General features: G+C 64.8%; 50 protein-coding genes and 1 pseudogene (1 of these 51 running past the window's edge). 29 read left to right on the top strand and 22 right to left on the bottom strand.

Annotated features, from left to right (window positions below; all coding sequences use genetic code 11):
* Positions 1-75: 75 nt before the first annotated feature.
* The 6 genes from CIC12_RS29865 to proC all read left to right on the top strand — a co-directional run bounded on the left by CIC12_RS29865 (position 76) and on the right by proC (position 7,165).
* A complete protein-coding gene (locus CIC12_RS29865; protein ID WP_168669716.1) occupies positions 76-1,491 on the top strand; it encodes an FAD-linked oxidase C-terminal domain-containing protein in 1,416 nt (471 codons plus the stop codon).
* Between the two features lie 116 nt (positions 1,492-1,607).
* On the top strand, positions 1,608-3,101 hold the full coding sequence (locus CIC12_RS29870; RefSeq protein WP_168669718.1) for an FAD-linked oxidase C-terminal domain-containing protein: 1,494 nt from the start codon (positions 1,608-1,610) through the stop codon (positions 3,099-3,101).
* 140 nt (positions 3,102-3,241) lie between these two features.
* Positions 3,242-4,330: a glycolate oxidase subunit GlcE gene (gene glcE, locus CIC12_RS29875; RefSeq protein WP_168669720.1), complete on the top strand. Its 1,089-nt coding sequence runs from the start codon at positions 3,242-3,244 to the stop codon at positions 4,328-4,330.
* 8 nt (positions 4,331-4,338) lie between these two features.
* Complete coding sequence (gene glcF, locus CIC12_RS29880; RefSeq protein ID WP_168669722.1) at positions 4,339-5,565, top strand: glycolate oxidase subunit GlcF; 1,227 nt, start codon at positions 4,339-4,341, stop codon at positions 5,563-5,565.
* A gap of 38 nt (positions 5,566-5,603) precedes the next feature.
* Positions 5,604-6,302 carry a YggS family pyridoxal phosphate-dependent enzyme gene (locus CIC12_RS29885; protein WP_168669724.1) on the top strand — a complete coding sequence of 233 codons (699 nt, stop codon included), beginning with the start codon at positions 5,604-5,606 and terminating at the stop codon, positions 6,300-6,302.
* 47 nt (positions 6,303-6,349) lie between these two features.
* Positions 6,350-7,165: a pyrroline-5-carboxylate reductase gene (proC, locus tag CIC12_RS29890; RefSeq protein ID WP_168669726.1), complete on the top strand. Its 816-nt coding sequence runs from the start codon at positions 6,350-6,352 to the stop codon at positions 7,163-7,165.
* 390 nt (positions 7,166-7,555) lie between these two features.
* On the opposite strand, the gene ubiA is transcribed toward proC, so the two are convergent.
* The 7 genes from ubiA to recG form a co-directional block, all read right to left on the bottom strand.
* Positions 7,556-8,419 carry a 4-hydroxybenzoate octaprenyltransferase gene (gene ubiA / locus CIC12_RS29895; RefSeq protein WP_168669728.1) on the bottom strand — a complete coding sequence of 288 codons (864 nt, stop codon included), beginning with the start codon at positions 8,417-8,419 and terminating at the stop codon, positions 7,556-7,558.
* 232 nt (positions 8,420-8,651) lie between these two features.
* The gene (locus CIC12_RS29900) at positions 8,652-9,146 is read right to left on the bottom strand and encodes a Dps family protein (protein ID WP_168669730.1); all 495 of its coding nucleotides are present in this window, start codon (positions 9,144-9,146) and stop codon (positions 8,652-8,654) included.
* 153 nt (positions 9,147-9,299) lie between these two features.
* Complete coding sequence (locus CIC12_RS29905) at positions 9,300-9,473, bottom strand: hypothetical protein (RefSeq protein ID WP_168669732.1); 174 nt, start codon at positions 9,471-9,473, stop codon at positions 9,300-9,302.
* An 81-nt stretch (positions 9,474-9,554) separates the two neighbouring features.
* Entirely contained in the window at positions 9,555-11,009 is a 1,455-nt protein-coding gene (locus CIC12_RS29910; RefSeq protein ID WP_168669734.1) for a catalase, read from the bottom strand.
* 67 nt (positions 11,010-11,076) lie between these two features.
* Positions 11,077-11,217, bottom strand: coding sequence for a hypothetical protein (locus CIC12_RS29915; protein WP_168669714.1), 141 nt, complete (start codon positions 11,215-11,217; stop codon positions 11,077-11,079).
* A 229-nt stretch (positions 11,218-11,446) separates the two neighbouring features.
* The gene (locus tag CIC12_RS29920) at positions 11,447-12,406 is read right to left on the bottom strand and encodes a LysR substrate-binding domain-containing protein (protein WP_168669736.1); all 960 of its coding nucleotides are present in this window, start codon (positions 12,404-12,406) and stop codon (positions 11,447-11,449) included.
* A 129-nt stretch (positions 12,407-12,535) separates the two neighbouring features.
* On the bottom strand, positions 12,536-14,926 hold the full coding sequence (gene recG / locus CIC12_RS29925) for an ATP-dependent DNA helicase RecG (RefSeq protein WP_168669738.1): 2,391 nt from the start codon (positions 14,924-14,926) through the stop codon (positions 12,536-12,538).
* 159 nt (positions 14,927-15,085) lie between these two features.
* On the opposite strand from recG, the gene queA reads away from it, so the two are divergent.
* The 5 genes from queA (at position 15,086) to secF (ending at position 21,192) form a co-directional block, all read left to right on the top strand.
* Positions 15,086-16,141, top strand: a complete 1,056-nt coding sequence (queA, locus tag CIC12_RS29930) for a tRNA preQ1(34) S-adenosylmethionine ribosyltransferase-isomerase QueA (RefSeq protein WP_168669740.1) — start codon at positions 15,086-15,088, stop codon at positions 16,139-16,141.
* A gap of 199 nt (positions 16,142-16,340) precedes the next feature.
* Positions 16,341-17,531 (top strand): tRNA guanosine(34) transglycosylase Tgt, encoded by a 1,191-nt coding sequence (gene tgt / locus CIC12_RS29935; RefSeq protein WP_168669742.1) that lies wholly within the window; start codon positions 16,341-16,343, stop codon positions 17,529-17,531.
* A gap of 196 nt (positions 17,532-17,727) precedes the next feature.
* On the top strand, positions 17,728-18,057 hold the full coding sequence (gene yajC / locus CIC12_RS29940; protein WP_168669744.1) for a preprotein translocase subunit YajC: 330 nt from the start codon (positions 17,728-17,730) through the stop codon (positions 18,055-18,057).
* Positions 18,058-18,174: 117 nt separating this feature from the next.
* Positions 18,175-20,223: a protein translocase subunit SecD gene (secD, locus tag CIC12_RS29945; RefSeq protein WP_168669746.1), complete on the top strand. Its 2,049-nt coding sequence runs from the start codon at positions 18,175-18,177 to the stop codon at positions 20,221-20,223.
* Positions 20,224-20,241: 18 nt separating this feature from the next.
* Complete coding sequence (secF, locus tag CIC12_RS29950; protein ID WP_168669748.1) at positions 20,242-21,192, top strand: protein translocase subunit SecF; 951 nt, start codon at positions 20,242-20,244, stop codon at positions 21,190-21,192.
* Between the two features lie 84 nt (positions 21,193-21,276).
* Here the strand turns inward: secF and CIC12_RS29955 are convergent, their stop codons facing one another.
* The 4 genes from CIC12_RS29955 to CIC12_RS29970 form a co-directional block, all read right to left on the bottom strand.
* Positions 21,277-22,554 carry an MFS transporter gene (locus CIC12_RS29955; protein ID WP_168669750.1) on the bottom strand — a complete coding sequence of 426 codons (1,278 nt, stop codon included), beginning with the start codon at positions 22,552-22,554 and terminating at the stop codon, positions 21,277-21,279.
* Between the two features lie 280 nt (positions 22,555-22,834).
* A complete protein-coding gene (locus CIC12_RS29960) occupies positions 22,835-23,401 on the bottom strand; it encodes a YceI family protein (RefSeq protein WP_168669816.1) in 567 nt (188 codons plus the stop codon).
* Between the two features lie 123 nt (positions 23,402-23,524).
* On the bottom strand, positions 23,525-24,088 hold the full coding sequence (locus tag CIC12_RS29965) for a YceI family protein (protein ID WP_168669752.1): 564 nt from the start codon (positions 24,086-24,088) through the stop codon (positions 23,525-23,527).
* Between the two features lie 8 nt (positions 24,089-24,096).
* Entirely contained in the window at positions 24,097-24,657 is a 561-nt protein-coding gene (locus CIC12_RS29970; protein ID WP_168669754.1) for a cytochrome b, read from the bottom strand.
* Between the two features lie 429 nt (positions 24,658-25,086).
* Between CIC12_RS29970 and CIC12_RS29975 the strand changes: the two genes are divergently transcribed.
* From CIC12_RS29975 to CIC12_RS30005, 7 genes and pseudogenes are all read left to right on the top strand, one after another.
* The gene (locus CIC12_RS29975) at positions 25,087-25,875 is read left to right on the top strand and encodes a paraquat-inducible protein A (RefSeq protein ID WP_168669756.1); all 789 of its coding nucleotides are present in this window, start codon (positions 25,087-25,089) and stop codon (positions 25,873-25,875) included.
* A 7-nt stretch (positions 25,876-25,882) separates the two neighbouring features.
* Positions 25,883-26,533, top strand: a complete 651-nt coding sequence (locus tag CIC12_RS29980) for a paraquat-inducible protein A (RefSeq protein WP_168669758.1) — start codon at positions 25,883-25,885, stop codon at positions 26,531-26,533.
* Positions 26,526-28,172, top strand: a complete 1,647-nt coding sequence (locus CIC12_RS29985; RefSeq protein ID WP_168669760.1) for a PqiB family protein — start codon at positions 26,526-26,528, stop codon at positions 28,170-28,172. Before CIC12_RS29980 ends, CIC12_RS29985 begins: the two co-directional genes overlap by 8 nt.
* Positions 28,169-28,906, top strand: coding sequence for a PqiC family protein (locus tag CIC12_RS29990; protein WP_168669761.1), 738 nt, complete (start codon positions 28,169-28,171; stop codon positions 28,904-28,906). The genes CIC12_RS29985 and CIC12_RS29990 overlap by 4 nt, the downstream gene beginning before the upstream one ends.
* 143 nt (positions 28,907-29,049) lie before the next feature.
* Complete coding sequence (locus tag CIC12_RS29995) at positions 29,050-31,185, top strand: site-specific recombinase (RefSeq protein WP_168669764.1); 2,136 nt, start codon at positions 29,050-29,052, stop codon at positions 31,183-31,185.
* A gap of 161 nt (positions 31,186-31,346) precedes the next feature.
* Positions 31,347-32,654 (top strand): THUMP domain-containing class I SAM-dependent RNA methyltransferase, encoded by a 1,308-nt coding sequence (locus CIC12_RS30000; protein ID WP_168669766.1) that lies wholly within the window; start codon positions 31,347-31,349, stop codon positions 32,652-32,654.
* Between the two features lie 344 nt (positions 32,655-32,998).
* Positions 32,999-33,199, top strand: a pseudogene (locus CIC12_RS30005) (WYL domain-containing protein); the annotation flags it as partial.
* 209 nt (positions 33,200-33,408) lie between these two features.
* Here the strand turns inward: CIC12_RS30005 and CIC12_RS30010 are convergent.
* Genes CIC12_RS30010 through CIC12_RS30020 form a run of 3 tightly spaced genes read right to left on the bottom strand, consistent with a single transcriptional unit; the run spans position 33,409 to position 36,344 of the window.
* Entirely contained in the window at positions 33,409-34,863 is a 1,455-nt protein-coding gene (locus CIC12_RS30010; RefSeq protein ID WP_168669768.1) for an NAD(P)(+) transhydrogenase (Re/Si-specific) subunit beta, read from the bottom strand.
* On the bottom strand, positions 34,863-35,189 hold the full coding sequence (locus CIC12_RS30015; protein WP_115781869.1) for an NAD(P) transhydrogenase subunit alpha: 327 nt from the start codon (positions 35,187-35,189) through the stop codon (positions 34,863-34,865). Before CIC12_RS30015 ends, CIC12_RS30010 begins: the two co-directional genes overlap by 1 nt.
* A 12-nt stretch (positions 35,190-35,201) precedes the next feature.
* Entirely contained in the window at positions 35,202-36,344 is a 1,143-nt protein-coding gene (locus tag CIC12_RS30020; RefSeq protein WP_168669769.1) for a Re/Si-specific NAD(P)(+) transhydrogenase subunit alpha, read from the bottom strand.
* Positions 36,345-36,551: 207 nt separating this feature from the next.
* Here CIC12_RS30020 and CIC12_RS30025 point away from each other — a divergent pair, with 207 nt between their 5' ends.
* The 8 genes from CIC12_RS30025 to CIC12_RS30060 all read left to right on the top strand — a co-directional run bounded on the left by CIC12_RS30025 (position 36,552) and on the right by CIC12_RS30060 (position 45,843).
* Entirely contained in the window at positions 36,552-37,031 is a 480-nt protein-coding gene (locus CIC12_RS30025; RefSeq protein ID WP_168669770.1) for an NUDIX hydrolase, read from the top strand.
* Positions 37,032-37,101: 70 nt separating this feature from the next.
* Positions 37,102-38,280, top strand: a complete 1,179-nt coding sequence (mnmA, locus tag CIC12_RS30030; RefSeq protein WP_168669771.1) for a tRNA 2-thiouridine(34) synthase MnmA — start codon at positions 37,102-37,104, stop codon at positions 38,278-38,280.
* Positions 38,281-38,612: 332 nt separating this feature from the next.
* On the top strand, positions 38,613-40,223 hold the full coding sequence (locus tag CIC12_RS30035; protein WP_168669772.1) for an FMN-binding glutamate synthase family protein: 1,611 nt from the start codon (positions 38,613-38,615) through the stop codon (positions 40,221-40,223).
* Positions 40,224-40,423: 200 nt separating this feature from the next.
* Positions 40,424-41,431: a glycine--tRNA ligase subunit alpha gene (glyQ, locus tag CIC12_RS30040; protein WP_168669818.1), complete on the top strand. Its 1,008-nt coding sequence runs from the start codon at positions 40,424-40,426 to the stop codon at positions 41,429-41,431.
* Between the two features lie 15 nt (positions 41,432-41,446).
* Positions 41,447-43,546, top strand: a complete 2,100-nt coding sequence (glyS, locus tag CIC12_RS30045; RefSeq protein WP_168669773.1) for a glycine--tRNA ligase subunit beta — start codon at positions 41,447-41,449, stop codon at positions 43,544-43,546.
* A 10-nt stretch (positions 43,547-43,556) separates the two neighbouring features.
* On the top strand, positions 43,557-44,111 hold the full coding sequence (gene gmhB / locus CIC12_RS30050) for a D-glycero-beta-D-manno-heptose 1,7-bisphosphate 7-phosphatase (protein WP_168669774.1): 555 nt from the start codon (positions 43,557-43,559) through the stop codon (positions 44,109-44,111).
* 40 nt (positions 44,112-44,151) lie between these two features.
* The gene (locus tag CIC12_RS30055) at positions 44,152-44,910 is read left to right on the top strand and encodes a lysophospholipid acyltransferase family protein (RefSeq protein WP_168669776.1); all 759 of its coding nucleotides are present in this window, start codon (positions 44,152-44,154) and stop codon (positions 44,908-44,910) included.
* Between the two features lie 42 nt (positions 44,911-44,952).
* Complete coding sequence (locus CIC12_RS30060; RefSeq protein ID WP_168669778.1) at positions 44,953-45,843, top strand: M48 family metallopeptidase; 891 nt, start codon at positions 44,953-44,955, stop codon at positions 45,841-45,843.
* A 17-nt stretch (positions 45,844-45,860) separates the two neighbouring features.
* Here the strand turns inward: CIC12_RS30060 and CIC12_RS30065 are convergent, their stop codons facing one another.
* The 3 genes from CIC12_RS30065 to CIC12_RS30075 all read right to left on the bottom strand — a co-directional run bounded on the left by CIC12_RS30065 (position 45,861) and on the right by CIC12_RS30075 (position 47,678).
* Complete coding sequence (locus CIC12_RS30065; RefSeq protein ID WP_168669780.1) at positions 45,861-46,061, bottom strand: hypothetical protein; 201 nt, start codon at positions 46,059-46,061, stop codon at positions 45,861-45,863.
* A gap of 35 nt (positions 46,062-46,096) precedes the next feature.
* The gene (gene gloA / locus CIC12_RS30070) at positions 46,097-46,483 is read right to left on the bottom strand and encodes a lactoylglutathione lyase (RefSeq protein ID WP_168669782.1); all 387 of its coding nucleotides are present in this window, start codon (positions 46,481-46,483) and stop codon (positions 46,097-46,099) included.
* Between the two features lie 88 nt (positions 46,484-46,571).
* Positions 46,572-47,678, bottom strand: coding sequence for a porin (locus tag CIC12_RS30075; protein WP_168669784.1), 1,107 nt, complete (start codon positions 47,676-47,678; stop codon positions 46,572-46,574).
* A gap of 440 nt (positions 47,679-48,118) precedes the next feature.
* Between CIC12_RS30075 and CIC12_RS30080 the strand changes: the two genes are divergently transcribed.
* Positions 48,119-49,057 (top strand): DMT family transporter, encoded by a 939-nt coding sequence (locus CIC12_RS30080; RefSeq protein ID WP_168669786.1) that lies wholly within the window; start codon positions 48,119-48,121, stop codon positions 49,055-49,057.
* Between the two features lie 68 nt (positions 49,058-49,125).
* Here the strand turns inward: CIC12_RS30080 and rsmA are convergent, their stop codons facing one another.
* The 4 genes from rsmA to CIC12_RS30100 form a co-directional block, all read right to left on the bottom strand.
* The gene (gene rsmA / locus CIC12_RS30085; RefSeq protein WP_168669788.1) at positions 49,126-49,959 is read right to left on the bottom strand and encodes a 16S rRNA (adenine(1518)-N(6)/adenine(1519)-N(6))-dimethyltransferase RsmA; all 834 of its coding nucleotides are present in this window, start codon (positions 49,957-49,959) and stop codon (positions 49,126-49,128) included.
* Positions 49,960-50,031: 72 nt separating this feature from the next.
* Positions 50,032-51,042, bottom strand: a complete 1,011-nt coding sequence (pdxA, locus tag CIC12_RS30090; protein ID WP_168669790.1) for a 4-hydroxythreonine-4-phosphate dehydrogenase PdxA — start codon at positions 51,040-51,042, stop codon at positions 50,032-50,034.
* 5 nt (positions 51,043-51,047) lie between these two features.
* On the bottom strand, positions 51,048-52,412 hold the full coding sequence (locus CIC12_RS30095) for a peptidylprolyl isomerase (protein WP_342030589.1): 1,365 nt from the start codon (positions 52,410-52,412) through the stop codon (positions 51,048-51,050).
* Between the two features lie 67 nt (positions 52,413-52,479).
* A complete protein-coding gene (locus tag CIC12_RS30100) occupies positions 52,480-54,849 on the bottom strand; it encodes an LPS-assembly protein LptD (RefSeq protein WP_168669797.1) in 2,370 nt (789 codons plus the stop codon).
* Positions 54,850-55,071: 222 nt separating this feature from the next.
* On the opposite strand from CIC12_RS30100, the gene CIC12_RS30105 reads away from it, so the two are divergent.
* Together CIC12_RS30105 and murU are read left to right on the top strand one after the other, a co-directional pair.
* On the top strand, positions 55,072-56,163 hold the full coding sequence (locus CIC12_RS30105; protein WP_168669799.1) for an aminoglycoside phosphotransferase family protein: 1,092 nt from the start codon (positions 55,072-55,074) through the stop codon (positions 56,161-56,163).
* Positions 56,164-56,172: 9 nt separating this feature from the next.
* Positions 56,173-56,880: an N-acetylmuramate alpha-1-phosphate uridylyltransferase MurU gene (gene murU / locus CIC12_RS30110; RefSeq protein WP_168669802.1), complete on the top strand. Its 708-nt coding sequence runs from the start codon at positions 56,173-56,175 to the stop codon at positions 56,878-56,880.
* 194 nt (positions 56,881-57,074) lie between these two features.
* Here murU and CIC12_RS30115 read toward each other — a convergent pair whose 3' ends face one another.
* Positions 57,075-57,671, bottom strand: the 3' end of a protein-coding gene (locus CIC12_RS30115) for an ABCB family ABC transporter ATP-binding protein/permease (RefSeq protein WP_168669804.1). 1,293 nt of this gene lie beyond the right edge of the window; 597 of the gene's 1,890 nt are visible here — the last part of the coding sequence; its start codon lies off the right edge, out of view — the gene reads right to left on this strand; its stop codon occupies positions 57,075-57,077.

The raw sequence follows: 57,671 nt of genomic DNA on the forward strand, positions 1-57,671 counted from the left end.
AACTCCGGTCGACCGCGTTGCATGGGATCGGAGTAAGCGCTAAAGCGCTAACTCCGGTCGACACAGGAGACATGCGTGAATCATCCCGTACCACCGGCCCCGCTGCGCCGGCCTTTTCCCGCCGAACTGCTCGGCGCGCTCAAAGCGACCTTCGGCGAGCGTGTGTCCGTTGCCGAAGCCGTGCGTGCCCACCACGGCCGCGACGAATCGCCGTTCGACCCCCAACTGCCTGACGCCGTCGTCTTCGCGCGCACGACCGAAGACGTGCAAACCGTCGTCAAACTGTGCGGCCAGTACGACGTGCCGCTCATCCCATACGGCAACGGGTCATCGCTCGAAGGACATCTGCTCGCCGTACAAGGCGGCGTGTCGATCGATCTGTCGGAAATGAACCGCGTGCTGTCGATCAACGCCGAAGACCTCACCGTCACCGTCGAGCCCGGCATTTCGCGCAAGCAGTTGAACGAAGCGTTGCGCGACACCGGCCTCTTCTTTCCGATCGACCCGGGCGCCGACGCGAGCATCGGCGGCATGTCGGCCACGCGCGCGTCGGGCACCAACGCCGTGCGCTACGGCACGATGCGCGAGAACGTGCTAGGCCTGACCGTCGTGCTGGCCGATGGCCGCGTGATCAAGACCGGCACACGGGCGCGCAAGTCATCGGCGGGTTACGACCTGACGCGTCTGTTCGTCGGCTCGGAGGGCACGCTCGGCGTGATCACCGAAATCACCGTGCGCCTTTATCCGCAACCGGAAGCTGTCTCCGCCGCCGTATGCGCGTTTGCGTCGATGGGCGACGCGGTGCGCGCGGTCATCGAAACGATCCAGATCGGTGTGCCGATCGCGCGCGTCGAGTTCGTCGACTCGCTCGCGATCCGCTCGATCAACCGCCATTCGAATCTGACGCTGCGCGAAGCGCCCACGCTGTTCTTCGAATTTCACGGCACTGAGGCCGGCGTGAAGGAACAGGCAGAACTCGTCCAGGAGATCGCCGCACAAAATGCCGGCGAAGGTTTCGAATGGGCGACGCGCCCGGAAGACCGCAGTCGTCTGTGGAACGCGCGTCACAACGCCTATTTCGCGATGCTGCAACTGAAGCCCGGCTGCCGCGCCGTCACGACCGACGTCTGCGTGCCGATCTCGCGTCTCGCCGAATGCGTGGTGGAAACGGAGCTGGATCTGAAAGCGTCGCCGCTGCCCTGCCCGATCGTCGGCCATGTCGGCGACGGCAACTTCCATGTCGCGATCCTGATCGACCCGAACAAGCCCGAAGAGCTCGCGGAAGCCGAGCGTCTGAACCATCGCATCGTGCAACGCGCACTGCGCATGGACGGCACCTGTACCGGCGAGCACGGCGTCGGCCTGCACAAGATGGGCTTTCTACTCGAAGAACACGGCGATGTCGCCGTCGATACGATGCGCTCGATCAAGCACGCACTCGATCCGCGCAACCTGATGAACCCGGGCAAGATCTTCTCCTGGGTAGTCTAGCTATGGCATAGGCTCTGTCGGGCGTGGCCGCAAGGCATTAGCCGCCGCGCCGGCGTCGAAGCAAGGCGGCTCGAAACAAGAGCAAGTTTGGCGAAAGGCACGAGGAGACAAGTCACATGAACGCACCCGCTGAACTGACGGCTGAAGTACTCGCCCAGCGCCAGCGCGAAGTCGTGCAGGCGCTGATGGCTGTGTTGCCGACCCACTGTCTGCTGTATCGCGAGGAAGACACTGTCGCCTACGACTGCGACGGCCTCGCCGCGTACCGGCGTCTGCCGCTCGCGGTCGCGCTGCCGGAGACGGAATCGCAGGTGCAGCGCATCGTGCAGATCTGCCACCGGCTCGACGTGCCGATCGTGCCGCGTGGCGCGGGCACCGGCCTGTCAGGCGGCGCGATGCCGATCCGTCATGGCGTCGTGGTGTCGCTTGCGCGCTTCAGGAAAATCGTCGAAGTCGATTCCTACGCGCGAACCGCCACGGTGCAACCGGGCGTGCGCAATCTGTCGATCTCCGAAGCCGCGGCGCCGTACGGTCTGTACTATGCGCCGGACCCGTCGTCGCAGATCGCCTGCACGATCGGCGGCAACGTCTCGGAGAATTCCGGCGGCGTGCATTGCCTCAAGTACGGCCTCACTGTGCACAACGTGCTGCGCGTGCGCGCGGTGACGATGGAAGGCGAGATCGTCGAATTCGGCTCGCTCGCGCCGGACGCACCCGGACTCGATCTGCTCGCGGTGCTGATCGGCAGCGAGGGCATGTTCGCGATCGTCACCGAAGTCACCGTCAAGCTGATCCCGAAGCCGCAAACGGCGCAGGTCATCATGGCCAGTTTCGACGACGTCGTGAAAGGCGGCGAAGCGGTCGCCTGCATCATCGCGGCGGGCATCATTCCCGCAGGGCTCGAGATGATGGACAAACCGGCCACGCGCGCCGTCGAGGAATTCGTCAAAGCCGGCTACGATCTCGACGCGGCGGCGATCCTGCTGTGCGAATCGGACGGCACGCCAGAAGAGGTTGCCGATGAAATCGTGCGCATGACCGCGGTGCTGCGCGAACAGGGCGCGACGCGCATCCAGATTTCGCGCTCCGAAGCGGAGCGGCTACGCTTCTGGTCCGGCCGCAAGAACGCGTTCCCGGCTGCGGGCCGCATCTCTCCAGACTACTACTGCATGGATGGCACCGTGCCGCGCCGCAGTATCGGGCCGCTACTCGCGCGCATCGAGGCGATGGAGCAAACCTACCGCCTGCGCTGCATCAATGTCTTCCACGCGGGCGACGGCAACATGCATCCGCTGATCCTCTTCAACGGCAACGACCAGGACGAGTGGCACCGCGCCGAGGCGTTCGGGTCCGACATCCTCGAAGCGTGCGTCGAACTGGGCGGCACGGTGACGGGCGAGCATGGCGTCGGCATCGAGAAGATCAACTCGATGTGCGTGCAGTTTTCGCCCGAAGAGCGCGACACGTTCCACGCGGTCAAGCGCGCCTTCGACGCGCCCGGTCTGCTCAACCCGGACAAGGGCATTCCCACGCGAGCGCGCTGCGCCGAATACGGCAAGATGCACGTGCGCGGCGGCTTGCTGCCTCACCCCGAGCTACCGCGCTTCTAGCAGTAGGCAAAGCGCACCGCCACGCCGCTGCGGCGGCGCTTCCCGGTCCTCGACCCTGATTACCCGATGCGGGTCCGCTCCTGGTTGCCAGCGAGCCCCCGCCCGGTACAATCAAACGAAACACAACGAAGCAGGACACCATGGAAGAGGACGACATCGTCGCCGTATGGTCGGAACGCGTGCGTTCGGCCAGCGCCGAGGGACGCGCGTTGCGCATCCGTGGCGGCGGCACCAAAGACTGGTATGGTCAGACGCTGGAAGGTGACATCCTCGACACGCGCGCTTATCGCGGCATCATCGCGTACGATCCGGCGGAGCTGGTCATCACCGCGCGCGCGGGCACGCCCCTGCTGGAGATCGAAGCCGCGCTCGCCGAGCACGATCAGATGCTCGCCTTCGAGCCGCCGCACTTCGGCCCGCAGGCCACCTTCGGCGGCTGCATCGCGGCCGGCATCTCAGGGCCGCGCCGCCCTGCCGCAGGCGCGGCGCGCGACTTCGTGCTCGGCGCGGTCATCATGAACGGTCAAGGCCAGACACTGCATTTCGGCGGCCAGGTGGTGAAAAACGTCGCGGGTTACGACGTTTCGCGTCTGATGGCCGGCTCGCTCGGTACGCTCGGCCTGATCCTCGAATTGTCGATCAAGGTGCTGCCGCTGCCGCAGGCCGAAGCCACGCTCAAGTTCGACATGAACGGCACCGATGCGGTCCGTAAGCTGAACGAATGGGGCGGGCGCCCGCTGCCAATCACCGCGAGCGCATGGCGTCACGGCACGCTCGCCGTGCGCCTCGCGGGCGCGGAAGCGGCGGTCAAGTCGGCGCGCACGTCGCTCGGCGGCGAGGTCGTCGATGCGGTGGAAGCGGAGCGTTTCTGGGCCGGCCTGCGCGAGCAGACCGACTCGTTCTTTGGGGCCATCCCGCCGAAGGCCGCGCTCTGGCGTCTCGCGCTGCCCTCGATCACCGAACCTTTGCAACTGCCCGGTGCGCAACTGATGGAATGGGGCGGCGGCCAGCGCTGGTGGATCACCGACACCGACGCGCAAACGGTGCGCATCAGCGCGAAACAGGCCGGCGGTCATGCCACGATCTTCCGCACCGGCCACGGTTACGACCGCAGCGCCGGTGTGTTCACGCCGCTGCCCGCGCCGCTGATGAAAATCCATCGCGGCCTGAAAAGCGCTTTCGACCCGGCCCGCATTTTCAATCGCGGCCGTCTGTACCCCGACTTCTGAGCGACGCGATGCAAACCAACCTCGCGGACTTCATTCGCAATACGCCCGATGGCGACGAAGCCGACGCCATCCTGCGCAATTGCGTGCATTGTGGCTTCTGCACGGCCACCTGCCCGACCTACCAGTTGCTCGGCGACGAACTCGACGGGCCGCGCGGACGCATCTATCTGATCAAGCAGATGGTCGAAGGCGCGCCGGTCACGCGCAGTACCCAGGTTCACCTCGACCGGTGCCTGACCTGCCGCAATTGCGAATCGACCTGCCCGTCCGGCGTGCAATACGGCCGGCTGGTGGAGATCGGCCGCAAGCTCACCGAAGAAAAAGTCACGCGCCCGCTGGGGCAGCGGATGCTGCGCCGGCTGCTCGCGAGCGTTGTGCCGAACAGTGCGGTCTTCACGCCGACCATGCATCTCGGCCAGCACTTTCGCCGCGTGCTGCCGAAAAAACTGCGCGACAAGGTGCCCGCGCGGCAGCGGCCGCTCGAATGGCCCACCGCGAAACATGAGCGCAAGATGCTGATGCTCGCGGGTTGCGTGCAACCGTCGATGATGCCGAACGTGAACATCGCCACGGCGCGCGTACTCGATGCGCTTGGCGTCGAAACCGTGATCGCGCCCGACGCCGGCTGCTGCGGCGCGATCCGCCTGCATCTGGGCTACAACGACGAGGCGCTCGACGACCTGCGCGCCAATATCGACGCATGGTGGCCGTACGTCGAGCAGGGCGCGGAGGCGATCGTGATGAACGCGTCCGGCTGCGGCGCGACGGTCAAGGAATACGCGCACCTGCTGCGCCACGATCCGGCCTATGCGGAGAAGGCGCGCCGCATCGTCGAATTGACGCGCGACATTTCGGAGATCCTGCCCGAGTTCGAGGAAGCGCTCACCGCCGTCACGCGCCGCCGCTCGGTGCATACCGTGGCGTTTCATCCACCCTGCACGCTGCAGCATGGCCAGCAGGTGCGCGGCAAGGTCGAGCATCTGCTCACCGCGCTCGGCGTCGAAGTGCGTCTGCCCGTCGACAGTCATCTTTGCTGCGGCTCGGCCGGCACCTATTCGCTGACCCAGCCGAAGCTGTCGTACGCACTGCGCGATCAGAAGCTCGAACGGCTGCAGGCACAGGAGCCGCAGGTGATCGTGTCGGCGAACGTCGGCTGCATTGCGCATCTGCAAAGCGGCACGTCGACGCCGGTCGCGCACTGGATTGAATTGGTCGAGCACATGCTGTCCGTATAATCGGGTCATCGCTTTTCGCTGAACCACGGTTACGCTCCATGCCCGATCTGATTTACAACCTCGAAGCGGTGCGGCAGCGCATCGCCACGGCCGCGCACACCGCCGGACGCGACGCGCGTTCGGTCATGCTGCTCGCGGTCTCGAAGACCTTCCCCGCCGAAGACGTGCGTGCAGCTCACGCGGCCGGCCAGCGCGAGTTCGGGGAGAACTACGTGCAGGAGGCGCTCGCCAAGATCGAGTCGCTCGCCGATCTGCGCGCGTCGCTCGAATGGCATTTCATCGGCCCGTTGCAATCGAACAAGACGCGGCCGGTCGCCGAGCATTTCGACTGGGTGCATTCGGTCGATCGCCTGAAGATCGCGCAGCGACTGTCCGAGCAGCGCCCTGCCAATCTGCCGCCGCTGAACGTGTGCCTGCAGGTCAACGTGAGCGGCGAGGCATCCAAGAGCGGCGTCGGCGTTGCCGAGGCGGTCGAAGTCGCGCAGGAAATCGCCGCGCTGCCGAAACTGAATTTGCGCGGGCTCATGTCGATTCCCGAACCGGCGGGCGATATCGATGCGCAACGTGCGCCGCATCGCCAATTGCGCGAGTTGTTCGAGCGTCTGCGCGACGACGGACTCGAACTCGACACGTTGTCGATGGGCATGTCGAGCGACCTCGAAGCAGCCGTGCTCGAGGGCGCGACAATCGTGCGAGTCGGCACCGCGATCTTCGGCGCGCGGGATTACGCTCACTGACCTTTCCGGGCCGTCCAGGCTCTTCACCGAAACTCATTCGGACTATCATGAAAATTGCTTTTATCGGCGGCGGCAACATGGCTGCGGCGTTGATCGGCGGCCTCATCAAGCGCGGCGTCGCACCTGCGGACCTCTACGCGATCGATCCCAATGAAGACGCGCGCAAGCGCAATGAGCAGCAGTTCGGCATCCGCACCGGAGCGGGCGCGGACGCCGTGCTCGCAGGGTACGACGCCGTCGTGCTGGCGGTGAAACCGCAGATTCTGAAGAGCGTCGCTGAAGCGCTGGCGCCGCATCTGAAGCCGTCGCAACTGGTGATCAGCATCGTCGCGGGCATTCGCATGGGCGACATGTCGCGCTGGCTGAACGGCCACGGCCGCATCGTGCGCGTGATGCCGAATACACCGGCGCTGATCGGCATGGGCGTGACGGGCCTCGTCGCGACCGGCAGCGTCGACGAAGCGGGCCGCGCGCTCGCGTCGCAGGTGCTCGGCGCGGTCGGCGAAACGGTCTGGTTCGACGACGAAGCGAAAATCGACGCCGTCACCGCGATCTCGGGCAGCGGTCCGGCCTACGTGTTCTACTTCATCGAAGCACTGCAGGAAGCCGCACGCCAACTCGGCATGGATGAAGCGCAGGGCCGCGCGCTGGCCGTCGCGACTTTCACCGGCGCGGCGCAACTGGCGGCGAATTCGGACGAGCCGCCGAGCCTGCTGCGCGAACGCGTGACCTCGAAGGGTGGCACGACCGCCGCAGCGCTGACGTCGTTCGACGCGAGCGGCATCAAGGACGCGATCGTGCGCGGCGCGCTCGCCGCCGATGCGCGCGCGAAGGAAATGGGCGAGGAGTTCGGCAAGCAGTAAGCGCGGTTGATGGTGGTGCGTGAGCGCTAGCCTGGTGGGCTGCCGCGTTTGACGAAGCTTTTGGCGGCACCGTGGTTAGCGCCGCGATGGACAAAGCTTTTGCGGCATCCTGTTGACGCCTTGTTTGCCAATGCCCGTTTGCCAATGCTTATGGCTGACGAGGAAGTAGGTACACCGTCGGGCGCGGCACGAGATTCGCAACGCGGCCGCATCGACGTACACAAGGAGAGAGAACGAAGCACTGCAGAATTAAACGACACAGCGCTTCGCTCCATAACGCGGGCCCACTGTTAGCAATCCACTACAAGTCCACCGCGAATCCGCCGCAACGCTCTGCGGTGCATGCCACGCGCGGAACCAAAACGCTGCCCTGCGCGCCGCGCAGCAAAATCAAAACGAAGCCACCGCATAATGCGCGGCAATCCCGGCAAACAACGCGCCGCCGAGCCAGTTGTTATGCCGGAACGCGGCGAAGCATGCCATGCGCTCACGGTCGCGGATCAGCGTGTAGTGATAGATCGCGCAGGCCGCCGCCGCCGCCCAACCCAGCCAGTACAGCACGCCGAAACCGAGCATCACGCCGATACCGACATAGATGCCAAGCGTCACCGCATAGCACAGCATGATCGCGGCCACGTCGAAGCGGCCGAACGTGAGCGCCGACGTGCGGATGCCGATCTTGATGTCGTCGTCACGATCGACCATCGCATATTCGGTGTCATACGCGACCGACCAGAACACGTTGGCGAGCAGCATCAGCCACGCGAGCATCGGCACGTGGCCCTGAATCGCGGCGAACGCCATCGGAATGCCGAAGCCGAACGCGATGCCGAGATACGCCTGCGGAATCGCGAAGAACCGCTTGGTGAACGGGTACGAACCGGCGACGAACAGCGCCGCCACCGAAAGCTCCTTGGTCAGCGTGTTCAGCGGCAAGATCAGCAGAAACGCCAGCAGCGACAACCCGGCCGCCAACGCCACCGCTTCCCACGCCTTGATCTTGCCCGACGTGATCGGTCGATTTTCAGTGCGCTTCACGAAGCGGTCGAAATCACGATCCGCATAATCGTTGATCGCGCAGCCCGCCGAGCGCATCAGCACCGTGCCCACCGTGAAGATCACCAGCAGCGGCCAGGACGGATGTCCATCGGACGCGATCCACAGCGCGTTGAGTGTCGGCCACAGCAGCAGCAGGCTGCCGATCGGCTTGTCCATGCGCACGAGGCGCAGATACAGGGGAAGTCGGGCGAACATGGCGGAATCGGTGAAGTGGATGAAATGCGCAAACGTTGCGGCTATTTTACGGGATGCGCGCGGGCGGCTGCCTTCGGGCGGGTGCGCTCCGAACGCCAGGCTATCTGCGCGGCTCGCTGAACGGCATCGCAAAAAACAAAGCCTCCCGCGAGGGGAGGCTTTGTGCCGTTTCAGGGCAAACAGCGCAACGTCGGCGCCTGAGCGGAGCGGCTCGCTCGCGAGGCGGCGACGCTCAAGCGAGCATCGAGCGCAGCATCCACGCGGTCTTTTCGTGCGTTTGCATGCGTTGCGTCAGCAGGTCGGCTGTCGGCTCATCGTTGGCGGCTTCCGTCGACGGGAAAATCGCGCGTGCGGTGCGCACCACGGCCTCCTGACCTTCCACCAGCTGGCGGATCATTTCTTCCGCGGCCGGCACGCCGTCCGCTTCCGGAATCGACGACAGCTTCGCGAAGTCCTTGTAGCTGCCCGGCGCATGCACGCCCAGTGCGCGGATCCGTTCAGCGATCGAATCGACTGCCAGCGCCAGTTCGTTGTATTGCGTTTCGAACATCAGATGCAGCGTGTTGAACATCGGACCCGTCACGTTCCAGTGGAAGTTGTGGGTCTTCAGGTACAGCGTGTAGGTGTCGGCGAGCAAACGCGACAGACCGTCTGCAATCTTCTTGCGATCTTTATCGCTGATCCCGATATTGACGTGCTGTACGGCTGCGGCTTCTTTCTTGGCCATGATGACTCCTTCGAAGAGTGATACGAACCGGTCGGCAAAGTGACGGTTTGCGCAAGGCAAACGCGAAACATCGAACGCTCGACAGTTTAGCCTGGAAATCTGCTGCGTTCGCGTGACACGTGGCCACTTGCCGCTTTGACGGGTTGACTGCGATCAACCGCCCAGCGCGTGTTGCAGCGCCTGCGCGACGAGCACCGCCCACCCGCTCGCGACGATCGCGAAACCGGATGCCTTACGCACGCCGAATGCCCGCGTGAGTGTCTGCCGCCGGTGCGCACCGCGTGCTGCCGGCGAGCCGCCAGGCGTGGCCATCATCGTCTGAATCATGATCGTACTCCCGCGATTCGTATCGATACCGGCGGGGCGCCGCTGCACCCCGCTTTGCTGCATCGCTTCAACTACCGTTACCTACTTCTTGCCGCTTTCCGCCAGTTCGGCCAAAGCGGCGATCACGCCTTGCGCATAGGCCGGGTCGGCGCGACGGAAATGCTCGATCTGACGCGCGACGATGTCCTGCGGCACACCATTGATGTGGCGCGCGATGTTGCCGAACAGACGCTGGCGCTGTGCCGCGTCGAACAGCGCGAACAGCATGCCCGGCTGCGTGTAGTAGTCGTCGTCAGCGCGATGATCGTAGCGATCGACGGCGCCTGCCGCGAGCGGCGGCTCCGACGCGTTCGCGTCCTGTGCGAAGTCGCCGAAACGGTTCGGCTCGTAGTTCACGTTGCCGCCGAGGTTGCCGTCCGTGCGCAGCGCACCGTCGCGATGGAACGAATGCGCGCCCGGCACGCGCGGCGCATTCACCGGAATCTGATGGTGATTGATACCGAGGCGATAGCGCTGCGTGTCACCGTACGAGAACAGGCGCCCCTGCAACAGACGGTCTGGCGAAAAGCCGATACCCGGCACGACGTTGGCCGGCGTGAATGCGGCTTGCTCGACGTCCGCGAAATAGTTCGCCGCGTTACGGTTCAGCTCGATCGTGCCGACGTCGATCAGCGGATAGTCCTTCTGCGACCACACCTTCGTGATGTCGAACGGATTGAAGCGATAGTTCGCCGCGTCCGCTTCCGGCATCACCTGAATCGCGAAGCGCCATGCCGGGAAGTTGCCCGCGTCGATATTGCCGACCAGATCACGCTGCGCACTCTCGCGGTCCTGCGCGACCACTTGCGCCGCCTGCGCATCGGTGAAGTTCTCGATACCTTGCATCGACTTGAAGTGGAACTTGACCCAGAAGCGCTCGTTGTTCGCGTTGATGAACGAGTACGTGTGCGAACCGAAGCCGTGCATCTGCCGATAGTTCTTCGGAATGCCGCGGTCGCTCATCAGAATCGTCACCTGATGCAGCGATTCCGGATGACGCGACCAGAAGTCCCACGCGGCGACGTTGCTGCGCATGTTGGTGTACGGATCGCGCTTCTGCGTGTGGATGAAGTCAGGAAACTTCAGCGGATCGCGGATGAAGAACACCGGCGTGTTGTTGCCGACCACGTCCCAGTTGCCCTCTTCGGTGTAGAACTTGATCGAGAAGCCGCGCACGTCCCGTTCGGCATCGGCCGCGCCGCGCTCGCCCGCCACCGTCGAAAAGCGCATGAAAAGCGGCGTTTCCTTGCCGAGCGCCGCGAACACCTTCGCCTTCGTGTAGCGCGAGATGTCGTGCGTGACCTTCAGCGTGCCGAATGCGCCCGAACCCTTGGCGTGAACCCGGCGCTCGGGAATCACTTCGCGATCGAAGTGAGCGAGCTTTTCGAGCAGCCAGACGTCTTGCAGCACGACCGGGCCGCGCGAGCCGGCGGTCATCGAATTCTGGTTGTCGGCGATCGGTGCGCCGGCCGCATTGGTGAGCTTGCGTTCGGACATGGGTAACTCCTGTGATTTTTATTGAAAGAGGGGAACAGACGCGGCATGGATGCCGCAAGCCGCTGCGCTAAGCGGACAAGGCCCGATCGACCAGCAACGACAATGCGACGGTGCGCATGCTCGGCGCCGAAGTTGCCGCGCGGACGGCCGTTGCGACCACCGGTTGGGCGACAAGCGCGTGAATTTGCTGCGAATTCGATTGCATCATGATTTCCTCCTGGGCCTTATCGAATAAGGGATCGGGCGATCCACGGGGGAAACTATATCAACACTATTATAAATTTGTGTTTGATTAATTTTATCTATTTAATAGGGGCAAGGCAGGCCTGCGGCAGGCGCGGGACTGCGGCGCGCAAGATCGGCCGCGCGCGCGAAGCGTGCGCCGTCCCGGCGGTCGGCCAACAGCGCCGACCGGGCATAGAGAGGAAAGAGATTGCTTAGTTGACCGCGACCGGCAGATCGAGCTTCTTGACGCCCGGCAGATCGCAGGCGCTGATTGCATCGCAAATGGCGTCGATCGCGGGCATGCGCGTGAAGCTCTTGCGCCACGCGAGCACGACGCGGCGATCCGGCACAGGCTCGTCGAACGCGACATAGCTGAGCAGGCCCGCGTCGATGCCGCCCGCGTGCGGCTTGACTTCATGCACCGACATGCGCGGCAGCACGGTGATCCCGACGCCGCTCGCGACCATATGGCGAATGGTCTCCAGCGACGACCCTTCGAAGGTCTTCTGGATGCCGTCCGCGTTCTGCGAAAAACGCATCAGTTCCGGGCACACGCCCAGCACGTGATCGCGGAAGCAGTGGCCGCTGCCGAGCAGCAGCATGGTTTCCTGCTTCAGGTCGTCGGCGTCGATTTTCTGGCGGTTTTCCCACGCGTGGCCCGACGGGAGCGCGACGACGAAAGGCTCGTCGTACAGCGGGCGCAGCATCAAACCGGTTTCGGGAAACGGCAACGCCATGATGGCGACGTCGATTTCACCCTGCTTGAGCAGTTCGATCAGCTTGAGCGTGTAATTTTCCTGCAGCATCAAGGGCATTTGCGGGACGCGCTTGATCATCTGCTTGACGAGGGTGGGCAGCAGGTACGGCCCGATCGTATAGATCACACCGAGCCGCAACGGTCCGACCAGCGGGTCCTTGCCCTGCTTGGCGATTTCCTTGATCGCGAGCGTCTGTTCGAGCACGCGCTGCGCTTGCGTGACGATCTGTTCGCCGATCGGCGTGACGCTGACCTCGCTGGTCCCGCGCTCGAAGATCTGCACATTCAGCTCGTCTTCGAGCTTCTTGATAGCGACCGACAGCGTCGGCTGGCTGACGAAACACGCTTCGGCGGCCCGGCCGAAGTGCCGCTCGCGGGCAACCGCCACGATGTATTTCAATTCGGTGAGCGTCATTGGGGGACCAATCAGTGCAATGAATTCGATAGGTTCTAGTTATACACCCTATGGGGTCGGTTCGCCACCTCTTGTTTCGGGACTGGCGCACGTGTCGTGCAGCACCTTTTCAACGACGTCAAACCCGCTTCACGCTTTCAGATAATGCTCACGCGCCCCCAGCCACCGCGCCAGATGCTGCAACACGACCTCCGGATACTGCTCGAGCAGCACCGCGGCCGCCTCGCGCGCGGGTTCGATCAGCCACTGGTCGTTTTCGAGATCGGCGAACCGCAGCATCGCCGCGCCCGACTGGCGGGCGCCCAGAAACTCGCCCGGTCCGCGAATCTCGAGATCGCGCCGGGCGATCTCGAAGCCGTCCGTCGTTTCGCGCATGGTCTGCAGGCGCGCGCGCGCGGTCATCGACAGCGGCCCGGTGTAAAGCAGGACGCACACCGACGCCGCACTGCCGCGACCCACCCGTCCGCGTAGCTGGTGCAGTTGCGCGAGGCCGAAGCGCTCTGCATGCTCGATTACCATCAGCGACGCATTCGGCACGTCGACGCCCACTTCGATCACGGTCGTCGCGACCAGCAGCTGCACCTCGTTGCGGGTGAACGCGTCCATTACCGCGGCCTTCTCGGCGGGGGCGAGGCGTCCATGCACGAGGCCGACCTTCAGCTCGGGCAGTGCGGCCACCAGCGTCTCGTAGGTCTCGACCGCGGTCTGCAATTGCAAGGTTTCGCTTTCCTCGATCAGCGGACACACCCAGTACACCTGACGCCCGGTCAGCGCCGCCTCGCGCACCCGGCCGATCACTTCCTCACGCCGCGCGTCGGAGACGAGCTTGGTCAGAATTGGCGTGCGGCCCGGTGGCAATTCGTCGATGGTCGAGACGTCGAGGTCGGCGTAGTAGGTCATGGCGAGCGTGCGCGGAATCGGGGTCGCGGACATCATCAGTTGATGCGGCTGGAAGTCGCGCGCGCCGTCGGTAGCGTTGAGCGCCTTGGCGCGCAGCGCGAGCCGTTGCGCGACGCCGAAGCGGTGCTGCTCATCGACGATCACGAGCCCGAGGCGGGCGAATTCCACCGCGTCCTGAATGATCGCGTGCGTGCCGATGACGAGTTGCGCGGTGCCGAGCGCGGCGGCTTCGATCGCGGCGCGCTTCTCTTTGGTCTTCAGACTGCCCGCCAGCCACGCGACGCTTACGCCGAGCGGCTCCAGCCAGCCGCGCAATTTGCGTGCGTGCTGTTCGGCGAGAATTTCGGTCGGCGCCATCAGTGCGGCCTGGTAGCCGGCGTCGATGGCCTGCGCGGCGGCCAGCGCAGCGACGATCGTCTTGCCGCTGCCGACGTCGCCTTGCAAAAGCCTCTGCATCGGATGCGGCTGGGTCAGGTCGAGCGCGATCTCGCCGCCGACACGCTCCTGCGCCCTCGTCAGCGAGAACGGCAGCGCCTTCAGCAGCCGCGCCACCAGGGCCGACTCGTCGCCCTGCTTGCGGCGCGGCATGGCGGGCGCGGCGCGGGTGCGGCGCTCGTCGTGTGCGCGCTTGAGCGACATCTGCTGCGCGAGCAGCTCCTCGAACTTGATGCGCACCCAGGCCGGATGCGTGCCGTCGATCAGCGCGGTCTCATCGGATTGCACGCCGGGATGATGCAGCGTGCGCACGGCATCCATCAGCGACGGCACGCCGAGCGGCTCGAGGTGCGCCCGCGCGACCGGCTCGGGCAGCAACTCCGGCAGCGACGTGCGTGACAAGGCGTTGTCGATCGCCTTGCGCAGATAAGCCTGCGTGACGCCCGCAGTGCTCGGGTAGACGGGCGTCAGCGCCTGCGGCAGCGGCGTGTCCTCGTCGACCACGCGCACCGCCGGATGCACCATCTCCATGCCGAAGAAGCCGCCGCGCACGTCGCCGCGCACCCGCAGCCGCGCGCCGATCGCCATCTGCTTGACCTGCGAGCCGTAGAAGTTCAGAAAGCGCAGGACGAGTTCGTCGCCGGCGTCGTCGTGCAGCTTGACCAGCAACTGACGGCGCGGGCGATAGGCGATCTCGTTGTCGAACACGACGCCTTCGGTTTGCGCGATGCCGCCAGGCAGCAGGTGGCCAATCGGCGTCAGCGAGGTTTCGTCTTCGTAGCGCATCGGCAGATGCAGCACGAGGTCGATCGCGCGCGTGAGGCCGAGTTTGGCGAGCTTGTCGGCGGTTTTGACGGGGGGCCTGGCGATGCGTTTTTCCGTGCCNTCCTCGACGCCTTTCCCGGCGCCCCTCGTGGCGGCTTTGCCGGCGGACTTCGGCGTGGACTTGCCGGCGGGCTTGTCACCGAAGGGGTCGGCCGCGCCGAACGGTGCCGTCGCGCCGGGTGATCCTGGGGATTTATCGTCGGCTAGGTCCTCTTCCCGCGCGTCCTTTTCGCTCGCCGGCGTCGCGCCCGCCCCGACCTCGCTCACCTGCTGCGCCGCGTTGCCTCGCGCGACGCGGCGCTTCGGTTCGGCGCTCACTTCATCGGTAGCGGAGGGCAAACGGCGGTCGGACAAAGGCATGGGCTGCTTCGCAAGTACAATATCGGCTGTCAAAGGGTTCGCCGCCGACGGGTTCACCGCAGGCGCGTGGGCTAGCGGGCCGCTCTGGCGTCCCGCAATCATAGCCGCCCGGCTCCGGCTTCGGCTCAATTCAGTCCCAATTCGCATCCAGTCGTTCGCATGTTTACGCTTTCCGATTTCGATTTCGATCTGCCGCCCGAGCTGATCGCGCAAGTGGCGCTGCCCGAGCGCAGCGCCAGCCGTCTGCTCGAGGTGGACAACACCGGCGGCGCCGATGCCGCGCGTCTGATCGACCGCCGCTTCGCCGAGTTGCCCGAGTGCATCGCGCCCGGCGATCTGCTGGTCTTCAACGATACCAAAGTCCTGAAGGCGCGCTTCCTCGGCCAGAAGGCCAGTGGCGGCAAGGTCGAGGTGCTGGTGGAGCGCCTCACCGGCGAGCGCACGGCACTCGCGCAGATTCGCGCGAGCAAGAGCCCGCAGCCGGGCACCACGATCCGTCTCGCGGACACGTTCGACGTCACCGTCGGCGAGCGGGTCGAGCCTTTCTACACGCTGCATTTCCCGGACGACTGCCTGACGCTGATCGAGCAGTTCGGCCGGCTGCCGCTGCCGCCGTACATCGAACACGATCCCGACTCGACCGACGAGACCCGCTACCAGACCGTGTTCGCGCAGAATCCCGGCGCGGTCGCGGCTCCCACCGCCGGCCTGCATTTCGACGACGCGCTGCTCGCGCGACTCGACGCTCGCGGCGTGGAACGCGCGACACTGACGCTGCACGTCGGCGCGGGCACGTTCCAGCCGGTGCGGGTCGAGAATCTCGCCGAGCACAAGATGCACAGCGAGTGGTATCACCTGCCGCAGTCGCTCGCCGACAGGATCGCGGCGACCAAGGCGCGCGGCAATCGCGTGATCGCGGTGGGCACGACGTCGATGCGCGCGCTCGAAGCCGCCGCGCGCGACGCCGAAGCTGCCGGCCGGCTGCTCGCCGCCGCCAGCACGGAGACGGACATTTTCATCACGCCGGGCTACCCATTCCGCGTGGTCGACCGGCTGGTCACGAATTTCCATTTGCCGAAGTCGACGTTGCTGATGCTGGTATCGGCGTTCGCCGGCGTCGGGACGATTCGCGCGGCGTACCGTCATGCGATCGAAGCGCGCTACCGGTTCTTCAGTTACGGCGATGCGATGCTGCTCACGCGCCGCGACGTCTGAAACAGCCTGGCCGTTTTGAAGTTTTTGCAGTTCCCGGGCCGCCGCGAATGTTCGCGGCGGCATTTCAACGTTTGGGGCTGTCGATCAGAGTCAGCGCTTTAGCGCTTTAGCGCTTTCCCGGTCCCATGCAGAATCACCAACCCGAAGTCCGTTTCAACATTCGCGCCGGACTGTTTTCCGGTAGCCCAGGAGTTACTCAATGACCCTCGGTCATCAATCGCAAGAGACCACCACCGAGCGCCCCGCCAACGGCCTCCAATTCGAACTGCTCGGCACCGACGGCCAGGCGCGCCGCGGGCGCGTCACGCTGAATCACGGTGTGGTGGAAACGCCGATCTTCATGCCGGTCGGCACCTACGGCACGGTGAAGGCGGTCCAGCCGCGCGAACTGGAAGAAATGCACGCGCAGATCATTCTGGGCAACACCTTCCACCTGTGGTTGCGCCCCGGTCTTGAAACCATCGAAGCGCACGGCGGTCTGCACGGCTTCATGGGCTGGAAGAAGCCGATCCTGACCGACTCCGGCGGCTTCCAGGTGTTTTCGCTCGGCGATCTGCGCAAGATCACCGAAGACGGCGTCACGTTCGCGTCGCCGATCAACGGCGACAAGCTGTTCCTGTCGCCGGAAGTGTCGATGCAGGTTCAGAAGGTGCTGAACTCGGACATCGTCATGCAGTTCGACGAATGCACGCCGTACGCGACCAACAACGTGCCGACCTCGCACAAAGACGCGGCCGACTCGATGCGCATGTCGATGCGCTGGGCGCAACGCTCGATCGACGAGTTCAAGCGGCTCGACAATCCGAACGCGCTGTTCGGCATCGTCCAGGGCGGCATGTTCGAGGACCTGCGCGACGAGTCGCTCGCGGGTTTAGCGGAAATGGACTTCCACGGCCTCGCGATCGGCGGGCTGTCGGTCGGCGAGCCGAAGGAAGACATGATGCGCGTGCTGAACCACATCGGCCCGAAGCTGCCGGCCGACAAGCCGCACTACCTGATGGGCGTCGGCACGCCGGAAGATCTGGTGGCCGGGGTCGCTGCCGGCGTCGACATGTTCGACTGCGTGATGCCGACCCGCAACGCGCGCAACGGCTGGCTCTTCACCCGTTTCGGCGACATCAAGATCCGCAACGCCACGCACAGGAACTCGCTGCGCCCGCTCGACGAGCAATGCGGCTGCTACACCTGCCGCAATTTCACGCGCGGTTATCTGCATCACCTGCACCGTGTCGGCGAAATCCTCGGCGCCCAGTTGAACACGATCCACAACCTGCACTACTACCTCGAACTGATGCAGGAAATGCGTGACGCGATCGACGCGAAGATGTTCGAGCCGTTCCGCAAACGCTTCCACGAGAACCGCGCGCGGGGCGTCGAACAGGCGCCTTGACGGGTGCGGCGCGCGGATTCAACCGAAGAATCCACGCGCCGCGCATCGAAAACCTTACAATCTACTTTCGCAGACGGCGTAAAAAGGCTTAAACGGTTGATCGCAAAGCCGATTCGCCGCGCCGTCGCGCATCAGGCCGGTGGTAGAATAACCGGCTGATTTTTTTGATCGTTTGACTGATAACGGAGAGACCAACGTGTCGTTCATTTCCAATGCCTTTGCCCAAGGCACAGCAACAGGTGGCATTGAATCGAACCTGATGAGCTTCCTGCCGCTGATCCTGATGTTCGGCGTGCTGTACTTCATCATGATTCGCCCGCAAATGAAGCGCCAGAAGGAGCACCGCAACATGCTCGCCGCCATGGCCAAGGGCGACGAAGTGGTGACGAACGGCGGCATCGTCGGCAAGGTGACCAAGGTGGGTGAGGCTTACGTCGGCGTCGAAATCTCGGAAGGCACGGAAATCACCGTGCAGAAAGCGTCGATCACGACGATTCTCCCGAAGGGCACGATCAAGTCGCTGTAAGGCCTGCTCTCTCGCGTCCGGCGCGGCCTCGCCGGCGATTCACGCCACCCTGTGCTGAACCACCCGCGCTCATCGCCGGACGCATCGCTTCCAAGCCAACCTCCCGTTGGACCACTCATGAATCGCTACCCCCTCTGGAAATATGCCGTGATGCTGGTGGCTCTGGTCATCGGCCTCGTGTACACGCTGCCCAACCTGTTCGGCGAAGCGCCGGCGGTGCAGGTGTCGAGCGGCAAGGCAACGGTCAGGCTCGACTCGACCACGCTGGCTGCGGTCGAAGCCGCGCTCGCCGCCAATCAGATCAAGCCCACCGCCGTCACGTTCGACAATTCGACGACCAACACGAACATTCGGGTGCGTCTGACGGACACCGACACGCAATTGCGCGTCAAGGATCTGCTGCAGAAAACGCTGAACAGCGATCCGACCGATCCGCAGTTCATCGTGGCGCTGAACCTGCAAAGCGCATCGCCCACCTGGCTCTCGGCGCTGCACGCGCTGCCCATGTACCTCGGTCTCGATCTGCGCGGCGGTGTGCACTTCCTGCTGCAAGTGGACATGGCCGGCGCGCTCAACAAGAAGCTCGACTCGGACGCCTCGGACGTGCGCACGCTGCTGCGCGACAACAACGTGCGCGACGGCGGCGTGAATCGCGTGGGCCAGTCGGTGGTGGTCAATCTGGCCGACCAGGCCACGGCGGACGCGGCGCTCAAGCTGCTCGGCCGCGGCATCAGCGAACTCCAGTGGGCCTCGCAGGCGGGCCAGGACGGCGGTGTGCAACTGGTCGGCACGTTCACGCCGGCGGTGCAACGCGCCGTGCAGGACGCCGCGCTCAAGCAGAACATCACCACGCTGCATAACCGCGTGAACGAACTCGGCGTGGCCGAGCCGGTGATCCAGCAGCAAGGCGCGGACCGCATCGTCGTCGAACTGCCGGGCGTGCAGGACACGGCGAAGGCGAAGGACATCATCGGCCGCACGGCGACGCTCGAAGCGCGCCTGGCCGACCCGGTCAACACGCATCCAAAGCCGTCCGACCCTGTGCCGCCGGGCGACGAACTGTTCACCCAGGGCAACCAGACGCCGGTGCTGCTGCGCAAGCAGGTCATCTTCACGGGCGACCGGATCATCGACGCGTCGGCGGGCTTCGACGAACATCAGCGTCCTTCCGTCAGCCTGCGCCTCGACTCGGCCGGCGGCCGCGCGCTGCGCAGCGTGTCGCGCGACAACATCGGCAAGCCGATGGCGATGGTGCTGTTCGAGCGTGGCAAGGGTGAAGTGCTGACGGTGGCGACCATCCAGTCGGAACTGGGCGACCGCTTCCAGATCACCGGCCAGCCCACCCCGCAAGCCGCCGCCGACCTCGCGTTGCTGCTGCGCGCCGGGTCGCTCGCCGCGCCGATGGAAATCATCGAAGAACGCACGATCGGCCCGAGCCTCGGCGCCGATAACATCAAGAAGGGTTTCCACTCGGTGGTGTGGGGCTTCGCGGCGATCGCCGTGTTCATGATCGCGTACTACATGCTGTTCGGCGTGATCTCGATGATCGGTCTGTCGGTCAACCTGCTGCTGCTGATCGCGGTGCTGTCGATGCTGCAGGCCACGCTCACCTTGCCCGGCATCGCCGCTATCGCGCTCGCGCTAGGTATGGCGATCGACGCGAACGTGCTGATCAACGAACGCGTGCGTGAAGAACTGCGCAACGGCGCGCCGCCGCAACTGGCGATCCAGAACGGCTACGCGCATGCGTGGGCGACGATTCTCGACTCGAACGTCACCACGCTGATCGCCGGCCTCGCACTGCTCGCGTTTGGCTCCGGCCCGGTGCGCGGCTTCGCGATGGTTCACTGTATCGGCATTCTGACGTCGATGTTCTCGGCGGTGTTCTTCTCGCGCGGTATTGTCAACCTCTGGTACGGCGGCAAGAAGAAACTGAAGTCGCTGGCGATCGGCCAGGTGTGGCGTCCGGAAACAGCGCCCGCGGGCTCGGGCGCTTACCTCGGCAATAGCGACGCTGACACCGGCAGCGCGCAAGCCGTCGCCAAGGCTGCGGCGAAGCCCAAGACGCCTGCAGGGGCGCAAGCGCGCGCCGGCAAGCCGACCGTGCGCCGCCGCAATGCGTCGGGTTCCTCGAACACGCCGCAGAAACCGGGTTCATCCCGCTGAGTCCCGGAGAACAAGACCATGGAATTTTTCCGTTTTCGCAAAGACATTCCGTTCATGCAGCGTGCGTTGATCTTCAACGCAATCTCGCTGCTGACGTTCCTTGCCGCTGTGTTCTTCCTCGTGCATCGCGGGCTGCACCTGTCGGTGGAGTTCACCGGCGGCACCGTGATCGAAGTGCAGTATCCGGGCGCCGCGCCGCTTGATCCGGTGCGCGGCACGCTGGCCAAACTCGGCTACGCGGACGCCCAGGTGCAGAACTTCGGCACCTCGCGCGACGTGCTGATCCGTCTGCCGCTCAAGCAGGGCTACACGTCGGCGCAACAGAGCGATCAGGTGATGACCGCGCTGAAGGCCGAGACGCCGCAGGTCCAATTGCAGCGCGTCGAGTTCGTCGGCCCGCAGGTCGGCAAGGAACTCGCCACCGACGGCCTGCTCGCCCTCGCCTGCGTGGTGATCGGCATCGTGATCTACCTGTCTTTCCGCTTCGAATGGAAGTACGCGGTGGCCGGCGTGATCGCGAACTTGCACGACGTGGTGATCATTCTCGGCTTCTTCGCGTTCTTCCAGTGGGAGTTCTCGTTGTCGGTCCTGGCCGCGGTGCTCGCGGTGCTCGGCTATTCGGTGAACGAATCGGTCGTTATCTTCGACCGGATTCGCGAGACCTTCCGCCGTGAACGCAAGATGACCGTGATCGAGGTGATCAACCATGCGATCACCAGCACGATGTCGCGAACCATCATCACGCACGGTTGTACGCAGATGATGGTGCTGTCGATGTTCCTGTTCGGCGGCCCGACGCTGCACTACTTCGCATTGGCGCTGACGGTCGGTATTCTGTTCGGTATCTATTCGTCGGTGTTCGTCGCGGCCGCGCTCGCGATGTGGCTGGGGGTGAAGCGCGAAGATCTGGTGAAGGACAAGAAGGAACGCACCGATCCGAACGATCCGAACGCAGGCGCGCAAGTCTGATCCTGTCGTAGTGGCGTACTTCGGCACCCATGCAAAAGGCCGGTTCATTCTGAACCGGCCTTTTGCGTTTACCGCCGCGTCGCCTCAGCGAAACCCAAGCTTGCGACGTGCTGCCATCAACGCGACGAGGCTCACCGCCGCGGCAAAAATCAGGTAGTAGCTCGGCGCCGCCTTCGAGCCCGTGGCGCTGATCAGCCACGCGATGATGAACGGCCCGAAGCCGCCGAAGATCGTCACGGCAATGTTATACGCGAGCGACATGCCGGTCGTGCGCGTCTGCACCGGGAACATCTCCGACAGCAAACCCGGCAGCGCCGCGAAGTACCCCGTCATCAGGAAACCGAACACGATCTGCATCGCCATCAGCGTGCCGAAGCTCGGATGCGCGACCAGATACAGAAAGGCCGGATAGATCAGCACGAGCAGCAGCAGCGCCGGCACCAGCATGATCGTGGTGCGCCCATGCCGGTCCGACAGATGACCGACCAGCGGTGAGAACACCATCTGGATCACGCCGGTCAGCGCGATCGCCGAGAACGCGACCGACGGCGCCAGTCCCAGCTGCTTCACGCCATAAGTCGGCATGAACAGCACCAGATACGTCGACACGGTGCCGAGCACCACCACGCCGATCGCGATCACGAGCCGCAGCTTCTGGCTCGCAAAGGTGTCGCGCAGCGGCGTCGTAGTGGTTTCGGCCGCGAGGAATTCGGGCGTCTCGTCGAGTTTCGTGCGGATGTACCAGGCGACCGGCCCGATCAGCAGACCGAAGAAGAACGGCACGCGCCAGCCCCACGACGCCATCTGTTCCGGCGCCAGCGAACCGGTGAGCAGCACGCCGAAGCCGGCGGCCAGCAGCGTCGTGAGTCCCTGGCTCGCCACCTGCCAGCTCGCGAAGAAACCGCGCCGCGCCGGCACATGCTCGGCGAGAAACGCGGTCGCGCTGCCGAATTCGCCGCCCGCCGAGAAGCCCTGCATCAGACGCGCGATCACGAGAATCAACGGCGCGGCGAGGCCGATGCTCTGATAGGTCGGCAGGACCGCGATGATCAGCGTGCCGCCCATCATCAGCAGGATCGACAGCGTGAGCGCGGCCTTGCGGCCGGCGCGATCCGCGTACGCGCCGATCACGATCGCCCCGAGCGGCCGCATGAAGAACGACACGCCGAAGGTGCCGAGCGTCAGCAGTAGCGAGACCGTGTCGTTACCGGCCGGAAAAAACAGCTTCGCGATGGTGACCGCGAAAAAGCCGTACACCACCAGATCGAACCATTCCAGCGCATTGCCGATCGAGGCGGCGATCACCGCGCGCCACGAACTCTGCCGGCTTCCCGCGAGGCTTGCTGCGGTCGTTGCATTCATCCAGATCTCCAGTTCGCGCGAAATATTGTTTGATGCGGGCGCGCTACGCCCGATGCGGCCGAACCCGATGCGCGCATCACCGGTTCGGTGCCAGCGCTCTATTTAACTGGAAAATAAATCCGGCGCGAGCGGCAAATTGGATGCAGCGCCGCATGAGGCTTCACGGCGGATCGCGCAAAGCACCGGCGGATGACGGACAGGGCAAGAAAAAACCGCTTCGTCGCAAAGCGACGAAGCGGTTTCCTGTGTTGCGGCGCGACGGCAGCGCAGATCGAAACGCTTACTGCTTGATACCTTCCGACTGGATATGCAGCCGCGTCTCCATGCTGAACCCGTACTTGACGCCGGAATCCATGCCGAAATCGGCGCGGCTGAACTGGGCGCTCGCTTCCACGCCGCATACTTCACGTTTGAGCACCGGGTGCTGCATGCACTTGAACGACTCGATCTTCAGATTGAGCGGCCTGGTCACGCCGCGCATCGTCAGATTGCCGACCACTTCGACCGGCTTGTCGCCGTCAAAGCGGATCGCGGTGCCCTTGTAGGTCACCGCGGGATATTTCGCGACGTCGAAAAAATCATCCGTTTTCAGATGTTCGTCCAGCTTGCTGTTGCCGGTCTGAACCGAAGCCGGATCGACCGTCACGTCCACCGTGCCGGTCTTCGCCGCGCGGTCGAGCGTCACCGTGCCGGAGCTCTTCGTGAACTTGCCGCGCCACACCGACAGCCCGCCGAAGTGATCCGCTTCGAAGCTCGGATACGTGTGGGTCGGGTCGAGCTGATAGGTGTCGGCCGCGCACGCGCCGAACGAGAAAGAAGATGCAAGTGCGCCGACGGCCATCAACATGGATGTTTTCAATTCATGCTCCTCGATTCTGGTAAAAAAAAAGCGGTGAGAAAAACAGCCGCGCCCAACAAACGCCCAACGAGCATCCAAGAAGCGCAGCGGACATCACGCGCATCGCACGCTTCACTTATGCGCCGCGACGATATGAAACTTGATCACCACGTCATCGGCCACCACCGACGTGTCCTTCCACTCGCCGGTGCCGATGTCGAATTGCGAGCGCTTGATCGGCAGCGTGCCGTCGAAGGTTTGCGCCGCGCCCTGCTGGCTCACCGTGACCGGCACCACCACGGTCTGCGATTTGCCCTTGATGGTCAGCTTGCCGGTCACCTTGAACTGATTGCCGCCCGCCGGCGCGATCGCGCTCGATACGAAGGTGGCGCTCGGGTAGGTTTTCGCGTCGAACCACTCCTTGCCGCGCACCTGGTCGTTGTAGCTTTCGTCGCCGAGGTCGTAGCTGCCCACGTCGATGGTGAGCTGCGCGCTGCCCTCGGCCGGTTTGGCCGGATCGAAGCTGACCTGCGCGGCGAACTTGTTGAACTTGCCCTCTACCGGCACGTTCATCTGCTTCGAGGTGGCCGTCACCGAACTCTTCGCGAGATCCACCTGCGCGAGCGCGCTGCCGGCCGCGGTCAGCGAGGCCGCGGCGAACGCGGCGAGCATGTAGCGATAAAACGAGACCTTCATGGTTGTCCTTATTTGAGGAAAGGGAGCATGCGCGACAGCAAGCCGTCGCGATCCAGCCATTGATGCTTGAGCGCGGCCGCGACGTGCAGCGCGACCAGCACGAGCAACATGTAATTCAGCGCGATATGCACGGTCTTGAGCAGTTCCTTCAGATGCGGATCCGGCGCGATCAGACGCGGCAGCGGGATCAGTCCGAGGTACACCACCGGCACGTTCGCCGCCGAGCTGTACAGGTAGCCGGACGCGGGAATGGCGATCATCAGCACGTACAGCAGCCAGTGCACGAGATGCGCGGCGCCGCGCTGCCAGGTGGGCATGCGGCGCGGCATCGGCGGGGCGGCGTGAGTCGCGCGCCACAGGATGCGCAGGATCGCGAGTGCGAACACCGTCACGCCGATCCATTTGTGCCAGGAGAAGTAGCGCAGCTTGGTGGGCGTGAACCCCGGGATATCGGTCATCACCCAGCCGAGCGCGAAGCCGCACACGATCAGAAGCGCGATCAGCCAGTGAAAGGCGATGGCGGTCCGCGTGTACGACTCCCGGCTGCCGAATGAAGGATTGAGTGCCATGACAGGTCAACGCAAGCTAATAGAGGTTAACGGCGCAGCTTGCTCTGCTATTCCCTGCGTCGATGCGCATGGCATCGGTGTGTGCGGCCAGGGACATGCCTGCTGCGATACACGCCAAGGCCGCCATGCTACCCCATGCAAAAGAAGCTGGCAGGGGGGATTCGGGCCGCACTGGTTCGGATTTTGCTGCACGGCGATCCGTCATTCCATAATCGGGCAGCCGAAAATGCCGAAACGATGCCCAAGCCATACGCGAGCGCACGCGGATTCCGCACGGCGGCCGCTGCCCGGCTCGCGATCCCCGGCCCGACGATGGGGTCGGCGCGGCGGCAAAACAGCCACCTTTGGTACTATGGCTGCACTTTCGCCCGGCCTGCCATAAGAACCGGCCTTGCACGCTGCCTTTCACGTCGTTAGCCCTTTTGCCGTATGGACCATGACAACCTGATCGCGTGCCATGAATGCGATACGCTGTTCCGCAAGCCACGGCTTGTGGGACGCACGAGCGCACGCTGTCCGCGCTGCGGCGCGACGCTCTGTCGAGGCGTCTCGCGCAACCTGGACAGCATCTGTGCGATGACGCTGGCCGCGCTGATCACCTTCGTGATCGCGCAGGGCTTTCCGATCGTCGAACTCGAAACCAACGGCATCACCTCGCAGACCACGTTGTTCGGCGCGCTCATCGCGCTGTGGGACGAGGACATGCAGATCGTCGCGGTGATGGTGTTCTGCTCGACCATCCTGTTTCCGCTGACCGAACTCGTCGCGCTGCTCTACGTGCTGGTGCCGCTGCGCGCCGGCTACGTACCCGCCGCGTTCAACCGCGTGCTGCGCGCAATCCAGTTCGTGCGCCCCTGGGGGATGATCGAAGTGTTCATGCTCGGGGTGCTAATCACGATCGTGAAGATGGTCAGCCTCGCGCGCGTGATCCCCGAGGCCGCGCTGTTCGCGTTCGGCACATTGACGCTGATGTTCGCGGTGGTCGTCACGTTCGATCCGCGCGTGCTGTGGGATCTCGCCGACGAACTCGGCGACCGCAGCCAGCGCCCGCTGCCGCGCACCTCCGCCGACAGCGCGGCCGCCGCCCTCGGCACGCAGGCCGGGCCGCCCGCGCCGGCTGACTTGCCCACCGCGCCCACCGTGCCGCCGGACGCTGCGTCTACCGCCACGCAACCGTCGTTGCCACCCGGCGCACCGCCCGCGTCGCATCGTGGATGAGCGCACGATGAAATACGTCACCGCCAAACGCGCGGGCCTCGTCTCGTGCCACGCATGCGGACGCGTCGAGCCGCGCATCCGCTCGATCACGCCGCAGCACTGCGGACGCTGCGGCGCGCACCTGCACTCACGCAACCCCGACAGCCTGATGCGCACCTGGGCGCTGCTGATCGCCGCGGCGCTGCTGTATATTCCGGCCAACCTGCTGCCGGTGATGCACACTGCGTCGCTGCTCGGCTCGGAAGACGACACCATCATGAGCGGCGTCGTCTATTTCTGGACCTCGGGCGACTGGCCGCTCGCGGTGATCGTGTTCATCGCCAGCATCATGGTGCCGATGCTCAAGCTGAGCGTGCTGGTGCTGCTCACCGTCACCGCGCAGCGCCGCTCGCGCTGGCGGCCGGAGCAGCGCACCACGCTGTACCGGATGGTCGAGCGGATCGGCCGCTGGTCGATGCTCGACGTGTTCGTCGTCACGCTGACCGTCGCGCTCGTGCGCTTCAAATCGCTTGCCGTGATCACGGCCGGACCGGGCGCGATCGCGTTCGGCTCGGTGGTGATCCTGACCATGATGGCGTCCATGCAATTCGATCCACGGCTCATCTGGGACCCCGTGGACGGCAATACTCAAAAACCTCAGGATCTCGACCATGACTAGCCCGCAAGGACCGACGCCCGCCGCCGGCGATTCGAACGGACCCAGGCTGCCGCCGCAACTCCCGGACCCCGATATCGAGCCGCGCAGCCGCTGGCTGCCGTCGCTCGTCTGGGTGATTCCGCTGATCGCCGCGCTGATCGGCATCGCGCTCGTGATCAAGTCGGTGACTGAAAAAGGCCCGGTCATCACGATCAGCTTCATCAGCGCCGAAGGCCTCGAACCCGGCAAGACCAAGGTCAAGTACAAGGACGTCGACGTGGGCTCGGTGAAGACGATCACGCTCGCGCAGGATCTGTCGCACGTGCTGGTGCAGGTGCAACTGACCAAGGAAGGCGAAAAATTCGCGGTCAAGGATTCGCGCTTCTGGGTAGTGCGGCCACGCGTCGGCGCAAGCGGTGTGTCCGGTCTCACCACGCTGCTCTCGGGTGCATACATCGGCACGGACGCCGGGCGTTCACCGGATACCGAGAAGAACTTCGTCGGCCTCGAAACGCCGCCGCCGATCACCGGCGATCAGAAGGGTCACCAGTTCGTGCTGCACGGCGACTCGCTCGGCTCGATCGACATCGGCTCGCCGATCTTTTACCGGCGCGTGCAGGTCGGCCAGGTGGTCGGCTTCTCGCTCGACAAGGACGGCACCGGCGTGACCATGCAGGTATTCGTGTCCGCGCCGTTCGACCAGTACGTCGGCACCAACTCGCGCTGGTGGCATGCGAGCGGCGTCGACTTGCGGCTCGATTCGAGCGGCTTCAAGCTGAACACGCAGTCGCTCGCGACGGTGATCGTCGGCGGCCTGTCGTTCCAGTCGCCGCCCGGCCAGGGCGTGGGCGCGCAGGCGCCGAACAACATGACGTTCCGCCTCGCGTCGGATGAAGCGGACGCGATGCGCGACCCGGACGGCGTGCCGCTGCGCGTGGTGATGAATTTCAACCAGTCGCTGCGCGGACTGTCGATCGGCGCACCGATCGATTTCCGCGGCATCGTGCTGGGCCAGGTGACCAACATCGGCATCGACTACGATCCGAAGACGCGCAGCTTCACGATGCCGGTGACGATGAACATCTACCCCGACCGCCTCGGCAAGCGCTTCCGCGAAACCGCGCCGGCGCCGGGCAGCCTCGCCGGTCAGAACATGCTGCAGCAACTGGTCAAGCATGGACTGCGCGGTCAGTTGCGCACCGGCAATCTGCTCACGAGCCAGCTGTACGTCGCAGTGGATATCTTCCCGAAGGCGCCGCCGGCCACCGTCAACGTCGCGAGCGATCCGCTCGAGTTGCCGACCATCCCGAACACGCTCGACGAGTTGCAGCTTCAGGTCGCCGACATCGCGAAGAAGCTCGACAAGGTGCCGTTCGACCAGATCGGCACCAACCTGAACAGCGCGCTGAAAAACGCCGATCAACTGTTCGCGCGGCTCGACACGGAAGTCGTGCCGCAGGCCCGCGACGCGCTCGTGGCAGCGAAACAGACCTTCGGCTCGGCGCAGGCGACGTTGCAGCAGGACTCGCCGTTGCAGTCGGATGTTCATCAGGCGTTGCAGGAGCTGACGCGCACGTTGCAGTCGTTGAACGCGCTGTCGGACTATCTGGAGCGCCATCCCGAGTCGCTGTTGCGCGGTAAATCAGGAGATAAACCATGATGTTTGCCCGGCTCCCCCGTCCATCGCGCGTGCTCGTGCGCGGCGCTGCGTACGCCGGCGCGTTGGCCACGGCTGTGGCGCTGGCGGCGTGCGCGTCGCCGCCGAGCCGCTTTTACACGCTGGGCGCCGATGCCGCGGCCGGCTCCGCCGCGCCGGCCGGCGCGCGGACCGCGGCCGCACAGGCCTTGCTGATCGAGGTCGCGCCGGTCGACGTGCCGCCGCAAGTGGCCAAGAATCAACTGGTCGTGCAGAGCGCTCCGACCCAGGTCAAGGTGCTCGAAGAGGAGCGCTGGGCGTCGCTGCCCGGCGATGAAATCCGCCGCGCGCTGTCGACGAGTCTCACGCAGCAGCTCGGCACGATCGACGTCTACGGCACCGCGCATCCGGATGCGACGCCGGTGTATCGCGTCAGCATGAACGTGCAGCGCTTCGAGTCGTGGCCGGGCTCACACGCGTTGATCGATGCGGTGTGGAGCGTGCGGGCCGTGCGCAGCAATGCGGTGATGACGTGCCGCAGCGTGGTGAACGAGCCGGTTAGCGGCGGCTATGACGCGCTCGTCGAAGGACACCGTCGCGCGCTGCAGCAGATTAGCGGGCAGATTGCGTCGGCGGTGCAGGCGATGGCTGCGGCGGCTCCGCGTATTGCCGCGAGTGGCTCGTCGGGCAAGGAGGCCGCGGTGGTCGTGCCGGCGTGTCCTGTCGCGGGTGCGACTACGGCGGCGGCTGGCGGCTGAGGGAGATTGAGTTCACGCGTCTACGCGTTTTCGCTTTGGCGGCGTTGAATACGCTGGCTGGGTTCTGACCGACGTTATCGAGGATAGCCACGGAAAGTTCACCTATCCTTCAATGCGCCGCACGCATCGCGCAGGCAACCCATATGTTCGACACGCTCAAACGACTCATCAAAAAATGGCGCGCGTCGCGTGACGGCGGTCATCAGCTCGACGCGCTGCTGGCGATCGCCGATCGCGCCGCCCCCTATCCCGAGCGCAGCGAATGGCTGATCGAACTCGCGCACTGGATTCGCCGCGGCCGCGCCGTGCAGACCGATGCACCTGAACCCGACGCCGCCCGCTCGGCCCCGGCGCATACGCGCATCCGCTATCTGCTTCACGTACTCGATCGCAACCCCGCGTGGAAGGCCAACGTCGCCGGCATTCTGCGTGCGCTGCTGCGCGAAAGCGACGGCCTCTCGCTGCTCTGCGACGCCGGCATGCCCGTGCATTCCGGCTTCTTCGGCGCGCTGTTCGGGCGCTTCGAAGCGTCGTTGATCCCACCCGCGCCGAACCGGCGCGACCTCACCGCGATCGTCACGCTGATGTTCAGCTCCGAGCGCGACGCCGAATGGATCGCCACGCTGCCCGCGGATCTGCTGATCCGCATCCACGCGCTGTTCGACCACGCCGCGCAAGACGAGCCGCCGCGCGACAACACACCGTTCTCGCTCGACCTGATGGCCGCCTTGCACAACCTCACCTGCCAGATCAGCTCGACGGGTCTGTCACAAACGGTACGCAGCCGGCTCGTCGTCGTCGACCCCGCCGACCGCGATACGGACGACCGGCACGACACCAGCGACATGCGCGTCGCGATGGAAAAGCAGCCGTTCTACCGCCTCACGCGCGCGATGCTCGCCGTCGAGGCCGCGCACAATGCGTTCATGGCCGGCGAGCCGCAAGACCGGCTGCTGCGCGAAGTCAACTATTTGCGGCTGCTGCTCGACGACTGCCGCAGCGCCACCGACAACGTCTTCGCCCATCTCTATGACAACGGCGTGAGCGTCGACATCGTGTTTCAGGTCGAGCGCATGCGCATGCGCATCGTGCGCGCCGAACATCTGCTGAACGCCTGGATGGCGCATGACGATCCGCACGCGGGCGCGCGGCTCACCGCCGAACTCGTCGAAGCGAATCACGCGAGCCAGAGCATCGCGCACCTGCTGCGCAGCAATTTCTCGCTGCTCGCACGCAAGGTCGTCGAATACAGCGCCGATACCGGCGAGCACTACATCGCCCGCGACCGCGCCGAATACCTGAAGATGATGCGCATGGCAGCCGGCGGCGGACTCGTCACCGTCGTCACGGTCTGCGTGAAGTTCGCGATCACCGGCGCGCATCTGCAAGCCATGCTCGAAGGCCTGCTGGCCGGCATCAACTACGCGGCCAGCTTCCTGCTGATGCACTTCCTGCACTTCTCGCTCGCCACCAAGCAGCCGGCCATGACCGCGCCCACGCTCGCGCGCGAACTCGACGGCGTCGGCACGCCCGCGGGCGTCGACAGTTTCGTGAGTTCGGTGACGGCGCTGATGCGCACCCAGGCCGCCGCGGTGCTCGGCAACGTACTGCTGGTGTTTCCCGTGTGCCTCGCCGTGCAACTGCTGTGGCGCTGGCTGTTTCACGCCGACATCATCTCGACGGAGAAGGCGCTCGCCACCCTGCGCTCCTTTTCGCTGCTCGGGCCGACGCCCATCTACGCCGCGTTGACCGGCGTGCTGCTGTGGTCCTCGAGCCTGCTCGCGGGCTGGGCCGACAACTGGTTCGTGCTGCATCGCGTCGCCGACGCACTCGCCTACAACCGCCGCCTGCGCCTGACACTCGGCGCGGCCAGCGCGGACCGCTTCGCGCACTGGTGCCGGGCAAACGTGGCCGGGGTCGTCGGCAATATCTCGCTCGGCCTGATGCTCGGACTCGTGCCGGCGATCGTCACCGCGCTCGCGTTCAGTTTCGAAGTGCGCCACGTGACGCTCAGCGCGGGTTCGATCGGCGTCGCGCTCGGCGTGCTCGGCGAGCGCGCGTTGAAGCTGCCCGAGTTGTGGTGGGCGGTGGCGGGAGTCGGCAGCATGGCGATACTCAACGTGGCCGTGAGCTTCGCGCTCGCCTTCTATATGGCGGTGAAGTCGCGCGATCTGCGGCGCAGCGCGGTGCGCTCGCTGCGCGGCGCGATCTGGCAGAGGCTGCGCCGGCATCCGCTGGAACTGGTGTGGCCGGAGAAAGCCGCGCGCAAGGCGAACTAGGCCGCGCCCTGCGGTTCCTGCGGCTCCTGCGGTTCCTGCGGTTCCTGCACCTCCCGCGCCGGCCCGTCAGCCGGCGCGAGCGGCCCGCCCCGTCATCGCGCCGGGCGGGCCATCCCGACCGCGTACAATAGCGCCTTATCCAACGCCTTCCGGCAACCTCAATGTCCTTCGATTTCTTCCTCCCTTGTCCACGCGGCCTTGAAGCCTCGCTTGCGGCCGAACTCGCCGATATTGCCGCGAAACACCTGAACGGCGCACCGTTCACGGCCGGCGCACAAGTGCCCGGCGGCGTGCACTTTCGCGGCGGCTGGGCTGCCGGCATGGCCGCCAACCTGCATTCGCGCCTCGCGAGCCGCGTGCTGCTGAAGATCGCGCACCGCCCGTATCGCAGCGAACAGGACATTTACGCGCTCGCGGTCGAACAGCGCTGGGAGCAATGGTTCTCGGCCAAGGAAACGCTGCGGGTGGATGTCACCGCGATCAAATCGCCGCTGCGCAGCCTCGAATTCACGACGCTGCGCGTGAAGGACGCGATCTGCGACCGTCTGCGCGAAGTCAGCGGGGCGCGCCCGAGCATCGACACCGCGACACCCGACGTGCGCGTGTTCGCGTTTCTCACTGCCACCGATTGCACGCTCTACCTCGACACGTCCGGCGATCCGCTCTTCAAACGCGGCTGGCGTCTCGACAAGGGCGCGGCGCCGCTGCGCGAGAATCTCGCGGCGGGCATTCTGCGCCTGACCGGCTGGAACGCCGGCACGCCGCTGTACGACCCGATGTGCGGCAGCGGCACCTTCCTCGCGGAAGCCGCCCAGGTGGCGCTGAATATCGCGCCGGGGACGGAGCGCCACTTCGGTTTCGAGAAGCTCAGGCAATTCGACGCTAAGACCTGGCAAACGCTGAAGGCGGCCGCGCTCGACGCAAAGCATGCCGCGCGCAGCTCGCGCGCCGATCTGCAGATCTTTGGCAGTGATATTTCCGGCGACATGCTCGACAAGGCGCGCGCGAACTTCCAGCGCGCCGGTTTGCCGTCGATTCCGCTCAAGCAGGTCGATGCACGCGGCATGACGGCACCCTCGTCCGAAGCGGGCATCCTCGTCGCCAATCCGCCGTATGGCGAGCGGATCGAAGTACGCGGCCGTAATGCGCGCGGCGAATTGCGCGAAGGCCGTGGCAACCGCGAGAACCGCGACGACGACGGTTTCCGTCGTGTGCAGGAAGAAGCGCCGGACAGCGAATTCTTTCATTCGCTCGGCGACGCGTTGAAGCAGCGCTTCACCGGCTGGCATGCGTTCATTCTCACATCGGATCGCAAACTGCCGGGGCAGTTGCGCTTGCGTGAATCGACCAAGACGCCGCTCTTTAACGGCGCGCTCGAATGCCGGCTGTTCCGCTTCGATCTGATCGCGGGCAGCGTGCGTCAGCGGCCGCAGAGCGATGCGTCGGCGGCTGGAAGCGAAGAGGCTTAAGGCCAGATTGCCTGACGCAACCGCCGCTTGAGGCGCGCTGCAATACGGCTATGAAAACCGCAGACCTTTTGGGCTCCGCGGTTTTTTTTTCGACGGCGCGCGGCGGCGGCGATGGTGGAGTTTCCGGCACTGCGGTCCGGGTGCATCACCAGCGTCGTGTCAGTAGCTGCTCAACGTCCTTTTTCCTGCCATCGGTTACGGCGCCGCCGCCGGCCGCTCCCATCGCACGCGTCGGATCCTTCCCGCAAGTGCCGCTCGCCGCAAGGCCGCCAATCACCACGCCCGACAATCCGCCTCCTGCCACACCCTACTCATGGGGCGGCGCGGACTTCGCGAGCGGCCCCACCCAGCGCCGCGTGTGGCCGCTCGCGTTAGCGTATTGGGGCGCACGCTGGACACTCGGCTCATGGTGCGAATTGCGCGGCGACTTCCGCAATTTCAGTCTGGGGAAGATCGTGGATCTTCAGGTGCTCGAACAGTATCCGGATCAGGAAGGCCGGCGGCTCGCGGGTCTGCTGCGGCATGTGAACGCGAAGCCGAAGTGAAAGTGAGGATCGCGGCCCGTCGCGACGCAAACGCTGGAGCGCACCGGTTGCAACACGCGGGCGTCAGGTCGAAGCGGATTCAGCCGGCATCGTGAAACTCGGCAGGCAGGCAGCCAGCACGCCCCGTTCCAACAGCCGCGGGCGAACGCCGCCAGGAAGCGGAAATCACGGGCGCCTGACCAGGCAACCCGCGATCCCCGAACACGCACTTATTCGACCGCCTTCACCATATCCTCGATCACTTTCTTCGCGTCGCCGAACACCATCATCGTCTTGTCCATGTAGAACAGGTCGTTGTCGAGCCCGGCGTAGCCCGCCGCCATCGAGCGCTTGTTGACGATCACCGTCCTTGCCTTATACGCCTCGATGATCGGCATCCCTGCGATCGGCGACTTCGGATCGTTCTTCGCGGCAGGGTTCACCACGTCGTTCGCGCCGAGCACCAGCACCACGTCGACCTGGCCGAATTCGCCGTTGATGTCGTCCATTTCGAACACCATGTCGTAGGGCACTTCGGCTTCGGCGAGCAGCACGTTCATGTGTCCCGGCATCCGTCCGGCCACCGGGTGAATCGCGTACTTCACTTCGATGCCCTTCTCGACCAGCTTGTCGGTCAGCTCTTTCAACGCATGCTGCGCGCGCGCCACGGCCAGCCCATAACCCGGCACGATCACCACGGTCTCGGCGTTGCCGAGCATGAACGACGCATCGTCGGCGGAACCGGACTTCACCGGACGCTGCTCCGCCGTGCCGCCGGCCACTGCCGCGCCCGCATCGTTGCCGAAGCCGCCGAGAATCACGTTGAAGAACGAGCGGTTCATCGCGCGACACATGATGTACGACAGAATCGCCCCCGACGAGCCGACGAGCGACCCCGCGATGATCAGCATCGGATTGTTCAACGAGAAGCCGATGCCTGCCGCCGCCCAGCCCGAGTACGAGTTCAGCATCGACACGACCACCGGCATGTCCGCGCCGCCGATCGGAATGATGATCAGCACGCCGAGCACGAACGCGATGATCGTCATGATGATGAACGGCAGCCATGCCTGCGTGAGAAAGAAGATGATGCCGAAGCCGAGCATCGCGATGGCGAGCATCAGGTTGATCACATGCTGGCCGCTATACACGACCGGCGCGCCCTGGAAGAGCCGGAACTTATACTTGCCCGACAGCTTGCCGAACGCGATCACCGAACCGGAGAACGTGATCGCACCGACGAACGTGCCGATGAACAGCTCGATGCGATTGCCGAACGGCAGGAAGCCCGGGATCGGATAGTCCGGATCGCCGAGCCCGAACGCGGCCGGCTCCGACACCACCGCATACGCGATGCAGACCGCCGCGAGACCGATCAGCGAGTGCATCGCCGCGACCAGTTCGGGCATCTTGGTCATCTCGACGCGCGCGGCGACGAACGCGCCGACCGCGCCGCCGATCACCAGCGCGACCAGCAGCAGGCCGAGCCCCAAGCCGAGGTTCGAGCCGAGCGCCGAGGCCTGTTTCGCGATCAGCGCGATGGTTGTGAGGATCGCAATCGCCATCCCGACCATGCCGAAGGTATTGCCGACGCGCGCCGTCTTCGGATTAGACAGCCCCTTGAGCGCCTGAATGAAGCAGACCGACGCGACCAGATAAAGCAGCGTGACGACGTTCAGACTCATTACGCGTTCTCCTTGGCGGCTGCGGGGAGCTTCTTCGGCTCTTTCTTGCGGAACATTTCCAGCATTCGCCGGGTGACGAGAAACCCGCCGAACACGTTGACCGCCGCGAGCGCGACCGCGAGGGTGCCGAAGAACTTGCCGGGCGCACCCAACGTGAGACCGGCGGCGAGCATCGCGCCGACGATCACGATCGCCGAGATCGCATTGGTCACGGCCATCAGCGGCGTATGCAGCGCGGGCGTGACGTTCCAGACCACGTGGTAGCCGACGTAGATCGCCAGCACGAAGATGATCAGGTTGATGACGGTGTGGTTGATGACTTCCATTGCCGTTCTCCTCTATGCCTTGCGCGTGACTGCGCCATCACGGGCCAGCAGCGTGGCCGCGACGATGTCGTCCGCGAGATCGATATTCAGCGCGCCTTCCTTCGTGATGATCAGCTTGAGGAAGTCGAGCAGGTTGCGCGCGTAGAGCGACGACGCGTCGGCGGGCACCATCGACGCCAGGTTCGTATAGCCGACGATCTGCACGCCATGCCTGAGCACCACCTGGTCCGCCTCGGTCAGCGGACAGTTGCCGCCGCGCCGACCTTCGTACTCCGCACCGCGTCCGGCCGCGAGGTCCACCAGCACGGAGCCCGGTTTCATCGCCTGCACGGTGTCGACCGAGATCAGCGTCGGCGCGGCGCGGCCCGGGATCAGCGCGGTGGAGATCACCACGTCCGCCTGCTTCGCCCGCTCATGGACCAGCGCCGACTGACGCGTGAGCCACGACGGCGGCATTGGCCGCGCATAGCCACCGACGCCTTGCGCGGCTTCGCGCTCCTCGTTGGTTTCGTAGGGCACGTCGAGAAACTTCGCGCCGAGCGATTCGATCTGCTCTTTCACGGCCGGCCGCACGTCCGACGCCTCGATCACCGCGCCGAGGCGCTTGGCGGTCGCGATCGCCTGCAGGCCCGCCACGCCCGCGCCGAGAATCAGCACGCGCGCCGCTTTTACGGTGCCGGCCGCGGTCATCAGCATCGGCATGAAACGCGGGTAGAGCGTCGCTGCCAGCAGCACCGCCTTGTAGCCAGCGATGTTCGCCTGCGACGACAGCACGTCGAGGCTCTGCGCCCGCGTCGTACGCGGCGCGGCTTCGAGCGCGAACGCGGTGACGCCGGCCTCGGCGAGCTTCTGCGCGTTCTCGGCGTTGAATGGGTCGAGCATGCCGACCAGCGTCGCGCCGCGCTTCAGCAGCGGCAACTCGGCGTCGGTGGGGGACTGGACTTTGAGGAGGAGATCGGCGCCGAAGGCGGTGGCCGCATCGACGATTTCCGCGCCGGCTGCCGTGAAGGCCTCGTCAGTAAAGCTCGCGGGGACGCCCGCGCCGCTCTGGATCGTGACCCGGTGGCCCTGGGTCAGGTACTTCTTGACCGTTTCGGGCGTCGCGGCGACGCGGGTTTCGTGCGCGCGCGTCTCGGCTGGCACTCCGATATGCATCGTGTTCCTCCTCGACTTCCTGTTTGACGACAGATCGGCCGACGAGGCACGCCGGCTTGCAATTGCAACGGCTAACGCCTCACTTTAACCGAAACCGGGGGGTACACAGAAATCGGGGACAATCCGGGGGTGGCCGTGCGGCCGGCCATGGGCCGCCCATGGCCGGCTCCCGGCAGCCCAGCCCCATAAACGGTAAAATGCGCAGCCATGAAACCGGAAACCTGGCTGCCGCACGTGACCGTCGCGGCGATCCTAGAGCGTGACGGGCGCTTTCTCGTCGTCGAGGAACATACCGCCGACGGCTTGCGCCTGAATCAGCCCGCCGGCCATCTTGAAGCTGGCGAAACGCTTGAGCAGGCGGTGAGCCGCGAAACCCTCGAGGAAACCGCCCATCCGTTCACGCCCGAGGCGCTGGTCGGCCTGTACATGACCCACTTCGAGCGGCCCGGCAGCGCGGGCGTCACCTACCTGCGCTTTACCTATTGCGGCGCAAGCGGCGAACCGGACCTGCAGCGCGCGCTCGATCCGGACATCGTCCGCACCTTGTGGATGAGCGCCGACGAATTGCGCGCGTGCCCCGAACGGCACCGCACGCCGCTCGTCATGCAATGCGTCGACGACTACCTCGCCGGCCGGCGTTTCCCGCTCGACTTCGTGCATACGCATTCGGTCGGGCCCAAAAGTTAACCCTCGCGGGCGCCGTCACGAGCGGCCATCCCGCGATCCATGCAGTCATGCAGCACCCAGTGAGCACCTTATGAGCAAGCAGAAAGTCGTAGTAGGCATGTCGGGCGGCGTCGATTCGTCGGTCACGGCGTGGCTGCTGAAGGAACAGGGCTACGACGTGGTCGGCCTGTTCATGAAGAACTGGGAAGACGACGACGACAGCGAATACTGCTCGACGCGGCAGGACTGGATCGACGTAGTGTCGGTCGCGGACCTGATCGGCATCGACGTCGAAGCGGTCAACTTCGCCTCCGAATACAAAGACCGCGTGTTCGCCGAATTCCTGCGCGAATACTCGGCCGGCCGCACGCCGAACCCGGACGTGCTGTGCAACGCCGAAATCAAGTTCAAGGCTTTCCTCGACCACGCGATGTCGCTCGGCGCGGAAACCATCGCGACGGGCCACTATGCGCGCGTGCGAGAGAACAATGGCCGCTTCGAATTGCTGAAGGCGTTCGACCACACGAAGGACCAGTCGTACTTTCTGCACCGGCTGAATCAGGCGCAATTGTCGAAGACGCTGTTTCCGCTGGGGGAGATTCCCAAGACCAAGGTGCGTGAAATCGCCGGGCAGATCGCACTGCCGAATGCGAAGAAGAAGGATTCGACCGGCATCTGTTTTATCGGCGAACGGCCGTTCCGCGACTTCCTGAACCGCTATCTGCCGACCAAACCAGGTCCGATGAAAACCACCGACGGCAAAGTGGTCGGCGAACACATCGGTCTCGCGTTCTACACGTTCGGCCAGCGCAAGGGCATCGGCCTCGGCGGCAGCAAGGACGGCAGCGGCGACCCATGGTTCGTGGCGGGCAAGGATATGCCGTCGAACTCGCTGTACGTCGCGCAGGGCCACGAGCACCCGTGGTTGCTCAGTCATACGCTGAGCGCGGGCAATACGAGCTGGGTCGCGGGCGAGCCGCCAGCGGAAGGCTTCGCGTGCGGCGCGAAAACGCGTTATCGGCAAGCGGATGCGCCGTGTACATTCAATGCGGCGAACGCTGGCGAAGACCTCTTCGAACTGACTTTCGACACCGCTCAATGGGCTGTCACACCGGGTCAATCAGCGGTGCTCTATGACGGCGAAGTGTGCCTGGGCGGAGGCATCATCGAACACGCTGTCACAGGGCAGCCGGCTGTGCTGCCGCAAGACCAGACACAAGAGCGGCCAAATAAACGGCGGCAGAAAGCGGCACTGCTGGGCGCACGCTAAGCGATGCAAGCGGGCAAGCAGCGCAGATCCGACGCGCTCGGCGTGTTTGCCTCGCTCGCGCCAGCCGGCGCGCCCCTTCCTTGCACACCATTCACATCCGCTTCACCTTCGCGTGCGACGCTTGTCATTCGTTCGCATGCCTCATTTTCAGAATTGCCCGGCCGCTGCCTTGTGCGTGGCTTAGACCGCACGGGCCAGCGCGCGATGCCGCGCGAGGCTGATGCCCGCGTCGCGCTGATCCGCAGCCGTCAGTTTCCCGTTGCGGTGGATTCCGCCTGCGCCGAGCGCGCCGGCGATCCCGCCGCGACGATCTTCACTGCACCGGAGTTCCCATGTTTTCTCGACGCTATCTGGCCATGTGGTGCGCCACCGCGCTGCTCGCCGTCTGCGCGGCGCTGGCCGCCACACAGCCTATTTCGTGGTTCTGGATCATCGTGCCGCTCGCGCTCGTCGCGCTCGGCCTATTCGACCTGACGCAGCAGCGCCATGCGATTCTGCGCAACTATCCGCTGTGGGGCCACTTCCGCTTCCTGTTCGAATTCATTCGCCCGGAGATCCGCCAGTATTTCGTCGAAAACGACACCGATGAAAAACCGTTCTCGCGCGCGCAGCGCAGTATCGTCTACCAGCGCGCGAAGAACGATGTCGACAGCCGTCCGTACGGCACCGAGGTCGACGTCAAAGCCGTCGCGCACGAGTGGATCAGCCACTCGCTCGCGCCGACCACGCTGGAGAATCACGACTTTCGCATCGTCGTCGGCCCGGAGCGCGCGCAGCCTTACTCGATGTCGATCTTCAACGTCTCCGCGATGAGCTTCGGCTCGCTGTCGGCGAACGCGATCATGGCGCTGAACCTCGGCGCGAAGAAGGGCAACTTCGCGCACGACACCGGCGAAGGCTCGATGTCGAAGTATCACCGTGAGCATGGCGGCGACATCATCTGGGAAATCGCCTCGGGCTACTTCGGCTGCCGCAACGACGACGGCACCTTCAGCGCGGAGAAGTTCGCGAAGCAGGCCGCCGAGCCGCAAGTGAAGATGATCGAGGTGAAGCTGTCACAAGGCGCGAAGCCGGGCCACGGCGGCGTACTGCCCGCGGCCAAGATCACGCCGGAAATTGCAGAAACGCGCGGCGTGCCGATGGGCCGGGATTGCATTTCGCCCGCCACCCACTCCGAGTTCTCGACGCCGCGCGGCCTGCTCGAATTCGTCGAGCGTCTGCGTACGCTGTCGGGCGGCAAGCCGACCGGCTTCAAGCTGTGCATCGGGCATCCGTGGGAGTTTTTCGGCATTGCGAAGGCGATGCTGGAAACGGGCATTCTGCCGGACTTCATCGTCGTGGACGGCGCGGAAGGCGGCACCGGCGCGGCGCCGCTCGAATTCACCGATCACGTCGGCGTGCCGTTGCAGGAAGGCCTGCTGCTGGTGCACAACACGCTGGTCGGGATCGGCTTGCGGCAGCGCATCCGCATCGGCGCGAGCGGCAAGATGATCACCGCGTTCGACATCACGAAGACCCTCGCGATCGGCGCGGACTGGGTCAACGCGGCGCGCGGCTTCATGTTCGCAGTGGGCTGCATCCAGGCGCAGACCTGCCACACGGGCCGCTGCCCGACCGGCGTCGCGACCCAGGACCCGGTGCGCCAGCGCGCGCTGGTGGTGCCAGACAAGGCTGACCGCGTGTTCAACTTCCACCACAACACGCTGCATGCGCTGAAGGAAATCATTCAGGCCGCGGGGTTGAAGCATCCGGCGGAACTGCGCGCGCATCACATCGTGCGGCGCGTGTCGTCGCATGAGGTGCGGCTGATGTCGGAACTGCTGAAGTATCTCGAACCAAACGATCTGCTCACCGGCAACTATCGCTACTCGCTGTTCGAAAAGTACTGGCCTGTCGCGCAAAGCGACTCGTTCTCGCCGAGGGTGGAACTGGCGGCGACCTGAGCCCCGGCGCATGATTCACGACACCGGCCGCCGACAGGCGGCCCGGTGTCGTTCAAAAAACTGCATCCCGCCCGCGTCCGAACCCGCAAAACGGACGCCCCCTTGCCTTTCCGTTAAAATCTACGGTTTAGCACTTCGCTCCACGGCCACCTCGCGCGCTTCGGCGCCTGGCGGGGAGCCCCATGCCCGAAAGGCACTTCATGCTCACGTTTCAGCAAATCATCCTGACACTGCAGTCCTATTGGGACAAGCAGGGTTGCGCATTGCTCCAGCCGATCGACATGGAAGTCGGCGCGGGCACGTCCCACGTTCATACGTTCCTGCGCGCAATCGGCCCCGAGCCCTGGCGCGCCGCTTATGTGCAGCCGTCGCGCCGACCGAAAGACGGCCGCTATGGCGAAAACCCGAACCGTCTGCAGCACTACTATCAGTATCAGGTGGTGCTGAAGCCCGCGCCGGAAAACATCCTCGACCTGTACCTCGGCTCGCTCGAAGCGCTCGGCTTCGACCTGAAGCAGAACGACGTGCGCTTCGTCGAAGACGACTGGGAAAACCCGACGCTCGGCGCCTGGGGTCTGGGCTGGGAAGTGTGGCTGAACGGCATGGAAGTGACCCAGTTCACCTATTTCCAGGAAGTGGGCGGTTTGGCCTGCAAGCCAGTGCTCGGCGAAATCACGTACGGGCTCGAACGCCTCGCCATGTACTTGCAGAAGGTCGAAAACGTCTACGACCTCGTGTGGACCGAGTGGGAAGAGCAAGGCCCGAATGGTCCGGAAATGCGCCGTCTCACGTACGGCGACGTCTATCACCAGAACGAAGTCGAACAGTCCACGTATAACTTCGAGCACGCGAACGTCGACCTGCTGTTCACGTTCTTCAACAGCTACGAAGCGGAAGCGAAGCGCATGATCGAAGCGCAGATCGCGCTGCCCGCTTACGAACTCGTGTTGAAAGCGGGCCACACGTTCAACCTGCTCGACGCGCGCGGTGCCATTTCGGTCACCGAACGCGCGGCGTACATCGGCCGGATCCGCGCGCTGTCGCGCCTCGTTGCGCAGGCTTACTACGATTCGCGTGAAAAGCTCGGCTTCCCGATGCTCGGCAATCCCGTGCACGGCGTGCCCGGCCTCACCACCGACGCGCAAGATGCCGCAATGCCCGCGTGGGCGCCGCCGCTGAAAGTCGAACGCAAGATCGACCAGGACTGACGAGAACCTCACCTCATGACTCAACCCCATCAAGCTACCCTGCTCGTCGAGCTGCTCACCGAAGAACTGCCCCCAAAAGCGCTCGCCCGTCTTGGTGATGCGTTCGCCGAAGGCATTGCGCAGCGCCTCGCGGCGCTCGATCTGATCGAAGGCGAACTGACGTTCGAACGTTATGCCACGCCGCGCCGCCTCGCGGTCACGATCAAGAATGTGCGCTCGGTTGCGCCGGAAAGACACGTGCGCGAAAAAGTGCTGCCGGTTTCCGTCGCGCTGGACAAAGACGGTCAGCCCACCGCGCCGCTCGCGAAGAAACTCGCGGCGCTTGGCTTCCCCGATTTTTCGGTGAACGACCTTGAGCGCGCACAGGACGGCAAGGCCGAGGCGTTCTTCCTGCGCTACGCAGCACCCGGCGCGACGCTCGCCGACGGCCTGCAAAGCGCGCTGGACGAAACGCTCGCCAAGCTGCCGATCCCCAAGTTCATGACCTATCAGCGTCCGGACGGCACCAATGTGAAGTTCGTGCGTCCGGCGCATCGTCTGACCGCACTGCATAACGATCAGGTCGTGCCGGTCAGCGCGCTCGGCATCGACGCCGACGATACCACGCTCGGCCACCGCTTCCTCTCCGAAGGTTTCGTGCAGATCCAGCACGCGGACGCGTACTCCGAAACGCTGCTGCACAAGGGCCGCGTGGTCGCGAATTTCGCCGACCGCAAGGCAGTCATTCGCACGCATCTGCACGCGCAAGCCAACGGCGACCAGGTGGTGATGCCCGAAGCGCTGCTCGACGAAGTGACGTCGCTGGTCGAATGGCCAGTGGTCTATTCGTGCCGTTTCGAGGACGAGTTCCTGCAGGTGCCGCAGGAATGCCTGATCCTCACGATGCAGACGAACCAGAAGTACTTCGCATTGACCGATGCGAACGGCAAGCTGCGCTCGCGCTTCCTGATCGTGTCGAACATCGAGACGACGACGCCGGGCGATATCGTCGAAGGCAATGAGCGCGTGGTGCGCCCGCGTCTGGCCGATGCGAAGTTCTTCTTCGAGCAGGACAAGAAGAAACCGCTCGCGGAGCGCGTGTCGCTGCTCGCGAACGTCGTCTATCACAACAAGCTGGGCTCGGCGCTGCAACGCGTCGAGCGTGTGGAAGCATTGGCCGGCGCGATCGCCGGGTTGATCGGCGCCGATGCCACGCTCGCGAAGCGCGCCGCGCGTTTGGCCAAGGCCGACCTGATCACCGACATGGTCGGCGAATTTCCCGAGCTGCAAGGCACGATGGGCACGTATTACGCGCGCCACGACGGCGAGCCGGAAGAAGTCGCGCTCGCCTGCTCGGAACACTATCAGCCGCGCTTTTCGGGCGACGCATTGCCCACGACCGCGACCGGCACCGTCGTCGCGCTCGCCGACAAGCTCGAAACGCTGGTCGGCATCTGGGGCATCGGCCTGCAACCCACCGGCGAAAAAGATCCGTTCGCGCTGCGCCGTCACGCGCTCGGCGTGCTGCGCATTCTGGTCGAGAAGCAACTGCCGGTCGACTTCGTCGAACTGCTGCGCACCGCTTATGCGCAATTCGCCGCAGTGCCGAACGTCGCCGATTCGACTCAAGCCATCTACGACTTCAGCATGGACCGCCTGCGCGGTTTGCTGCGCGAACGCGGTTACGCGGCCGGTGAAATCGACGCGGTGCTGGCGCTGAACCCGACTCATCTGGACGACATCGTCGCGCGCCTCGATGCGGTGCGCGAGTTCGCGGCGCTGAGCGAAGCGGCATCGCTCGCAGCGGCCAACAAGCGCATCTCGAACATCCTGAAGAAGTCGGAAGGTGGGGCGAGCAGCGGCGTGCAAGCCGCGCTGCTCGTCGAAGCGGCGGAAAAGGCTTTGCATGCACAGCTCGAACAGGTCGCACCGCGCGTGCAGACGCAACTGGCCGCGCGCGACTATACGGGTGCGCTGACCGCGCTCGCCGCACTGCGCGAACCGGTCGACACGTTCTTCAACGACGTGATGGTCAACGCCGAAGACCCTGCGCTGCGCGCCAACCGTCTGGCCTTGCTCGGCGCGCTGCATCAGCAGATGAACTGCGTCGCCGACATTTCCCGACTCGCCGCCTGAGCACCGCGCCATGCCGAACAAGAAAGTGGTGATCCTCGACCGCGACGGCGTGATCAACGTCGACTCCGACGCGTTCATCAAGTCGCCCGACGAATGGGTCGCCCTGCCTGGTTCGCTCGAAGCGATCGCACGTCTGAACCAGGCCGGTTATCGCGTGGCGATCGCGACCAACCAGTCGGGCATCGGGCGGGGTCTGTTCGACATGAACGCGCTCAATGCGATGCATCTGAAGATGCACCGGATGGCGGCGGCGGTCGGCGGGCGTATCGAAGCGGTGTTCTTCTGCCCGCATACGGCGGAAGATCACTGCGAATGCCGCAAGCCGCAGCCCGGCATGCTGAAGATGATCACCGAGCGTTTCGAAGTCGATCCGGCCAATACGCCGGTCGTCGGCGACGCGATGCGCGATCTGCAAGCGGGCGCGGCGCTCGGTCATCCGGTTCATCTGGTGCTGACCGGCAAGGGCAAGAAGACGCTCGCGGCCGGCGGCTTGCCCGACGGCACGATCGTGCACGACGACCTGCGTGCCTTTGCGCTCGACTTCCTCGCCGACGCCCAAGAGTGACGCGCGCCATGCGCGTCCCCAACCCTCACTGACCACGCCGATGCGCTTCATCCGTTCCCTGCTGCTGTTGATCTACTTCGTTCTGTTCACGGTACCGTACGCGACCGCGTGCTTCATCGCGTTCCCGTTCATGCGCGCCGACAACCGCTACTGGATGGCGGCGGGGTGGTGCCGTGCGACGCTCCACACGGTGCGTTGGCTCAACGGCATCCGCTACAGGATCGAAGGCTACGAGAATCTGCCCGACGGTCCGGCGGTGCTGCTCTCCAAGCATCAATCCGCGTGGGAAACGCTGGCGTTTCCGGCGTTGATGCCGCGACCGCTGTGCTATGTGTTCAAGCGCGAGCTGCTGTACGTGCCGTTTTTCGGCTGGGCGCTCGGCATGCTGAAGATGGTTCACATCGATCGCAAGGAAGGCAAGTACGCGTTCGAATCCGTCATCAAACAAGGCAAGGCGCGCATGGCGGAAGGCGCCTGGGTCATCATGTTTCCGGAAGGCACGCGCACGCCGACCGGCAAGCAAGGCAAGTACAAGACCGGCGGCGCGCGCTTTGCGATCGCCAGCGGCGCACCGGTCGTGCCGATCGCGCACAACGCAGGGCGCGTGTGGCCCCGTAACTCGTTCCTGAAATATGCGGGTATAGTCACAGTGTCGATCGGCAAGCCAATCGACACGACGGGGCTCACGCCCGACGAAGTCAACACGCGCGTCGAACAATGGATCGAAGCTGAAATGCGTCGCATCGATCCTGCCGCGTACCCCGCGGCGGACAGCCGTTCCGCCGCCGCACCAATCTGACGCGCCCACGCCCTCGAAGGCGTATTGCGCGAAGCGAATCCGATGCAGAAGTCTCCTACGTCGCAGCCCGCTGCGGCGCTCGATAACCGGCAGCTCGATCTCCCGCTCTTCGCCGAGCCGGGGTCGACGTCGTCGTCGCCTTCGCCCTCCGCGCCCTCATCAGGCTCGCCCGCCGGGCAACAGCCGGCCGTGCCGCTGGCACCGGACGGCAGCAAGCTGCGCAGTATGTCGATTGGCCCGCGCACGCTGCATTACGTGCTCAAGCGTTCGGCACGCCGTTCGATCGGTTTCGCAATCGACAGCACGGGCCTCACGATCACTGCGCCGCGCTGGGTCACGCTCGCCGATATCGAAACCGCGATCACCGAAAAACAGCGCTGGATTTTCACGAAACTGATCGAATGGCAAACGCGTGTCGAACAGCGCGCATTGCCGAAAGTCGACTGGAGAGACGGCGCCGAAGTGCCCTACCTCGGTCAACCGGTGCGAGTGAAGCTCGGCTCGCCGCAAGGCACGCTCGCGTTCAACGCGGACGCTGCCGCCCTGCAAGTACCGTTGCCGTTGCAAGCCGATCCGCAGCAGATCAAGGACCGCGTGCAAGGCTGGTTGCAAGGCGAAGCGAAGCGTCTGTTCGGCGAGCGCCTCGCCATTTACGCGGAGAAGCTCGGCGTCAACTATCGCGCGTATGCGCTCTCGTCAGCGGCCACGCGCTGGGGCAGTTGTTCGAGCGACGGCAAGATCCGTTTGAACTGGCGGCTGATTCATTTTCCGCTGTCCATCATCGATTACGTGGTCGCGCATGAACTGGCGCATCTGCGTGAGATGAATCACAGCCCGCGCTTCTGGCAAACGGTCGAATCGATTTTTCCGGAATTCCGCGAAGCGCGGCAAACGCTGAAGTCGCATCCCCCGGAATTGCTGCCGACGCTTTGAGCTAGCGCGGCAAACACTCAACCGCGCTCGCCCGTTGCGCCGATTCGGGCATCACTCCGTGCAACAGTTTCGTGCAGATGACGCCACGTCACCTTGCCGTGCGCGTCGAGGTCCAGCACCGCGGTCGAGCGCCGCACGTTTGCATTGCCCGCGCCGTCGCGCTGATATTCGCGATACTTCACCACCGCGCCCGACGCATAGTCGGCGACGATTCCCATATCGCCGTGATTTGCGAGCCCGGACGCGTCCCGCGTTACTTTTTCTTCTGGATGAATTCGATCTTGTAGCCGTCCGGGTCCGTCACGAAGGCGATCACGGTGGTGCCGTGTTTCATCGGGCCGGCTTCGCGCACGACCGTGCCGCCTTGAGCCTTGATCTTGTCGCAAGCGGCATACGCGTCTTCGACTTCGACCGCGAGGTGACCAAAGCCGTTGCCCAGATCGTACGACGGCGTGTCCCAGTTGTGCGTCAGTTCGATGACCGTGCCGTCGCGTTCGTCCGTATAGCCGACGAAAGCCAGCGTGAATTTACCGTCCGGATAGTCTTCGCGGCGCAGCAGTTTCATGCCGAGCAGTTCGGTGTAGAAAGCAATCGAACGATCCAGGTCGCCGACCCGGAGCATGGTGTGAAGCAGGCGCATGTGCACTCCCTGTTGCGTAGTAAAACGAGACCGTCAATGTACCCGGAATCACGCGGCGCTGCAGGGTCCGGCGCACGCGGCGCGGCGCTCAGAACTGATGCCGCAGCCCCGCCATCAGGCCGAGTTGCGTGCCCTTTTGCGCGAGTCCGACGCCATTGACACCTTGCAGTTGCGCGCCGATCAGGTCACCCCGGTACTGGGCGAAATCGCCTTCCAGATAGACATCGGTGCGCTTCGACAGATTGTAGTCGGCGACCACTTGATATTGCCACGCCGAGCCGTCCTGCTTCGCGGTCTTGCCGTCCTGCAACGTACGCCAGATGTTCGCGGCGAAGTGCCATGCGTTGCCGACCTGCTGCGTGATGCCGCCCATGATCATGCGGCGCCGCGCGAAATCCGTGTACTTGAGCGCGGCCAGCACGGGCGCGGTAAACGGGCCGTTGGCGAAGTTCGAGAAGCCGGCGTCATTCTGGTTGACGATATAGCCCGCCGAAAAGCGCGTGAGATTCCACGTGTACGAAGCGCCGAAGGTCCACGCTTTCGCCGCCGCACCGTTCACCGAATCTTTCGACTCTTCGTACGCGCCGCCGATGCTGAACGGTCCGCCCACCGGCTTATAAGCGAGGGCCGCGCCGATCTGATTGCCGTACGAATTGCCCGCGTTGCCGCCGAACGCATAGCCGGCCGCGAAACTGAGTCCGTTATATCTCGCCTGATACTGGACCTGGTTGCTGGTCCAGATGCCGCCCGTCATCGTCACTTCCGGCTGGAAGCTGAAGTCGTACGGAATCCACCCGTTGCTGCCGTAACCGCCCGCCGTGATGCCTTCGATCATCACGTTGTACTGGCGCCCCAGAATGACCTGACCGAACGCGTTGGAGCGCACGCCCACCTGCGCTTCGTTGAAGAACGGCAAGGTGGGGTCGCTCCGTCCGCTGTTGATGTTGAAACGGTTTTCGAGCTTGAAGAAGGTGGACCAGCCGCCGCCGAGATCCTCGACGCCTTTCACGCCCCAGCGGCTCTGCGTGAGGCCGCCCGGACCGAGCCCGAGCGACCAGTCGCCGGCCTTGTTCACGTTGGTCAGATAACGCACGCTCTCGTCCACCACGCCGTAGAGCGTGACACTCGATTGAGCGTGCGCGATCGGGCATCCCAGCGCCGCCATCGCCGCCACCCACCTGGTTGCGTTCTTCATTCCGTCTCCTCGTACCGGCTCCGCGTAGCGCGGATGGGTTCGTAGGCGTGGGGCGGCGCGATTCGATCTGGCGCATTGTCAGCGCGTTCGTCGTGGCGGAACGCTGCACTTGCTGTCGTCTCGATCCATGCGAATGGGCTGACGAAACCCACCTGCTCGAACCTTAGCGCGAAACGGCAGCGTCAAGAAAACAGTCTGACAAGGGTGTTGTTAAGTGCACAAAAAACTTGCAGCGGTAAAGAAGCACGCGTAGAAGGTAGGGGCTTCGTTTGCGGGCGCGGCGGGTTTGCTATCGTACGATCCTGGCCTATGGGCGAGGCAGCCGGCCGCGCAGCCGAAGCCCAGTCCATCGGGCCGATTACCGATTACCCACGGGGCGCTGACATCCGATACTGTGCGCCGCCCCTCCACCGCTTCGTCGACCTCACCACCGCCGCCCCATGAGCACCACCGCCCTGCCCGCACGCCGCGCCCCGGATAGCTTCGCCATCCTGCTGATGATCGGCTTGTGCGCGATCTGGGGACTCCAGCAAGTCGCGATCAAAAGCACCAACTCGGCATTGCCGCCGGTCTTTCAGGCGGGCTTGCGTTCGGCGATCGCGGCGGTGCTCGTATGGGGCTGGGCGCGCGCGCGCGGCACGCCGCTCTTTCGCGACGACGGCACGCTCGGCGCGGGCCTGCTCGCAGGCGTGCTGTTTGCGGCGGAGTTCGTCTGTATCTTTCTCGGCCTGACGCTGACCAGCGCGTCGCGCATGGCGGTGTTTCTGTACACGGCGCCCTGCTTTACGGCGCTCGGGCTGCACTGGTTCGTCGACGGCGAGCGGATGCGGCGGATTCAGTGGCTCGGCATTTTCGTCGCGTTCGCGGGCATGACGCTGGCGTTCGCCGACGGCTTCCTGCATGGCGCCGCCGCCCGTAGCTCGGCGCTCGCGGGCGCGGCCGGCGATGCGCTCGGCGTGCTGGCCGGCATCGCGTGGGCCGCGACAACCGTGGTGGTGCGCGCGACACGCCTCGCGCAATCGAGCGCCAGCAAGACGCTGTTTTATCAGCTGACGGTGTCGGCGGTGGTGTTGCTCGCGCTCGCACTCGGGCTCGGCCAGGCTCACGTGGAAACCGTCACGCCACTGGCGCTCGTGAGTCTCGCGTACCAGGCCGTGGTCGTCGCGTTCGTCAGCTATCTGGTGTGGTTCTGGTTGCTGACGCGTTATATCGCGTCGCGCCTGTCGGTGTTCTCGTTTCTCACGCCGTTGTTCGGCGTGACCTTCGGCGTGTTGCTGCTCGGCGAGTCGTTCAGCCTGCGCTTTCTGATGGCTGCCGTACTGGTGCTGACCGGCATTGCGCTGGTCAATGCGCCGGCGAAACGGCGGCTGGTGTCCTAGTGTCCTGGCAGGAGTTAGCGGCGCGCGCGGGCCTTGGGGACATCAGAGGCCCCAGCGGGCCGCGCAAGTCACGAAGCCTTGTGCGCCACGATCTGCGCCACATGCACGTATTCGGCCACCGACACGTCTTCGGCGCGGCGTTGCAGATCGAAGCCAAGCGCCTCGAAATCCACCGAATCGCGGAACGCTGCTAGCGTGTTGCGCAACATCTTGCGACGCTGCGAGAACGCCGCCGTCACCACCTCACCGAGCACACGTTCGTCGACGGGCGGCAGTTCATGCAACTCGTACGGGATCATCCGCACGATCGCCGAATCGACCTTCGGCGGCGGCTGGAACGCTTCGGGCGGCACGTCGAGCTGCTTGTCGATCACGTAGCGGTACTGCAGCATCACCGACAACCGGCTGAACGCCTTCGTGCCGGGCTCCGCCACCATCCGCTCGACCACCTCGTTCTGCAGCATGAAGTGCTGATCGATCACGCGATGCGCGAACGACGTCAAATGAAACAGCAGCGGGCTCGAAATGTTGTACGGCAAATTGCCGACGATGCGCAGCGACGCCTTGTCGCCCGGCGCGGCCAGCGAGCCGAAGTCGAACGCGAGCGCGTCGCCCGCGTGCAGCTCGAGCAGGTCACCGAACCTTGTCTTCAGACGGCCGATCAGATCGCGATCCAGTTCGACCGCGTGCAACGGCGCTTCCGGCGTCGCGAGCCGCTCGATCAGCGGTTCGGTGAGCGCGCCGAGTCCCGGCCCGATTTCGACCATGCGCTCGCCGCGTTGCGGCCGGATCACGTCGACGATCGAATCGATCACGCCCATGTCGACCAGAAAGTTCTGGCCGAAACGCTTGCGCGCGAGATGACCCTGGTGCCGGCCCTGCTGCTGTCTGCTGGTGGACATCGAAGAAACGCTAAGAAAAAGAACTGCTTGAGAAAAAGGAAACCGCCGCCAACCGCGCTGCGGCGCGCGCAATCAGCCCGCGCGGCGATGCTGCGCCATCGACACCGCCGTGTCGATCGCGGCAAGCAGGCTGCCCGCGTCGGCGCGGCCGGTGCCGGCCAGATCGAGCGCGGTGCCGTGATCGACCGAGGTGCGGATGATCGGCAAGCCGAGCGTGACATTGATGCCTTCGCCGAACGTTGCGTACTTCAACACCGGCAGACCCTGGTCGTGGAACATCGCCAGCACGCAGTCGGCCTCTTCGAGATAACGCGGCTGAAACAGCGTGTCGGCCGGATAGGGGCCGCGCGCGTCGATACCCTGGTCGTTCGCGAGTGTGAGCGCCGGCGTGATGACCTCGATTTCCTCGCGGCCCAGATAACCGTTCTCGCCCGCGTGCGGGTTCAGGCCCGTCACGAGAATGCGCGGCGCGGGCAAGCCGAAGTGATGTCGCAGATCGTGATCGATGATGCGCAGCGTCCCGACGATACTGTCGACCGACAGCGCGGCCGACACGTCCTTGAGCGGCAGATGCGTGGTCGCGAGCGCGACGCGCAGCGGACGCTTGCCGGTGCCGGCCAGCATCATCACCACGCGTGGCGTGTGAGTGCGCTCGGCCAGATATTCGGTGTGGCCGGTGAACGGCACACCGGCGTCGTTGATCGTGCTTTTCTGCAGCGGGGCGGTGACGATCGCGTCGAAGGTGCCGGCCAACGCACCGTCGATCGCGCTGTCGAGCAGATCGAGCACGTAGCGGCCGTTGGCGGCGTCCAGCTTGCCCGCGCGCGACGGCGCGCCGAGCGGCTGGTGCTGCACCCGCACGCGCTGGCCGTGCGCCATCAGCGCGGTCCAATCGACGCCCACCGCACGCGCGCGTTCGGCGAGCAGACCGGCGTCGCCCAGTACGGTGAACTGCGCGTTCGGCCAGTGTGCCGCCGCGCCGGCCAACGCCTGCGCCGTCAGTTCGGGGCCGACGCCGGCGGGCTCGCCGGTCGTGATCGCGATCTGCAACGGCAGGCTGGTGGACTGGGCGGCGCTCGTCATGATGGTTATTGCACGCTCGACAGCGTGGGCTTCACTTCCACGTACGCGGTGTCGCGCAGTTCGCGCAGCCAGTCGGCGTAAGCCTGTTCCGCCTTGCGCTGACCGATGGCCTGGCGCGCCAGATCCATCTGCTGCGATACCGAGCCTTCGGCTTCGCGGCGGCCCAGCACCTGGATCAGGTGGTAGCCGTACTCGCTGCGCACCGGGTCGCTGATCTGGCCGTCCTGCAGCGAGTTCATCGCGCGCTCGAATTCCGGCACCGTTTCGCCCGGGCTGATCCAGCCGAGGTCTCCGCCTTGCGACGACGAACCGTCCTGCGAGTAGGTGTGTGCGAACTTCGAGAAGTCGCCGCCCGCCGCAATCTGACTCTTGATGTCGAGCAGCTTCTGGCGCGCTTGCGGCTCGGACATGCCGTCGCCGACGCGCAGCAGGATGTGGCGCACGTGCGTCTGCACGAGCTTCGGCGCGTCCGCGCTCGTGCCCTGACCGGCGCGGCGATCGACCAGCCGCACAATCTCGAAACCGTCGTTGGTGCGGATCAGATCCGGGCTGACCTCGCCGGGGCGCAGCGTCGACGCGGCCTTGACGAATTCAGGCGGCAGCTTGGACGGTGCGAGGAAACCCAGATCGCCGCCGTTCTTTGCCGCGTCCGGCGCCTGCGAGCTGGACTTCGCGAGCCTCTCGAAATTGGCGCCGCCCTTGGCTTCGGTCAGCAGAGACTGCGCTTTCTGCTGCGCCGCCTCGATGTCCGTCTCCGGCGCGTTCAGCGGCGCCTTCACGAAAATATGCTGCAGATGCAGGTCGCTCGTCTGGCCGGCATTCGGGCCACGCTGACTGGCGATGTAGTTCGCCACCTCGGCGTCCGACACCGTGACCTTGCTGTCCACTTCCTTCTCGCGCAGACGCGACAGCGTCAGTTCGGTACGCGCGTCGCCGGTGAAGGTGGTCCAGGGCACGCCTTGCGCCTCGATGCGCGCGCGGTACATTTCGAGCGACATGTTGTTCGCCTGGGCGAGCCGCTCGAGCGTTTTTTGCACGGCGGCGTCGTCGATGTTGATGCCGTCTTCCTTCGCCTTCTGCAACTGGATGCGCTCCAGCACCATCTGGTTGAGCACCTGCTGGCGCAGCTGGTCCGTCGGCGGGACCGGCGCGTTCTGCTGGTTCAGCCGGCGCGTGATCAGGCTCATGCGCTCGTCGAGCTCGCGCCGCGTGATGACACCGTTGTTGACCACTGCGGCGATGGTATCGACCGTCTGGCCGCTACTGCCGCCCAGCGCCTGCGCCTGAACCGGCGCGACCGACAGGAAAGACGCCGCGGCGACGAAACCGGCTGCAAGCGTTGCCAAGCGATGCTTTTTCATGATTGCCACAGATACTCCAATGATGTCGGGCACGCCTGGCCCGTCTTTTCGCATTCGATAAATGATTGGGCGCGCGTCATTCGTAATTGGTGAAGCGAGATTCCGGCGGCGGCGGCGGCGGCAACGGCGTGTAACCCGCCACGCTGTTGCGGAACGCGGTCATCAGCCCGTTATCGACGCTCGACAGGCCCTTGAAGGTCAACTGCGCCAGGAAGCGCGTACTCGACTGATTCTGCCCCGAGGTGTTCAGGCCGTTCGCATAGCGCTGGATGCCGGCGCCGAGCGTCCAGCAGTCGGCGTCGTATTGCATGCCGACCAGGCCGTCGACGATGCGGTGGCCGCCCAGGTCATAGTTGAACCGCGCGACGCCGTACACGCGATGCGTGAGCGGCCACTGTCCCGACACCAGGATCTGGTTGATCGGCTGGTTGTCCAGCGTGGTGTTGGCGCGCGTGTAACGGTACGCGACGTTGATCACCTTGCCGGTCGCCGGACTGAACCCGAAGCCGACGCTCGTCTTCACCAGCTGATTGTTGTCGGCATTATATTGGAACGCCGTTTCCGAGGCGAAACCGGCGCCGAGCTTGAACGACGCACCCACGATCAGGTCCGAATGCGTGGCCTGCGTACTGGTCTGGTTCGGCTGCAGCGTGACGCGCTGGTCCTGGAAATAGTACTGCTGCGCGATCACGAAGCGCGCCCGTTCATCGCCCGTGGCCGGGTTGATGAAGCGCGTGGTGATGCCCGCGGTCAGGCGGTTCGCGTCGGCGATCCGGTCGTTGCCGACGAAGGTGTTCGGCGTGAAGATTTCCGCGAGACCGAAGTCCGAGTCGGCGGTGTCGAAGAGCGGCGCGTTGTCCTGATTGCGGTACGGCGTGTACACGTAGTACAGGCGCGGCTCCAGCGTCTGGATGTAATCGGTGCCGAAGATGCGCACCGAGCGCTCGAAAGTCAGCCCGGTATCGAAGCTCAGCGTCGGGATCGATTCGGTGAAATTCTTCGGCGTGCCGCGCGCCACGTCGGTGGTGCTGAGGTTGTTCAGGTTGTACGACGCGAAGTGCCACTGCACCTTCGGCGTGACGAAGTAGCCCGGCCCGACCACCGAGTACGACACATACGGGTTGAACAGCACCCGCTGACCCTGGGTCATGTCCCCGGTGGTAATGCGGAAATTCGTGTAATCGGCTTCCGTGCCGAAGTCGAAGCCGCCGACGTTGTACTTCGCGTACTTCACGTTCAACTGCGGCTCACGGCCGTACGGCGCGACCGACGGTTCGAGCGTCTGCCAGTGCTGTTCGCGCGCGAGCACCGACCACGGCCCGTTGTTGTAGGTCAACCCGGCTTCCTGCTGATACAGGAGCTGGGTGCCGTTCATGAACTGATTGACCGACGACGACAGGTCTTCCGGATACGTGTTGTCCGAAACCCTGTTGTAGTAGATGTAGCCGCCGAACCCGTTGCCGAAGTTCTGGTTGTGCTGGATATACAGCGCGTAGCGGTTGGTCTTGGTCAGGCGATCGTCCGGCAGGAATTCGCCGGTGATCGAGCCGGAATACGTGGGCGACAGATAACGGAACGTGCTCTGCAACTGCACACCGCGCTTGGAGATCAGACGTGGCGTCACCGTCAGATCGCGATTCGGCGCGATGTTGAAGTAATACGGTACTGAGAGTTCGAAGCCATTCGACGAACTCAGCGAGAACGTGGGCGGCAACAGCCCGCTGCGCCGCTCGCCCGACAATGGGAACGACAGCCAGGGCGAGGCGAACACCGGCACGCCCTGGAAGAACAACACGCTGTTGTAGGCGACGCCTTCGTCCGCGCCGGTGTCGAAGTCGAACTCGCTGCCCTTGATGTACCAGGCCGGGTTGTCCTCGCATGCGCACGCCGTATAGGTGCCGCGCGTAAATACCGAGCGCTCGTAGTCGAGCAGGTCGACACGCTCGGCGCTGCCCGAGCCGCCCGTCAGGTTGAAGCGATACTTCGGCGAGGTCATGAAGCCTTCGGTCGAATCCACGCGCAGATGCGCTTCCGGACCGATGAAGGTATTGCCGCTGTTGATCACGTGAACCTGGCCGTATGCGTCGGCCATGTCCGTGTCCTGATCGTAGTGCAGCGCGTCGGCCTTGATCACGGCCGTATTGCGGCGCAGCTCGCCCGAGCCCTTGACCGCCAGATCCTGGTCGATGGTGCCGGCGGCGCTGTCGCCGAGCACGAACGTGGCCGGGCTCTGGCCGGCTTGCAGCGGATGATCCTCGAGCTGCGGGGCAAGCCGCATGCCCCACGGGATGTCGATGGATTGCGGCTGCGCGGCTTCCCCCACCAGCTGGGCGTGCGCGAGCGCGGGCATCAGGCCCGGAGCGGCGATCAACGCCGCGACGAGCCGCCTTTTGCGCGGCACTACGGCACAAGAGGGAGTCGTTTGGGAAAGCTTTCTAGGCGGCATGTATCGTTTGGCGAATCGGCCCGTCCGTCAGCTCCTGCAGTCACGATCCACCGCCTGCACACCCCGACCGTGACAGTCGGCTGTACATCAATATTTACAATCTGTCGAACGATGAGGCGGGCGGTGAAGCGGACCACGCGAAAGCCAGCGTGAGTCGCGTCAAAAAAGTCGTGGGGTATTATATGGCAAGACGTTGCCCCTCTGAATTTGCTGCCGGTTTTCATGACGCCCCCCTCTTCCCAAGACACGACCCAAGACTCCACCGACAGCCGTCTCGAACTGCTCAAAGCCTGGCTGCAAGGCCATGCGGCGCGTTATGCGCTCGAGCTCGACACGCTGGTCCCTGCTTCGTCCGACGCCAGTTTTCGCCGCTATTTCCGGCTCGCCGGTAAGGCGGCGGAAGGCGAAAGCGCCACCAGCCTGATCGCCGTCGATGCCCCGCCGCCCGAGAAGTCGCGCGAATTCGTGCAGATCGCCGCCCTGCTCGACGCCGCCGGCGTGCATGTGCCGCGCGTGCTGGAGGCCGATTTCGACGCCGGGCTGATGCTCGTCACCGATCTGGGCACCGCTTCCTACCTCGCGGCGCTAACCGACGCGCAGCAGTCCGGCGATTCACGCCGCGCCCGCACGCTAATGCGCGACGCGCTCGACGCGCTGATCCGCTGGCAACTCAGTTCGCGCGAAAACGTGCTGCCGCCGTTCGACGAAGCATTCCTGCGCCGCGAAATGGAGCTGATGCCGGAGTGGTTCATCGGCCGGCACCTCGCGCGCGAGGTCGACGAAAAAACGCGTGGCGTGCTCGATCGCACGTTCGCGCTGCTGATCGCGAGCGCGCGTGCGCAGCCGCAGGTGTTCATGCTGCGCGATTTCATGCCGCGCAATCTGATGATCGCCGCCGCGCCGAACCTTGTGAACCCCGGCGTGCTGGACTTCCAGGACGCGGTGTTCGGCCCGATCACGTACGACGTCGCGTCGCTGCTGCGCGACGCGTTCATCGGCTGGGACGAGGAGTTCGAGCTGGACTGCTTTGTGTACTACTGGGAGCGCGCGAAAAAGGCCGGCCTGCCGGTCGATGCCGATTTCGGCGAGTTCTACCGGCAGATCGAGTGGATGGGGCTGCAACGGCACATCAAGGTGCTGGGCCTGTTCTGCCGGATCAACTACCGGGACGGCAAGCCGCACTACATGAAGGATCTGCCGCGTTTCATCGGCTATGCGCGCAAGGTGGCCGAACGCTATGCGCCGCTGCGTCCGTTCGCGAAGCTGCTCGACGAGCTCGAAGGCCGCGCGAACGAAATCGGCTACACATTCTGACCGGTCACCATGTCCCTGAAGAAAGCGATGATTTTCGCCGCCGGCCGCGGCGAGCGCATGCGTCCGTTGACCGACGCGTGCCCCAAGCCTTTGCTCGAAGCGGGCGGCAAGCCGCTGATCGTCTGGCAGATCGAACGGCTCGCGCGGGCCGGCTTCCGGACTATCGTGATCAATCATGCGTGGCTCGGCGCGCAGCTCGAAGCCGCGCTCGGCGACGGTTCGCGCTGGCATGTCGAATTGCGCTACTCGGCCGAGCACGAAGCACTGGAGACGGCGGGCGGCATCGCGCAGGCGCTGCCGCTGCTCGAAGATGACGGCGCAAGCGACGTGTTCGTCGCGGTCGCCGGCGACGTGTACGCCGATTTCGATTACGCCGGGCTCGATGCTCGCGCCCTGCAATTGAAGGCGCAGCCCGCTGCGGGCATGCATCTGGTGATGGTGCCGAATCCGCCGTTTCATCCCAACGGCGACTTTGCCCTGGTCGACGGCGTGCTGTCGCTCGACGCGCAGCCGCGCCTGACGTTCGGTAGCATCGCGCTTTACGACACGCGCATGTTCCGCGACTTGCCGCGCGGCACGCGGCGCGCGCTCACGCCGTATTATCAGGAGACGATTGCGCGCGGACTCGCGAGCGGCGAGTTGTACGAAGGCTTGTGGGAGAACGTCGGAACGGCTGCCCAGCTGCAGGATCTGGATCAGCGCTTGAGGATGGGCTGAGGGCGGCTAATCGGGCTCGCAGCGAAAAAAGCGTCGAGGCGAGCGGCGGCGTTACGCGAAGGCCGATGCGCCATACCGCGCAATTCACGCGCGGCATTCGGTCGCCAGTGAAGCGGACGTACCGCGTTCACCGCTCAAACCATTCAACTGCTCCGCCCGGCCGCCTGTTGCACACACCACCCCAGGCGCGGCCCTCACCGCCCGCCCTCGTTCGCTCCGATCGTCTCCATCGGCTCCGGCGCCTCTGCCGCACGTTGCTGCTGCAAGGCCCACATCTGCGCAAACAGGCCATTCGCGCGCAGCAGTTCCGCGTGCGTGCCGCGCTCGACGATGCGCCCCTTGTCCATCACGATGATCTGCTGCGCGTGCACCACCGTCGACAGCCGGTGCGCAATGATCAGCGTCGTGCGCTCGCGGGCGATCTGATCGAGTTCGTGCTGGATCGCGCGCTCGGAGCGCGAATCGAGCGCGGAGGTCGCTTCGTCGAACAACAGGATCGGCGGATTCTTCAGGATGGTCCGCGCAATCGCCACGCGTTGCTTTTCGCCACCCGACAGTTTCAAGCCGCGCTCGCCGACCGGCGTGTCATAGCCGTTCGGCAGCCCATCGATGAACTCGTGAATATGCGCCGCGCGCGCCGCCGCGATCACTTCTTCGCGGCTCGCCGACGGCCGGCCGTATGCGATGTTGTAGTAGATCGAATCGTTGAACAACACCGTATCCTGCGGCACGATGCCGATCGACGCGCGCAGCGAATCCTGCGCGACGTCGCGAATATCCTGAGCGTCGAT

The sequence above is a fragment of the Paraburkholderia sp. SG-MS1 genome, assembly GCF_012275575.1.
In the GTDB taxonomy this organism is placed as follows: domain Bacteria; phylum Pseudomonadota; class Gammaproteobacteria; order Burkholderiales; family Burkholderiaceae; genus Paraburkholderia.

Coding starts and splice junctions, on each gene's coding strand:
- CIC12_RS29870 (WP_168669718.1), top strand. CDS start 1,608: ATGAACGCACCCGCTGAACTGACGGCTGAAGTACTCGCCCAGCGCCAG.
- glcE (WP_168669720.1), top strand. CDS start 3,242: ATGGAAGAGGACGACATCGTCGCCGTATGGTCGGAACGCGTGCGTTCG.
- glcF (WP_168669722.1), top strand. CDS start 4,339: ATGCAAACCAACCTCGCGGACTTCATTCGCAATACGCCCGATGGCGAC.
- CIC12_RS29885 (WP_168669724.1), top strand. CDS start 5,604: ATGCCCGATCTGATTTACAACCTCGAAGCGGTGCGGCAGCGCATCGCC.
- proC (WP_168669726.1), top strand. CDS start 6,350: ATGAAAATTGCTTTTATCGGCGGCGGCAACATGGCTGCGGCGTTGATC.
- ubiA (WP_168669728.1), bottom strand. CDS start 8,419: ATGTTCGCCCGACTTCCCCTGTATCTGCGCCTCGTGCGCATGGACAAG.
- CIC12_RS29900 (WP_168669730.1), bottom strand. CDS start 9,146: ATGGCCAAGAAAGAAGCCGCAGCCGTACAGCACGTCAATATCGGGATC.
- CIC12_RS29905 (WP_168669732.1), bottom strand. CDS start 9,473: ATGATTCAGACGATGATGGCCACGCCTGGCGGCTCGCCGGCAGCACGC.
- CIC12_RS29910 (WP_168669734.1), bottom strand. CDS start 11,009: ATGTCCGAACGCAAGCTCACCAATGCGGCCGGCGCACCGATCGCCGAC.
- CIC12_RS29915 (WP_168669714.1), bottom strand. CDS start 11,217: ATGATGCAATCGAATTCGCAGCAAATTCACGCGCTTGTCGCCCAACCG.
- CIC12_RS29920 (WP_168669736.1), bottom strand. CDS start 12,406: ATGACGCTCACCGAATTGAAATACATCGTGGCGGTTGCCCGCGAGCGG.
- queA (WP_168669740.1), top strand. CDS start 15,086: ATGTTTACGCTTTCCGATTTCGATTTCGATCTGCCGCCCGAGCTGATC.
- tgt (WP_168669742.1), top strand. CDS start 16,341: ATGACCCTCGGTCATCAATCGCAAGAGACCACCACCGAGCGCCCCGCC.
- secD (WP_168669746.1), top strand. CDS start 18,175: ATGAATCGCTACCCCCTCTGGAAATATGCCGTGATGCTGGTGGCTCTG.
- secF (WP_168669748.1), top strand. CDS start 20,242: ATGGAATTTTTCCGTTTTCGCAAAGACATTCCGTTCATGCAGCGTGCG.
- CIC12_RS29955 (WP_168669750.1), bottom strand. CDS start 22,554: ATGAATGCAACGACCGCAGCAAGCCTCGCGGGAAGCCGGCAGAGTTCG.
- CIC12_RS29960 (WP_168669816.1), bottom strand. CDS start 23,401: ATGTTGATGGCCGTCGGCGCACTTGCATCTTCTTTCTCGTTCGGCGCG.
- CIC12_RS29965 (WP_168669752.1), bottom strand. CDS start 24,088: ATGAAGGTCTCGTTTTATCGCTACATGCTCGCCGCGTTCGCCGCGGCC.
- CIC12_RS29970 (WP_168669754.1), bottom strand. CDS start 24,657: ATGGCACTCAATCCTTCATTCGGCAGCCGGGAGTCGTACACGCGGACC.
- CIC12_RS29975 (WP_168669756.1), top strand. CDS start 25,087: ATGGACCATGACAACCTGATCGCGTGCCATGAATGCGATACGCTGTTC.
- CIC12_RS29980 (WP_168669758.1), top strand. CDS start 25,883: ATGAAATACGTCACCGCCAAACGCGCGGGCCTCGTCTCGTGCCACGCA.
- CIC12_RS29985 (WP_168669760.1), top strand. CDS start 26,526: ATGACTAGCCCGCAAGGACCGACGCCCGCCGCCGGCGATTCGAACGGA.
- CIC12_RS29990 (WP_168669761.1), top strand. CDS start 28,169: ATGATGTTTGCCCGGCTCCCCCGTCCATCGCGCGTGCTCGTGCGCGGC.
- CIC12_RS29995 (WP_168669764.1), top strand. CDS start 29,050: ATGTTCGACACGCTCAAACGACTCATCAAAAAATGGCGCGCGTCGCGT.
- CIC12_RS30000 (WP_168669766.1), top strand. CDS start 31,347: ATGTCCTTCGATTTCTTCCTCCCTTGTCCACGCGGCCTTGAAGCCTCG.
- CIC12_RS30010 (WP_168669768.1), bottom strand. CDS start 34,863: ATGAGTCTGAACGTCGTCACGCTGCTTTATCTGGTCGCGTCGGTCTGC.
- CIC12_RS30015 (WP_115781869.1), bottom strand. CDS start 35,189: ATGGAAGTCATCAACCACACCGTCATCAACCTGATCATCTTCGTGCTG.
- CIC12_RS30020 (WP_168669769.1), bottom strand. CDS start 36,344: ATGCATATCGGAGTGCCAGCCGAGACGCGCGCGCACGAAACCCGCGTC.
- CIC12_RS30025 (WP_168669770.1), top strand. CDS start 36,552: ATGAAACCGGAAACCTGGCTGCCGCACGTGACCGTCGCGGCGATCCTA.
- mnmA (WP_168669771.1), top strand. CDS start 37,102: ATGAGCAAGCAGAAAGTCGTAGTAGGCATGTCGGGCGGCGTCGATTCG.
- CIC12_RS30035 (WP_168669772.1), top strand. CDS start 38,613: ATGTTTTCTCGACGCTATCTGGCCATGTGGTGCGCCACCGCGCTGCTC.
- glyQ (WP_168669818.1), top strand. CDS start 40,424: ATGCTCACGTTTCAGCAAATCATCCTGACACTGCAGTCCTATTGGGAC.
- glyS (WP_168669773.1), top strand. CDS start 41,447: ATGACTCAACCCCATCAAGCTACCCTGCTCGTCGAGCTGCTCACCGAA.
- gmhB (WP_168669774.1), top strand. CDS start 43,557: ATGCCGAACAAGAAAGTGGTGATCCTCGACCGCGACGGCGTGATCAAC.
- CIC12_RS30055 (WP_168669776.1), top strand. CDS start 44,152: ATGCGCTTCATCCGTTCCCTGCTGCTGTTGATCTACTTCGTTCTGTTC.
- CIC12_RS30060 (WP_168669778.1), top strand. CDS start 44,953: ATGCAGAAGTCTCCTACGTCGCAGCCCGCTGCGGCGCTCGATAACCGG.
- CIC12_RS30065 (WP_168669780.1), bottom strand. CDS start 46,061: ATGGGAATCGTCGCCGACTATGCGTCGGGCGCGGTGGTGAAGTATCGC.
- gloA (WP_168669782.1), bottom strand. CDS start 46,483: ATGCGCCTGCTTCACACCATGCTCCGGGTCGGCGACCTGGATCGTTCG.
- CIC12_RS30075 (WP_168669784.1), bottom strand. CDS start 47,678: ATGAAGAACGCAACCAGGTGGGTGGCGGCGATGGCGGCGCTGGGATGC.
- CIC12_RS30080 (WP_168669786.1), top strand. CDS start 48,119: ATGAGCACCACCGCCCTGCCCGCACGCCGCGCCCCGGATAGCTTCGCC.
- rsmA (WP_168669788.1), bottom strand. CDS start 49,959: ATGTCCACCAGCAGACAGCAGCAGGGCCGGCACCAGGGTCATCTCGCG.
- pdxA (WP_168669790.1), bottom strand. CDS start 51,042: ATGACGAGCGCCGCCCAGTCCACCAGCCTGCCGTTGCAGATCGCGATC.
- CIC12_RS30100 (WP_168669797.1), bottom strand. CDS start 54,849: ATGCCGCCTAGAAAGCTTTCCCAAACGACTCCCTCTTGTGCCGTAGTG.
- CIC12_RS30105 (WP_168669799.1), top strand. CDS start 55,072: ATGACGCCCCCCTCTTCCCAAGACACGACCCAAGACTCCACCGACAGC.
- murU (WP_168669802.1), top strand. CDS start 56,173: ATGTCCCTGAAGAAAGCGATGATTTTCGCCGCCGGCCGCGGCGAGCGC.